The sequence below is a fragment of the Streptomyces sp. NPDC056169 genome, assembly GCF_042268445.1.
Taxonomy (GTDB): domain Bacteria; phylum Actinomycetota; class Actinomycetes; order Streptomycetales; family Streptomycetaceae; genus Streptomyces.
Window position 1 is genome coordinate 1 of the sequence record NZ_JBHJUO010000017.1, and the last position, 55,553, is coordinate 55,553.

The window sequence follows — 55,553 nt, forward strand, 5'->3', positions numbered from 1 at the left end:
GTGTCCGAGGGGGGACTTGAACCCCCACGCCCGATAAAGGGCACTAGCACCTCAAGCTAGCGCGTCTGCCATTCCGCCACCCGGACAAGGTGTCTGTCGCTTCGTGGTTTCCCTCGCGGCGACAGAGATAACTCTACCAGGGGTTTGAGGTGCCCTTCACCAGCGTTTTCCGTGGTCAGTGGGGTGGAGCGGCCCGATTCCCCTTGATCCAGTCCGGATTGCCCGATCACGTGCGCGGTGCGTTATTGATGGTCGACACAGAGTGGCAGGGTGGCCTCGGGCCCCTGGTCGAGGGGCCCGAGGCAGGGGGTCAGCGGCCCTTCTCGCGCAGGGAGTGGAGGTGGGCGCTGGACCTGCGGGCGAAGTCGAGCGAGTCGACCGGGTTGTCGCGCTCGGCCTGCCAGTGGTGGGCGTGCCGGCCGTGGTGGGTGCGGTTGACCGCCGAGATGAAGCGCCGGTAGTCGATGTCCCCGTCACCGACGTCCGTCATGCGGTAGCCGTAGGGGACGGCGGAGTCGTCGCGGTCGCCGTCCTTGACGTGGAAGAGCGGGTAGCGGTGGGGCTGGGCGAGGACGTAGTCGAGCGGGTCGAAGGGGGCGGGGGTGCCGTCCGGACGGGTGGAGTAGCGGTACTGGCCGACGTACGCCCAGAAGATGTCCATCTCCAGGTGCACCAGGTCGGGGTCGGTCTCGGCGAGGAGGACGTCGTAGAGGCGCACGTCGGGGCGGTCGCTCGCGAAGGAGAACTCCTCCGAGTGGTTGTGCTGGTAGAACTTCATGCCGCGCTTCCGCGCCTCGGCGCCGAAGCGGTTGAACTCCTCGGCGCAGCGCTTCCAGCCGTCGACGGTGTCGCCGTAGCGCCAGGGTCCGGAGGCGGTGCCGATGTGGGGCAGGCCGAGGGCCGCGGCGTCGTCGAGGACCCGGTCGAGGTTCTGGGCGAAGGTGTAGGCCGCGGGGTCGCTCGCGTAGTAGCCGACGTGGCTGCCGATGCCGCGCAGGCCGTGGTCGCGGGTGAGGCGCTTGAGTTCGGCGAGGGTGAGGGGGCCGCCGGTGCCCTGGGTGTAGCCGGCGTACTCGACCTCGTCGTAGCCGTACCTCTGGAGTTCGGCGAAGACGGGGGCGAATCCGAGGGCGGCGATCTTGTCGCGCAGGGAGTAGAGCTGGATGCCGAGGCGGCCGGGCGGCAGCACGGGGCGGCCGTGGCCGTTCCCTCGGTCGTTCTCCCGGTCGGCGCCCGGAGCGGCGGCAGGGGTGGCGGCCGCGGGGGTGGCGGCCGTGCCCAGCAGGGCTGCGGCGGTCGCGCCGGCGGCGACGCCGAGCATGCCGCGCCGGCTGAGCCGCTGGGAGAGCTCCGGGTCGACGGATTCCGTACGGCGGGTGCGATTCATCTGTGGACAACTCCTCTGGTGTCGTTCGGGACTGCTTCACTGGAGTCAGGTCGGCGCCTCAGGCGAGTCCGGCCAGACGCAGCAGCAGGGACTTCACATCGGTGGCCGCGACACGGCCGCTTACGGCGCGGGGGGTGGAGCACAGAATGAGCGGACCTTCGTCATCGCTCGTGGGGAGGCGGCCATGGCTGCCGCGAAGAGGTGAGGGGTCGAGGGGTACGACCGCGAGCCGGTAGCGCATACCGAGCTTCTTGCGGGCGATCTCCCTGGCCGCCTTGAGCCGTACGTACGGATCGAGCGGGTCCATGAAGAGTTCGGCGGGGTCGTAGCCGGGCTTGCGGTGGATCTCGACGAGCCGGGCGAAGTCGGGCGCGCGGGCGTCGTCGAGCCAGTAGTAGTACGTGAACCAGGCGTCGGACTCGGCGACGGCGACGAGCTCGCCGGAGCGCGGATGGTCGAGGCCGTGTTCCTTCTTTCCCTCGTCGTCGAGGAGGCGTTCGACACCGGGGAGCTCCGTGAGGGCCTCCCGGACGGCAGGCAGGTCCTCGGGGCGGCGGACGTAGACGTGCGCGATCTGGTGGTCGGCGACGGCGAAGGCCCGGGAGGTCATGGGGTCCAGGTACTCCATGCCGTCCTGGGTGTGGACCTCCAGGAGTCCGGCGCGGCGCAGGGTCCGGTTGATGTCGACGGGCCGGTTCACGCGGGTGATGCCGTACTCGGAGAGGGCGACGACCGTGCGTCCTTCGGCGCGGGCGTCGGCGAGGAGCGGGGCGAGGGCGGCGTCGAGGGCGGCGGCGGCCCGGAAGGAGCGCGGGTCGTCGGGGCCGTAGCGCTGGAGGTCGTAGTCGAGGTGCGGGACGTAGCAGAGGGCGAGGTCGGGGCGGCGGGTGCGGAGGATGTGGCGGGTGGCGTCGATGATCCACCGGCTGGAGACGAGGTCGGCGCCCGGACCCCAGAAGTGGAAGAGGGGGAAGGTGCCCAGTTCCTCCGTGAGTTCGTCGTGGAGGGCGGGGGGTCGGGTGTAGCAGTCGGGTTCCTTGCGGCCGTCGGCGTAGTAGACGGGGCGGGGGGTGACGGTGATGTCGGTGTCGGCGCCCATGGCGTACCACCAGCAGATGTTGGCGACGGTGTAGCCGGGGTGGGCGCGGCGGGCGGCGTCCCAGAGCCGGTCTCCGGAGACGAGGCCGTTGTGCTGGCGCCAGAGCAGGACGTCGCCGAGTTCGCGGAAGTACCAGCCGTTGCCGACGATGCCGTGTTCGGCGGGGAGGGTGCCGGTGAGGAAGGTGGTCTGGGCGGTGCAGGTGACGGCGGGCAGGACGGTGGAGAGCGGGGCCTGGGATCCCGCGCGGGCGAGGGCGGCGAGATGGGGCATGTGCGGGAGGAGTCGCGGGGTGAGGCCGACGACGTCGAGGACCAGGAGGGGTGTGGGGTTCGTGGATTCGCTCATGGCGCTTCCTTCACGGCAGTTCCTTGAGGCCGAGGTCGGTCAGCAGGTCGCGGGCCAGGGTCAGTTCGGCGGCGATGCCGTCCGCGAGCCGGGCCCGGGTGCGGGGGCGGCGGTCGGGAGGAAGGGCCTGCCAGGTGTAGGTCTCGACCTCCAGGTGGCGGGTGAGCGGGTGGGGGCCGCCGACGAGGAGGGCGAGGGTCTCCTGGAGGACGGGAAGCGTGGAGTCGAGCGGAGGGGCGGGCGGGGCATGGAGGGGGACGTGGAAGTGGGCGCGCCAGGGCGTCGCGTCGGGAAGGCCCGCACCGGAGCCGGGGGCGTGGCTTCCGTCGGGGGCGGCGAGGGCTTCGGGAAGGTCGTCGGTCCCCCGCAGACCGGCGGCGGTGCTCGTGCGGGTCTGGTGGAGGAAGCGGGGTTCGGCGAAGGCGCCGAGCGCGGCCCTGACCTCGGGCAGGTGCGGGTGTTCGGCGTGGAGCGCGGCGGAGAGCTGCGCCTTGGGGACGGTGATGCCGGCGGTGGCGAGCGCGGCCAGGGCGGTGCGCGGGTCTTCGAAGGAGGTCGCGAGGTGGCAGGTGTCGAGACAGACGCCGATGCGGGGACTCGGTACGCCGCTGAGCGCGGTGACGGCCTCGGCGACCGTTTCGACGGTGCAGCCGGGCTCCGGTTCGAGGCCGATCCGGATGCTTCTCCCGGTGAGCTCCTCCAGTGCGTCGAGGCGTGCGGCGAGCGTGGTCAGGGCGGTGCGGGCGATGGCGGCGGAGCGGGGGTCGAAGGGGGTGCGCCAGGCGAGAGGCAGGGTGGAGACGGACCCCTCGGTGACGTCCTCGGGGAGGAGGGCGGCGAGGAGGTGGGCCAGGTCGGTGGTGTGGGCGAGGCGTTCGGGGCGGGTCCAGTCGGGTTGGTAGACGCGGTACTTGACCTCGTCGGCGCCGAACCCCTCGTAGGGGAAGCCGTTCAGGGTGACCACTTCGAGGCCGCGGCGGTCGAGTTCGGCGCGCAGGGCGCGGAGCGAGGCCGGGTCGGCGGTCAGGGAGTGGGCGGCGTCGCAGGCGAGCCAGAGGCCGATGCCGAGGCGGTCGCGGCCGAGGCGGCGGCGGACGGGCTCGCAGTGGTCGCGAAGCTGGGCGAGGACGCCGTCGAGGGTCTCGGCCGGGTGGACGTTGGTGCAGTACGCGAGGTGGACGGTGGAACCGTCGGGGTGCCGGAAGCGCATGCGGGGTGCCTCATTCCCCGCCGCGGAGGAGGGAGTTGCCCTCGTGCAGGTCCTGTGGGGCGGGGACGTCGAGCCGCAGGCGCCCGCTGAGGCCGTAGAAGGCGACGGGGTTGCGCCAGAGGACCCGGTCGACGTCGTCGTCCGTGAATCCGGCGGCGAGCATGGCGTCGCCGACCGCCCGGGTCGTGAGCGGGTCGCTCCTGCCCCAGTCGGCGGCCGAGTTCACGAGGACGCGCGCGGTCCCGTGGCTCCGGAGGATCGCGACCATGCGGTCGACGTCCATCTTGGTGTCGGGGTAGACGGAGAAGCCGAGCCAGGCGCCGCTGTCGGCGGCCTCCTTGACGGTGGTCTCGTTGAGGTGGTCGAGGAGCACGCGGTCGGGGGCGAGCGCGGACTCTCGGACGACGTCGACGGTCCGGCGCAGGCCGGTGAGCTTGTCCCGGTGCGGTGTGTGGACGAGGGCGGGCAGGCCGTGGTCGGCGGCCAGCTGGAGCTGGGCGGCGAGCGCGGTGTCCTCGGCCGGGGTCAGGGAGTCGTAGCCGATCTCGCCGACGGCGACGACGCCGTCCTTGGCGAGGTAGCGGGGCAGGGCGTCGAGGACGGGGGTGCAGCGGGGGTCGTTGGCCTCCTTGGGGTTGAGGGCGAGGGCGCAGTGGTGGGCGATGCCGTACTGGGCGGCGCGGAAGGGCTCCCAGCCGAGGAGCGCGTCGAAGTAGTCGAGGAAGGAGGCGGGCGAGGTGCGGGGCTGCCCGAGCCAGAAGGAGGGCTCGACGAGAGCGCGGACGCCGGCGTCGTACATCGCCTGGTAGTCGTCGGTGGTGCGCGAGGTCATGTGGATGTGGGGGTCGAAGACGCGCATCAGGACTCCTCGGCGGGTGGGGTGGCGGTGAGGGCGAGGACGCGGGGCAGGTCGGCGGGGAGGGGGCGGCCTGCGGCGGTGAGTTCGGCGGCGTGGTCGGCGAGCATCCGGGCGAGTTCGGCGTCTCCGGCGGAGCGCTCGGAGAGGCCGGCGACGCCGATGAGGGGGACGCCGGTGAACAGGCATTTCAGGAGGGCGTGGCGCCATGCGTGGGAGGTGAGGTGGGTGGCGGCGTAGGGGCCGAGGGCGGCGGCGACGAGGGTGGTGTCGTGGGTGCGCAGGGCGTCCTCGACGAGGGGTACGGCCTCGGGGCCGGGGACAAGGGAGGGCAGGGCCAGGAGGACGGCGCGGCGTTCGGCCGCGGCGCCGTGGTGGTAGAGGCGGGTGAGGGTGTCGGGGCCGGGCGAGGCGGCGCGGAGGAGGAGGGTGCGGGCGGAATCCGCGTGGGCGGGGCCGCAGTGGCGTCCGGCGGCGACGAAGCGGGACTCCCAGGCGGGGGCGCGGGCGGCGGCTTCGGCGAGGGCCGCGTCGAGCCAGGAGCGGGCGGTGTCGGTCAGCATGCCGGGGCCTCCTGCCGCAGGAACGAGAGGGAGGTGCGGGCGAGTTCGGGGCCGGCGTGGGAGTGCCGGGGCAGTTCGACGACGGTGAGCCCGGCGTAGCCGGCGGCGGTGAGGTCGGCGAGAGCGGCGAGAACGGGCGGGAAGTCGATCTCTCCGTCGCCGAACGGCAGGTGTTCGTGGACGCCGCGCCGCATGTCCTCGATCTGGATGTGGTGCACCCAGGGGGCGGCGGCCCGCACGCAGTCGGCGGGAAGGAGGGGTTCGAGGCACTGGCAGTGGCCGATGTCGAGGGTGAGGCCCAGGACGGCGGGTGCGGGTGCTCCCAGGAGTCCGCGCAGGTGGTGGAAGTCGTCGAGGGTGGCGAGGAGGTGACCCGGTTCGGGTTCGACGGCGAGGGGGACGCGGGCGGCGACCGCGGCTTCCAGGACGGGAGTGAGGGAGGTGGTGAGCCGTTTCCAGGCCTCGTCGGGCGAGGTGTCGGCGGGGACGGTGCCACTGAAGCAGTGCACGGCGTGCGCGCCGAGGTCGGCCGCGACCCTGACGGCCCGGAGCAGCAGCCGCGTGCGCGCGGCGCGGTCCTCGGGGTCCGGGTCGAGCAGGGACGGTCCGTGTTTGCGTCGCGGGTCGAGGACGTAGCGGGCGCCGGTCTCGACGGTGACTCCGAGTCCGAGGGCGGCCAGCCGCCGGCCGACCCGGGCGGTGCGGGCGGCCAGGTCGGGCGCGAGCGGGTCGAGGTGCATGTGGTCGAGGGTCAGACCGACACCGTCGTAGCCGAGGTCGGCGAGGAGGGAGAGGGCCTCGTCGAGGCGCAGGTCGGTGAGGCCGTTGGTGCCGTAGCCGAGCCGGAGGCGGGGTGTGGGGCGAGGCCCGGGGTGGGGGGCGGTGCTCATGTGGGGCTCACCTTCCGGGCGAGGGCGCGGGCGAGCGGGACGAGGCCGAGCAGACCGAGCGCCGTGGCCGGGGCTCCGGCGCGGGCTGCCAGGGCCGCCTGGAGCGGGATCGTCGCCCGTATCCCACCGCCGACGGCCCGCTCGGTGAGCGCCGCGGAGGGGTTGAGCGCGGCGTGCAGGAGGTGGGTGGCGGGGGTGCGGGCATAGGCCAGGGCGAGGAGGGGGGTGAGGAGGGGTCCGAGGCCGGGAGGGGGGAGGGCGGGGCGGGGGCGGGGGGCGGGGCCCCCGGAAGAGTCGGAGGGTCCGGAGGGTGAGGGTGCGGAGGGCGGGGCGGGGAGGGAGGCGTTCGGGCGGCTCGATGCGGCGGCGGCCACCGTCAGGGTCACGGCGAGGGCCGCGAGGGGGGTGCGGGTGGAGCCGCCGTGTGTCTCGTGACGGGAGACGGCGGTGACGGCGTAGGTGTGGGCTCCGAGGAGGGCGGCGGCGGGGAGGGCGCGGAGCGGGCGGGGGTGACGGGAAGGGGCGGGCCCGGCGGTCGGTCGTCTCGGGGCGGGCCCGAGTGCCGTGAGCGGGACGGCGGGTGGGCGCTTCGGGGCACGTGCGGGTGTTGTGGCTGGTACGACGGGTGGGCGCTTCGGGGCGGGCACCGGTGCCGTGGCTGGGGCGGTGGGTTGGTGCTTCGGGGTAGGGGTGGGTGTTGTGGCTGGGGCGGCGGGTGGGTGGGTGGTGGCCGTGGCGCCGAGGAGGAGGTCGAGGGCTCGGGCGGTCGCCATGGTGGCGGGGCCTGCCGGGGTGTGCTTGAGGCCGAGGTCGTAGGCCCAGACGGTGGCGGCGAGGGCGGTGGCGACGGCGAGGGCCGGGCGGCCCGCGCGGGAGGCGAGGCCGAGGCCCGTGGCCGTCAGGGCGGCCGAGGCCGCGAGGGCGGCGGCGGGGGTGATGCGGCCGGAGGGCAGGGGGCGGTGCGGGCGTTCGGCGGCGTCCTCGTCGCGGTCGGCCCAGTCGTTCAGGGCCATGCCCGCCTCGTACAGGCAGAGGGACGCGCCGATCGCCCAGAGCGTGCCGCGCCCGGGGCGGGTCCCGGCGGCGGCGGCCCCGGCGAGGGCGTCGCCGGGGACGGAGGCCAGCGCGGAGACGCGGAGCAGTTCCGCCCAGGCGGCCGGGCTGCCGGTGGCCCGGGTCATCGGTGTTCCTCGGGCGTCGGCTCTTCTCCGGCGGGGGTGGGGGCGGTGCTTCGCGCGGCGCCCAGGGTCCGGCCGAAGGCGACGAGGCGGGTGTACTGGGCCGCGAGGGATGCCGGAGGGGTGCCTTCGGGGTCCTTGAAGTAGAAGGCGAGGTCGTCGAGGGGGCCGGTGAGGCCCGCTTCGTGGGCGCGGGCGGTGAGGCGGGCGAGGTCCAGGACGAGGGGGGCGGCGAGGGCGGAGTCGCAGCCCTGCCAGAGGGTCTGGAGGATCATGCGGGTGCCGAGGAAGCCGTCGAAGGCGATGTGGTCCCAGGCGGTCTTCCACTCCCCCAGGGCGGGGACGTCGTCGATGTGGACCTGGCCTTCGACGGCTCCGCCGAGGGTGTCGGTGAGGACGCGTTCCTTGCCGGCGTTCTTGGCGGCGGCGGCCGCGGGGTCGGCGAGGGCGGCTCCGTCGCCGCCGCCGAGGAGGTTGCTGCCGGACCAGGCGCGTACGGTCAGGGCCCGCTGGCGGAACATCGGGGCGAGGACGGCCCGCAGGAGGGTCTGTCCGGTCTTGCCGTCGCGGCCGGCGTGGGGCAGTCCGCTCGCGGCGAGCGGTGCGGCGAGGGCGGGGTGGCGGAGTCCGGTGGACGGGGTGAAGTTGACGTACGGGCAGCCCGCGCGGAGTGCTGCGGCGGCGTAGAGGGTGCTGGGTGGGAGCCCGACGCCCCCCGACGCCGGCTCCGTGGAGGCCACATTGACGACCACGACGCGGTCCAGGCCAATGCGATCCCGGAAGTCCGTCAGGTCGGCGGTGAAGGCGGTGACGAGCTGTTCGTCGGTGCGGGTGTCGCCGGGGAGGGGGCCGCCGGGGCGGATCTCCCGGTCGGCGGCTTCGAGGTCGGCGGTGACGGCGCCGGCGAGGCCGTACGGGAGGACTCCCGCGGTGGTGAGCTGTTCGGCCCGCTTGGGGAGGGGGCAGTCGGTGGTGTCGTGTCCGCCGAAGACGAGGCCGGCGAGCGGGGGGAGGCCGGCGTCGGCGAGGTCGGGTGTCTCGGTGGCCATGCCGGTGGGTGGGTGGAGTCCTGCGACGAGGGCGGCGCAGCCGGCCACGGTGGTGGTGGCGACGGATCCTCGCGCGCCGATGAGCCAGATTCCCGTGCGGTGTCCGGTGGGCATGTCGACGGCCTCCCTGGTGTGGGTGGTGACGGTGGGCGGGGGTAGGGCGGTGCCCCGCCCACCGTCGTTCGGGGGTGTCAGGGGGTGGTCAGGAGGAGAGCTCCCTGATCTGGATGTCGCGGAAGGCGGCCCGGTCCGCGGCTCCGTGGTTCTGGATGCCGATGTGGCCGGTGGTGAGGGAGCGGGCGGGGTCGGTGTTGGTGAAGTCGTTGATCTTGACGCCGTTGAGGAAGACCTGGAGGCGTTCGCCCTGGACGCGGATTTCGTACGTGTTCCACTGGCCGGGCGGGCGGAGGACCTGGTCGCGGGCGGTGAGGTTGGCCGACTTGAAGCCGTAGACGGCTCCGGTGGTGCGGTCGGCGGTGTCGGTGGCGTCGATCTGGATCTCGTAGCCGTTGTTCACGGCGGACCAGGGGTCGTCGGAGGCGGGGAAGCCGACGAAGATGCCGGAGTTGTCGTCGCCGGTGAGTTTCCAGTCGAGGGTGAGGGAGTACGACCGGAATTCCTTGGCCTGGTACCAGAGGAGGCCCATGCCGCCGGTGGAGCGGAGTTCGCCGTCGGTGACGTCGAAGGCGCCGGGTCCGGCCTGCTTCCAGCCTTCGGTGGTCTCGCCGTTGAAGAGGCTGCGGGTTCCGGTCCGGGGCCGGCAGTCGGCCTTGACCTGGCCGGTGGCGTACTGGAGTCCGCCCGACAGGTGCTGTCGGAAGGCGGGTTCGGTGTACGACTCCTTGGTGTGGCCTCCGCCGGTGTAGAAGGAGCGGCCGCCGCCGTAGGTCTGGCACCAGGCGATGGGGTGGTCGCCCTTCATGGTGCCGCCCTGGTAGGTGGTTTCGTCGAGGGTGGCGAGGATGCGGGCCTGACCGCGGGGGTTGGTGCGGTAGTTGTACCACTCGTCGGTGCGCTGCCAGGGGCCGTCGAGGTGGGCGGTGGCGGGGTGGGTGTGGTCCTCGACGCGGACGGTGGCGGGCTGGATCTGGGGGTGGGACTGGAAGTGGGCGCCGACGAGGCCGCCGTAGAAGGTCCAGTCGTATTCGGTGTCGGCTGCGGCATGGATGCCCATGTAGCCGCCGCCGGTGGAGATGTAGTTCTCGAAGGCGGTCTGTTGGTCGGTGTCGAGGACGTCGCCTGTGGTGGAGAGGAAGACGACGGCGTCGTAGCGGGCGAGGTTGTTGGTGGTGAACTGGCGTGGTTCTTCGGTGGTGTCGACGGTGATGCCGTGTTCGGCGCCGAGTTCCTTGAGGGCGGTGATGCCGGTGGGGATGGAGTCGTGGCGGAAGCCGGCGGTCTTGGAGAAGACGAGGACGCGTTTGGCGGTGCGGTCGATGGGTGTGCTGGAGATCGTGAAGTCGTCGAGGTCGTAGAGGGCGCCTGTGCCGCCCTTGAAGACGAGGTAGAGCTGGGTGGTCTTGCGGGGTGCCGCACGGAGGGGGACGTCGATGTCCTGGAAGGTCTCCCAGCTGCCGGTGACGGGGACGGCGGCGGAGCCGAGGAGGGTGCCGGTGGGTGAGCCGGTGCGGACTTCGAGGTGGCCGCCGGTGCCGCCGGAGGAGACGCGGGCGGTGAGCTTGGTGGCGCCGGTGAGGTGGTACGGGGTGAAGGCGATCCAGTCGCCGTCGTTGATGTCGCCGACGGTGCGGCCGCCGTTGGCCTGGGTCTTGTCGTAGGTGCGGATGCCCTGCTGGGTGTCGAAGTGTTCGGCCTGGCGGTGGCGGGGCTGGAGTTTGGCCTGGTCGCGGCCGGTGAGGGCGGCTTGTCCGCCGCCTCCGCCGTCGGTGTACTCGGCGGTGAAGACGGCGAAGATGTTGGCGTCGTCGTCGTGGCCGCCGTCGGCGGAGGTCTTGATGGTGCCGGTGCAGCCGTTGGCGGAGGTGACGGGGTGGCCGTGGCTGTCGTGGCCGAGGACGTAGGTGACCTTGATCCTGGCGCAGTCGAGGGAGCCGTTGGCGGCGTCTTCGGGGTCGGTGACGGTCACCTTGAAGGGGATCTCGTCGCCGAAGGCGAAGAGGGCTCCTTCGGTGGGGAGTTGGAGGTCGACCCTGGGTGCGGTGTTGCCGACGACGATGTGGGCGGAGGCGGATCCGGTGCGGCCGGTGGTGTCGCGGGCGGTGACGGTCGCGGTGTACGTGCCGTTGGTGCGGTAGGTGTGGGTGGGGTTGGCGGTGGTGGCGGTGGTGCCGTCGCCGAAGTCCCAGGTGTAGGTGAGGGGGTCGCCGTCGGCGTCGGTGGTGCCGGCGGAGGAGAAGGCGACCTTGAGGGGGGCGGTGCCGGAGGTCTTGGTGGCGCTCGCCTCGGCGACGGGTGAGTGGCCTCCGGTGGCGTTCTCGATGCGGTAGAGGCCGGAGTTGTGGTCGCCGCCGAACCAGGCGGTGCCGTAGTCGAGGACGTAGAGGGCTCCGTCGGGCCCGAAGGCCATGTCCATGATCTGGGTACCGGTCCAGGGGACGGGGTTGATGGACTGGACGGTGCCGTCGGTGTCCTGGTCGACGCGCTTGATCCAGCGGCGGCCGAACTCGCCGGCGAAGAAGTCACCGTCGTAGGCCTCGGGGAACTTCACCGGGGAGGTGTTGGCGGGGTCGTAGCGGTAGACGGGGCCGCCCATGGGTGATTCGGACCCGCTGCCGAACTCGGGTACGGAGCCGTCGTTGTAGGGGATCCAGGCGGGTTCGGCGGGGGGCAGGTCGACGAGGCCGGTGTTGTGCGGCGAGTCGTTCTTCGGTGCTGCGCAGTCGAAGGTGGCGCCGGAGGTGCCGGTGGCGAAGTCGTAGTCGACGTAGGGCTGGTTGCTGCCGGTGCAGAAGGGCCAGCCGAAATTGCCGGGTCGGGTGACGCGGGCGAACTCGACCTGTCCCGCGGGGCCTCGGGCGGGGTCGGCGGCGCCGGCGTCGGGGCCGTAGTCGCCGACGTAGAGGATGCCGGTGGCCTTGTCGACGCTGAAGCGGAAGGGGTTGCGGAAGCCCATGGCGTAGATCTCGGGCCTGGTCTTCTCGGTGCCCGGGGCGAAGAGGTTGCCGGTGGGGGCGGTGTACGTGCCGTCGTCGGCGACCTTGATGCGGAGGATCTTGCCGCGGAGGTCGTTGGTGTTGCCGGAGGTGCGGCGGGCGTCGAACGCGGGGTTGCGGCCGGGGCGTTCGTCGATGGGGGTGAAGCCGTCGGAGGCGAAGGGGTTGGAGTCGTCGCCGGTCGACAGGTAGAGGTTGCCCTGGGCGTCGAAGTCGATGTCTCCGCCGACGTGGCAGCAGATGCCGCGGGTGGCGGGGACGTCGATGACCTTCTTCTCGCTGGTGTTGTCGAGGGTGAGGTCGGCTTTCAGGGTGAAGCGGGAGAGGCGGTTGACGCCGTCGTACTTCGCGAGCTCGGCGGGGGTGCCGTCGTTGGGGGCGTCGCCTGTGGGGGTGGTGAGGGGTGGGGCGTAGTAGAGGTAGATGGCGTGGTTGCGGGTGAAGTCGGGGTCGACACCGATGCCTTGGAGGCCTTCCTCGTCGTGGGAGTAGACGGGGACGGTGCCGATGACAGTGGTGTTGCCGGCGGCGTCGGTGCGGCGGAGTTCGCCGTTGCGGGAGGTGTGCAGGACGCTGCGGTCGGGGAGTACGGCGAGGGACATGGGTTCGCCGACTTCTGCGGCGCCCTTGGCGAGGGTGACCTGCTGGAATTCCTCGGCGGCGGCCTGGGGTGCGGTGGGGGTGTCGGTGTCGGCGGCGTGGCCGGCGGGGGCGCCGAGGGTGAGGCCGGCGAGGGCGAGGAGGCCGCCGGCGAGGAGGGCGAGGGGCTTTCTGACCAGGGGCCTGGCGAGGAGGGGCTTGGCGGGGCGGGGTCTTGCGGGGAGGGGTTGTCCGGCGGGCGCGGTCCTGGTGCGGGGTCGTCGTTGTCCGTGCACGAGTGTCCTCCGGGATGGGGGCCGGTCGTACGGGATCCGCCGTGCCGTTCGGGGCGCGGGGAGGTGGGGTGTCCGTGCGTGGGGTTCAGTCGCCGCTCCCGAAGGCCGCGTCGAAGGAGGCGGCGGGCGGGTCGAAGTCGTATCGCTTGAGGTGGGAGAGCGCCTCGGGGGCGCCGGTCAGCCGGTCCATCCCGGCGTCCTCCCATTCCACGGAGACGGGCCCCGCGTAGCCGATCGACCGGAGCATCCGGAAGACGTCCTCCCAGGGCACGTCGCCGTGTCCGGCGGAGACGAAGTCCCAGCCTCGTCGCGGGTCGCCCCAGGGCAGGTGGGAGCCGAGGCGTCCGTTGCGGCCGTCGAGGCGTTTGCGGGCCTCCTTGCAGTCGACGTGGTAGATCCGGTCGCCGAAGTCCCACAGGAAGCCGACGGGGTCGAGGTCCTGCCACACGAAGTGGCTCGGGTCGAAGTTGAGCCCGAAGGCCGGGCGTCCGTCGACGGCTTCCAGGGCCCGCTGGGTGGTCCAGTAGTCGTAGGCGATCTCGCTGGGGTGGACCTCGTGGGCGAAGCGCACGCCTTCGGTGTCGAAGACGTCGAGGATGGGGTTCCAGCGCTCGGCGAAGTCCTCGAAGCCGCGCTCGATCATGCGCTCGGGCACGGGCGGGAACATCGCCACGAGGTGCCAGATGGAGGAGCCGGTGAAGCCGATGACGGTGTCGACGCCGAGGGCCGCGGCGGCCCGGGCGGTGTCCGCGAGCTCGCGTGCGGCCCGCTGTCGTACGCCTTCGGCGTCGCCGTCGCCCCAGATCCGGGCGGGCACGATCGCCTGGTGGCGTTCGTCGATCGGATGGTCGCAGACGGCCTGTCCGACGAGGTGGTTGGAGATCGCCCAGCACTTCAGCCCGTAGGCGTCGAGGAGTTCACGTCTGCCCTTGACGTACGTGGGGTCGGCGAGGGCCTTGTCGACTTCGAAGTGGTCTCCCCAGCAGGCGAGTTCGAGTCCGTCGTAGCCGAAGTCGCGGGCGAGGCGGCAGACCTCTTCCAGGGGCAGGTCGGCCCATTGGCCGGTGAAGAGGGTGAAGGGTCGGGGCACGGTCGGGCGCCTCCTAGCGCGGTACGGGGGTGGGCAGGGGGGCGGGTACGGGGGTGTAGACGGCGTTGTTCCGCGCGCTGTCCTCCACGGCTGCCAGGACCCGCTGGACCTGGAGGCCGTCGGCGAAGGAGGGGGTGGGGGCGGTGCCGTTCGCGATGGCGTGGACGAGGTCGCGGGCCTGGTGGGCGAAGGTGTGCTCGTAGCCGAGTGCGTGACCGGGTGGCCACCAGCCCTCCAGGTACGGGTGGTCCGGTTCGGTCACGAGGATGCGGCGGAATCCGGCGGTGACGGCGGGCTCGGTGTGGTCGTGGAAGGAGAGTTCGTTGAGCCGTTCGAGGTCGAAGGCGAGGGAGCCCTTCTCGCCGTTGAGTTCGAGGCGCAGCGCGTTCTTGCGGCCGGCGGCCATGCGGGTGGCCTCGAAGGACGCCAGTGCCCCGGAGGCGAGCCGGCCGGTGAAGAGGGCCGCGTCGTCGACCGTGACCTGCCCGTACGCCTCCGATCCCGCTCCCCCGGCGAGGCCGCCCGGGGCGAGGCCCGTGAGGAGGGGCCGTTCGCGTACGAAGGTCTCGGTGAGCGCCGACACCCCGGTGAGCGGCTCCCCCGCCAGGTACTGGGCGAGGTCGACGGCGTGCGCGCCGAGGTCGCCGAGGGCTCCCGAGCCGGCGTGTTCGCGTTCCAGGCGCCAGCTCAGCGGGAAGCCGCGGTCGACGAGCCAGTCCTGGAGGTAGGTGACGCGGAGGTGTCGCAGTTCGCCGAGGCGGCCGTCCGCGACGAGCTGTCGTGCGTACGAAAGGGCGGGCACCCGGCGGTAGTTGAAGCCGACCATGGCGATCTGGCCCCGGGCGGCGGCGGCCTCGGCGGCCGCCGCCATGGTCTCGGCCTCGGCGACCGAGTTGGCGAGGGGTTTCTCGCACAGGACGTGTTTGCCGGCTTCCAGGGCGGCGACGGCGATCTCCGCATGGCTGTCGCCCGGGGTGCAGATGTCGACGAGCTGGACGTCGTCGCGGGCGATCAGGGTGCGCCAGTCGGTCTCGGCTGCGGCCCAGCCGTGGCGGCGGGCGGCGGCCCTGACGGCGTCGGGGTCGCGTCCGGCGACGGCGGCGAGGACGGGCCGCAGCGGCAGCTCGAAGGCGCGGCCGGCGGTGCGCCAGCCCTGCGAGTGGGCGGCGCCCATGAAGGCGTAGCCGACCATGCCGACGCCGAGCGTCGGCGGTGCGGCCCCGCTCTCCGTCGTGTCCATACGGTTCCTCCGTTTCGTGGTGCGGCAGGTACTGCTCCCGGGGCGGTCGAACCACGGGGTCGGTCGGCGGGATCCGCCAGAAGGTGCGGTCAGCTGGATCGGCCGACGGGTGCGGTCAGTTGAAGCCGGTGGGCAGGTACTCGTCGACGTTGTCCTTGGTGACGACGGCCGAGTAGAGGGTGATCGAGGCGGGGATCTCCAGTTCGGCCATGCCGCCGATGCCCTTCTTCTGGCCGAGGGTGCGGGCGAGGTCGATCGCGGAGGCGGCCATGGTCGGCGGGTAGAGGACGGTGGCCTTGAGGACGCCGTCGTCGGCCTTGATGGCGTCCATGGCGGACTTGGCTCCGGCGCCGCCGACCATGAGGAAGTCCTTGCGGCCGGCCTGGGCGATGGCGCGGAGCGCGCCGACGCCCTGGTCGTCGTCGTGGTTCCAGAGGGCGTCGAACGACGGCTGGGCCTGGAGGAGTTGGGCCATCTTGGCCTGGCCGGACTCGACGGTGAAGTCGGCGGCCTGGCGGGCGACCTTGCGGATGTTGGGGTAGTTCTTGAGGGCGTCGTCGAAGCCCTGGGTGCGCTGCTTGGTGAGTTCCAGGCTGTCCATGCCGGCGAGTTCGATCACCTTGGCGTCGGGCTTGTCCTTGAGCTGTTCGCCGATGAACCGGCCGGCGTTGAGGCCCATGCCGTAGTTGTCGCCGCCGATCCAGCAGCGGTAGGCCTGCGGGGAGGCGAAGACGCGGTCGAGGTTGATGACGGGGATGCCGGCCTTCATGGCCTGGAGGCCGACCTGGGTGAGGGCCTTGCCGTCGGCGGGGAGGATGACGAGGACGTCGACCTTCTTGTTGATGAGGGTCTGGACCTGGCCGATCTGGACGGCGGTCTCGTTGGAGCCCTCGGTGATCTCCAGGGTGACGTCGGCGTACTTCTTCGCGCGCTGCTGGGCGTTCTCGTTGATGGCGTTGAGCCAGCCGTGGTCGGCCTGCGGGCCGGCGAAGCCGATGGTGACGGGGGTGCCGGGCTTGTCGTCGGCGCCGGGGGCGGCGGCGGAACTCGCCGCGGGTGCCTGGTTCTTGGGTTCGTTGCTCGTGCAGGCGGTGAGGAGGGCTCCGGCGGAGACGGCCGCGCCGCCGAGGAGGAGGTGTCTGCGGCTGGTTTCGGGCATGGCTGTGGATCCCTTCGGGAGAGGGGTGGAACGCGCGGGCGGGAGGGGAGGGGGAGGGGCCGGTCGTCAGGTGTCGCCGTCGTGCGCCGAGCGGCGCTGGACGAGGACGGCGGCGACGATGATGGCGCCCTTGGCGATCTGCTGGACGTCGCTCTGCAGGTTGTTCAGGGCGAAGATGTTGGTGATCGTGGTGAAGACGAGGACGCCGAGGACGGAGCCGACGATGGTGCCGCGGCCGCCGCTGAGGAGGGTGCCGCCGATGATGGCGGCGGCGATGGCGTCGAGCTCGTACAGGTTGCCGTTGGTGTTCTGGCCGGATCCCGCGAGGACGATCAGCAGGAACGCGGCGATGCCGCAGCACAGTCCGGAGAGGACGTAGAGGAGGAGTCGCTGGCGGCGGACGTCGATGCCGGCGAGGCGGGCGGCCTCGGGGTTGCCGCCGACGGCGACCGTGCGGCGGCCGAAGGTGGTGCGGTTGAGCAACAGCCATCCGGCGCCGGTGACGGCGGCGAAGACGAGGACCAGCGGGGGAATGCCGAGGACGTACGCGTCGGGGACGCCGAGGTCGAGGACGGAGTCGACGGTGACGATCTGCGTGCGGCCGTCGGTGATCTGGAGGGCGAGGCCGCGGGCCGAGGCGAGCATGGCCAGGGTGGCGATGAAGGGGACCATCCCGCCGTACGCGACGAGGACGCCGTTCACGAGGCCGCAGCCCACGCCGACGGCGACGGCCGTGAAGAGGATGCCGGCGAAGCCGAACTCCTGGGTGGCGAGGGTGGTGGCCCAGACGGAGGCGAGGGCGACGATCGCGCCGACGGACAGGTCGATGCCGCCGCTCGTGATGACGAAGGTCATGCCGACGGTGACGACGCCGATGACGGAGGCCTGGGTCAGGACGAGTTGGAGATTGGAGGTGGCGAGGAACTCGGCGGGCCGGGTGAGGCCGCCGACGGCGACCAGTACGGCGAGGACGCCGAGCAGGGACAGGTTGCGGACGTCGGCCCTGAGGCCGAGGGCGCGCCAACGGCCTTCCTCGGCCGGGGCCTTGGCCGGGGTGGTGAGGGTCATGCGGTCGGGCTCCCTTCCATCACGAGGTCGAGTACGCGGTGTTCGTCGAGGTCGCGGGCGGGCGCCGTGTGGACGACGCGGCCTTCGCGGAGCACGAGGACGCGGTCGGCGAGGCCGAGGACCTCGGGGACCTCGCTGGAGACGAGGAGGACGGCGAGGCCGTCGTCGGCGAGGCGGCGGATGACGGCGTACAGCTCGGCGCGGGCGCCGACGTCGACGCCGCGGGTGGGTTCGTCGAGGAGGAGGACGCGGCAGCCGCGAAGGAGCCAGCGGGCGAGGACGGCCTTCTGCTGGTTCCCGCCGGACAGGGTGCGGACGCGGGCCTCGGGGCGGTCGGGGCGGAGGGAGAGCGTACGGGTGGCGGCGCGGGCGGCTTCGCGTTCGGCGGCGCGGTCGATCCAGCCGGCCCGGGAGTAGCGGGCGAGGGAGGAGACGGAGACGTTGCGGGTGACGGATTCGAGGAGGAGCAGGCCCTGTGCCTTGCGTTCCTCGGGGGCGAGGCCGAGTCCGGCGCGGACGGCGGCGGGGACGCTGCCGGGGCGCAGGGGCCGGCCGTCGACGAGGACGCGGCCGGCGGTGGGGCGCCGTGCCCCGTAGATCGTCTCCAGGATCTCGGAGCGGCCCGAGCCGACGAGTCCGGCGAGGCCGACGATCTCGCCGGGGCGGAGTTCGAGGTCGACCGCCGCGAACTCACCTTTTCTGGCGAGGCCTTGGACCTGGAGGACGGGTTCGGCGGTGGGCGGGGCGGTGGGTCGTTCGGGGAAGACGTAGGGGACGTCCCGGCCGGTCATGAGGGCGACGACGTCGCGGGTGGGTGTGGTGGCGGGCAGTCCGCGGGCGACGGCCCGGCCGTCCTTGAGGACGGTGACGCGGTCGCCGATGCGGCGGATCTCCTCCAGGCGGTGGGAGATGTAGACGACGGCGACGCCGTCGGCGGTGAGGTCGGCGACGATCCGGAAGAGGTTGGCGACCTCGTCGGGGTCGAGGGCGGCGGAGGGTTCGTCCATGACGATGAGGCGGACGTCGTGGGAGAGGGCGCGGGCCATGGAGACGATCTGCCGTTGGGCGGCGGAGAGTTCGCGGAGGTGCCGGTCCGGGTCGATCTCGGGGTGGCCGAGTCGTGCGAGGAGTGCGGTGGTGGCGGTGCGGGCGGCCCGGCCGCGGACGAACCCGGCGGTGGTGGGTTCGTGGCCGAGGTGGACGTTCTCGGCGACGGTGAGCCCTTCGACGAGGTCGAGCTCCTGGTAGATGGTGGCGATGCCGAGGCGGACGGCGGAGCTCGGGGAGCGGAGCCGGACGGGTTCGCCGTTCCAGGTGATGTGGCCGGCGTCGGGCTGGTGGGCGCCGGCGAGGACCTTGATGAGGGTGGATTTGCCGGCGCCGTTCTGGCCGAGGAGGCAGTGGACCTCGCCGGGGGCGACGTCCAGGTCGACGCCGTCGAGGGCGCGGACGCCGGGGAAGGCCTTGGTGATGCCGGACATGGTGAGCAGCGGCGCGGGTGGGGGCGGTTCTGGGGTCATGGCGGAGTTCCCCTCGGCGAGTGCGGGTGACGCCGGAGCGGTGGGTGAGGACGGCCTGAGGGTGCGGGCCGGTGGGTGACGGGGGTCGGCCCGACGGCGCGGGCCGGTGGGTGGTGTGCGCCCCTGCGTTCCGCCCCGAGCGGAACGCAGGCCCACACGCCACCTGGGGCCCGTCCGTCACCGGCCGGCGGGCTGACGGACGGCGGGCTACGCCGGGGAGAAGAGGTGGTCGCTGATGAGGCGGGCCGCGCCGGTCACTCCGGCGGTCTGGCCGAGCTCTCCGAGGACGATGGGGAGGTTGCCGGTGGCCAGGGGCAGGGACTGCCGGTAGACCTGGGTGCGGACACTGGCGAGGAGGTTGTGGCCGAGGCCGGTGACACCGCCCCCGATCACCACCAGACCGGGGTTGAAGAAGCTGACGAGTCCGGCGATGACCTGCCCGACCCTGTTGCCGCCCTCGCGGATGAGGGCGAGGGAGGTGGCGTCGCCCGCGGCGGCGGCCGCAGCGACGTCGACCGCGGTGAGCCGGCCGGCCGCCGCGAGGCGGGCCGCGAGCTCCTCCGACCTGCCGCCGCGCGCCGCGTCCTCGGCGTCGCGGGCCAGGGCGGCGCCGCTGAAGTGGGCTTCCAGGCAGCCCGTGTTGCCGCAGGCGCAGGCGCGGCCTTCGGGGTCGACCTGGATGTGGCCGATGTCGCCGGCGCTGCCCGTCGTACCGCGGTAGACCTCGCCGCCGACGACGATGCCGCAGCCGATGCCGGTGCCGATCTTGACGCAGAGGAAGTCGGCGACGGAGCGGGCTACGCCGGCGTGCTGCTCCCCCATGGCCATGAGGTTCACGTCGTTGTCGACCATGACGGGGCAGCCGAGTTCCTGGCTGAGGGCCTCCCTGACGGGGAAGCCGTCCCAGCCGGGCATGATCGGCGGGGCGACCGGGACGCCCTCGGGGAAGCGGACGGGTCCGGGGACGCCGATCCCGGCGCCGTCGAATCCTTCCGCGATGCCCGTGTCGCGGAGTTTCGCCGCCATCGACAGGGCCTGCTCGAAGACGGCGACGGGTCCTTCGCGGACGTCCATGGGGTGGTTGAGGTGCCCGAGCACCTCCAACTCGGCGTTGGTGACGGCGACATCGATGGAGGTGGCGCCGATGTCGATGCCGAGGAAGCGGAGTTCGGGCGCGAGACGGATGTTGTGGGAGCGGCGGCCGCCCCGGGAGGCGGCCAGGCCGTCGGCGACGACGAGTCCGGTCTCCAGGAGGCGGTCGACCTCGACGGCGAGCTTGGAGCGGGAGAGGTCGATCTGATCGCCCAGCTGTGCGCGGGAGTTGGGTCCCCCGTCGCGCAGGAGGCGGAGGAGTCGTGCCTGATGCCGGTTGGCGGGTCGTGCCGTCATGCGTCTCACGCGCCCCTCCCTCTCGTCGCACGCGCTCCTTCGGGCTTTCGGCAGGAACGTAGCAGCGGGGTTCCGGGGTGGGAAGAAGTTGCGCAGGAATCCGGGCCGACTTTCTCCCGGATGGGGACAAAGAAGGGGTGCGGTCGGGAGAAGGAGGGTCAGCGGACCTCGACGAGGCGGGCCGACACCACCACGTTTCCCGCGTAGCCGCTCTCCCGGGTGAAGGCGCCGCCGCAGGTGATGAGCCGCAGTTCGGGGTGGCCGGAGTCGCCGTAGACCCGTGCGGCGGGGAAGTTCTCCTTGGGGACGACCTCGACGCCGTACACGGAGAAGACCGCGGTCCGGCCGTCGCGGCGGGCGATCTCCACGCGGTGGCCCTTGGCGAGGGCGCCGAGGTCGTAGAAGACGGCCCGGCCGCTCGGGGTGTCGACATGGCCGACGACGACGGCGGTGCCGCGCTCGCCGGGGGTGACGGCGCCGGTGAACCAGCCTGCGAGGTGGTCGTCCTCGGGCGGCGGGGCGTCGATCCAGCCGTCCGCGTCGAGGCCGACCTCCGTGACGGGCGCGTCGACCCGGACCGCCGGAACGCGGACCCGTACGGGCGGCGAGGCGGGCAGCGGATCCGGTACGGAGGCGGGGGCGGGCCGCGCGTCGGCCGCCCGGGTCCCGTCGGGGGCGGCGACGGCGAGGGGCTGCGGGGGGCCTTCGGCGCGGAGCTCCGCAGCGCCTCCGCGTACGAGGTGGACGCCGACGAGGAGGACGACGGCTACGACGCCCCAGGCGCCGCGCGTGCCCGCGCCGCGCGTCCCCGTAGCGCGTGTACCCGCAGCACGCGTACCCGTAGCGCGTGCACCCGCAGCACGCGTCTCTGCACCGCGCGTCCCCGTACACGCGTCACGTGTCCCCGTGCCGCTCGGCCCCGCGCCGCGCGTCCCCGCTCCGTTCGGCCCCTGCACGCCGGCGCTCCTCCGATTCCGCGTGGGTGTGTGGAAGCCCCTCCGCCCCGGTCCTCGTCACACCGGGGTGGAGGGGCGGTCTCGGACCCCCCTGGTTCCGGCGGCCGTCAGGCGCTGCCACCGGCGCCGCGGCGGCGGGTCAGGACGACGGCGGCGCCGAGCGCTCCGGCGATCAGCAGGGCACCGGTGCCGAGTTCGACGGCGCCGAGTCCTTCGTCGGCGGCACCGGCCTCGGAGCCGAACCCGGCCTTCACGCCCTTGTGGGCGCCGGGGGACGTGTCGGGCACCGTGACGTCGCCCGTGCCGTGGTCCGGGCCGGGGTGCGGGGCGATGGTGAGGTTCGTGGTGCCGCGCTCGCCCTTGCAGTCGAAAGTGATCTCGTAGCGGGCGCCGGCCTTGGCGTCGAAGTCGACGGTGGCGGTGCCCGAGCGGCCCTCGTTCAGGGTCACCGTGTCGAACACGCCGGAGGTGACGGTCACGGACGGCACTTCGCAGCCGTCGGAGGTGAGGGTGACGGTGCCGCCGGGGGCGACCGTCGCGGGGGTGATGGAGAACCCGAACGACGTGATGTTCGGTTCGTTCTCCTCCGCCGGAGCCGCCAGGGCGGCCGGAGCTGTCGGAGCCGCCAGGGCCGCCGGCGTCGCCCAGGCCGCCGGCGTCGCGGCGAGCCCCAGGGCCGCGGCGGAGAGCAGGGCGGCGGAAGCGAGACGTATCGCGCGCATGACGGTCCTCCCGATCACGCGAGGGTGCGGAGGCGGAGCGATTCCGCGCCCGGTAACGGAAGACCCTCACCGCGATCGAAGCTAGGTGCGCCCCCGGCGCGCCGCCACCGGGCTCCGCCGAACGGGGCACGGCCGGCCCGGAGGCGCCTGCCCCGCTCCCTGTTCCGGCTACGGGACCCGGATGACCTGCCCCGCGTACGAGAGGTTGCCGCCGAAGCCGAAGAGGAGGACCGGGGCGCCGGAGGGCAGCTCACCGCGCTCGACGAGCTTGGCGAGGGCCAGCGGGATCGAGGCGGCGGAGGTGTTGCCGGACTCGATGACGTCGCGGGCGACGATCGCGTTGACGGCGCCGATCTTCGCCGCGAGCGGCTCGATGATCCGCAGGTTGGCCTGGTGCAGGACCACGCCCGCGAGTTCCTCGGGGGCGATGCCGGACCGCTCGCAGGTCTTGCGGGCGAGCGCGGGCAGCTGCTGGGTGGCCCAGCGGTAGACCGACTGGCCCTCCTGGGCGAAGCGCGGCGGGGTGCCCTCGATCCGGACGGCGTTGCCCATCTCCGGGACCGATCCCCACAGGACGGGACCGATGCCGGGCACGTCGCCCGCGTCCGCGTCCTCCACGGCCTCGACGATCGCGGCGCCCGCGCCGTCGCCGACGAGGACGCAGGTGGTGCGGTCCGTCCAGTCGCAGACCTCGGTCATCTTGTCGGCGCCGATCACCAGGACCCGCTGGGCTCCCCCGGCGCGTACGGCGTGGTCGGCGGTGGCCAGGGCGTGGGTGAAGCCCGCGCAGACCACGTTCAGGTCCATGGTCGCGGGCGAGGCCATGCCGAGGCGGGCGGCGACGCGGGCGGCCGTGTTGGGCGAGCGGTCGATCGCCGTGGAGGTGGCGACGAGGACGAGGTCGATGTCCGCGGGGGTGAGCCCGGCGGACGCCAGGGCCTTGCCCGCGGCGTGGGCGGCCAGCTCGTCCACGGGCTCGTCCGGTCCGGCGACGTGCCGGGTGCGGATGCCGACCCGGCTGGTGATCCACGCGTCGTCGGTGTCGACCAGCTTCGCGAGGTCGTGGTTGGTGAGCACCTTGGCAGGCTGGTAGTGCCCGAGCGCGGCAATGCGAGTGCCCGTCATACCGGGACCCCCTCGGTGGTTCGTTCGTCCGGCAGGACCCCCCAGTCTTGCCAGCGACTGATCGGTAACAGGTGACGTAAACCACCAACATTCACCCGTACCGCTTGGCCGACCATGACAAGGACCGCTGTGGGGTAAGGGCCTCGAGTGACGGAGAATAGCCCCGTCAGGGCCGTTTCCGTCGCGATTTCGCGGCCTCGGGGCCTTCCACGCGAGAGAATCGAGTGCGATCACGATGGGACGGGTCACCGAGCGGCGGCGAGTCATGCGGATCCGTGACGGGGTGGTGAACACGCGGCCCGACACCCTGGTGGCCGAGGAGCCGCTGGAGATCCGGCTGAACGGCAAGCCGATCGCCATCACCATGCGAACCCCTGGGGACGACTTCGCGCTCGCGGCGGGCTTCCTCGTCAGCGAGGGCGTCCTCGCCGCCGCCTCGGACGTGCGGAACATCGTGTACTGCGCCGGGGCCACGGACGACGGCCGGAACACGTACAACGTGGTGGACGTGCAGCTGGCGCCGGATGTGGTCGTCCCCGACATCAGCCTGGAGCGGAACGTCTACACGACGTCGTCGTGCGGGCTGTGCGGGAAGGCCAGCCTGGACGCGGTGCGCACGACGGCGCGTTTCCCGATCGCCGACACTCCCCCGGTGCGGATCGCGCCGGCCCTGCTGTCCGTGCTGCCGGAGCGGCTGCGGGCGGCGCAGCGGGTCTTCGACTCGACGGGCGGGCTGCACGCGGCGGCGCTGTTCACGGAGGACGGCGAGCTGCTCGACGTACGGGAGGACGTGGGCCGGCACAACGCCGTGGACAAGCTGGTCGGGCGGGCGCTGCGGGAGGGGCTGCTGCCGCTGGGCCGGGTGGTGCTCCTGGTGTCGGGGCGGGCTTCGTTCGAGCTGGCGCAGAAGGCGGTGATGGCGGGGATTCCGGTGCTCGCGGCGGTGTCCGCGCCGTCCTCGCTCGCGGTGGACCTGGCGGCCGAGACGGGTCTGACGCTGGTCGGCTTCCTGCGCGGGGCGAACATGAACGTGTACGCGGGCGAGCACCGGATCGCCGTCTAGGGCCTGTCCGACCCTGGTCCGCCGGACAGGCCCTGGGGCCTGCCGTGCGTCACAGGTGAGGACTTGATCTAGACCTCACTCTAGATCGTAGCGTCGCCGGCATGACCAGCACTGATCAGCAGCCGCTCGGCTCGCCCTTCTCCGCCGCCAGCACCGCCCAGGACATCACCGCGGGCCTCGACCTCTCCGGCACGAGCGCCGTCGTGACCGGGGGCTACTCCGGACTCGGCCTGCAGACCACCCGCGCCCTGACAGCCGCCGGAGCCCGGGTCGTCGTTCCCGCACGCCGACCCGACGTCGCCCGCGCCGCCCTCGCGGACGTGGAGGGCTGCGAGGTCGTTCCCATGGACCTGGCGGACCTCGGCAGTGTGCGCGCCGCAGCCGCGCGGATCGGCGGCTCCCTGACCAGGATCGATCTGCTCATGGCCGTCGCCGGAGTCATGGCGACGCCCGAACGGCACGTGGGGCCCGGCTGGGAGAGCCAGCTCACGGCCAACCACTTCGGGCACTTCGCCCTCGTCTGCGAGCTCTACCCGCTCCTGGCCGCCGCCGGCGGAGGTGCCCGCGTCGTGGTCAACAGCTCCGCCGGTCACGCCCTGACCGACATGCGCTGGCACGACCCGCACTTCCGTACCGGCTACGACAAGTGGCTGGCCTACGGCCAGGCCAAGACCGCCAACGCCCTCTTCGCGGTGCACCTCGACGCCCTCGGCCGCGGCGACGGCGTCCGCGCGTTCGCACTCCACCCGGGCAAGATCATCACCGGGCTGCAGCGGGAGATGGCGCTCCAGGAGCAGATCGACCGCGGGTGGGTGGACGAGCACGGCACGGTGATCGGCGCCGACTTCAAGACCCCGGCTCAGGGCGCCGCCACCGGCCTGTGGGCCGCTGTGTCCCCCCTCCTCGACGGCCTCGGCGGCCTCTATCTGGAGGACTGCGACGTCGCCGGCGTCTCCGCTCCCGACGCTCCCATGGACGACGGCGGGGTCCGCGCATACGCCGTCGCCCCGGATTCGGCCGCACGGCTGTGGGACCTGTCCGTCGCCGCGACCGGTGCCACCCCGATCGCCCGCTGACCCCGCACTGGCGGCGGCAGGAGGGCAGGTGCTCAGTTCTTCGGCGGGTCGATCATCTGGAGGGTGAGGGTGGCCGGGGGCTTCGCGATGCCGGGGCCGCCGGCCGCCGTCCAGGCGAGGATGTCGTCGAGGCAGTCCTCGTCGAGGGTGAAGCCGATCCAGGCGGCGCGGCCGCCGCGCCGACGGCCCTCGGTGGAGGGCTGGACGACGACGATGTTGGCCTGGGCGCAGGGGCCGAGGCAGTCGCTCGTACGGACGGCCAGCCGGCCGCCGGAGGCCGCGGCGGCCTCGCGGAAGCGGGCGAGCTGGGCGTCGTGGTCGGTGCCGGGGTTCTTGCGGGCGTCGCCGCAGCAGCAGCCGCGGCAGACGACGAGGGAGCAGGGGCGGGCCCCGTACCGTATCGGGACGGGGGTCACGCGGGGCCGTCCAGGGTGATCCCGGCGACGGGGGCGACGGTGCCGAGGCGGGGGAAGTCGAGCTCGACGGAGGCGCGGTGCTCGTCGGCGGTGAGGGCTGTCATGGCGTCCTCGGCGAAGACGAGGTCGTAGCCGAGGTCACAGGCGGCGCGGGCGGTGGACTCGACGCCGAGGTTGGTGGCGATGCCGCCGAGGACGAGGGTCGTGGCGCCGGCCGCGGTGAGCAGTTCGTGGAGTCCGGTGTCGTGGAAGCCGCCGATGGTGCGCTTGACGACGACGGGGTCGCCGTCCTCGACGAGGTCGGGGACGAGTTCGCTGCCGGCGGGCTGGGTGGCGACGTTCGGTCGCTCGACCCGGATGTGGACGACTGGTGCTCCGGCGGCCCGGAAGGTGTCGGCGAGCCGGGCCGCTGCGGAGAGGACGTCGGTGCCGGGGCGCGGGGCGAGGGGCAGGGCGACGATGCGCTCCATCAGGTCGACGAGGACGAGCGCGGTGCGGCCGGGATCGAGTGAGGGCATGGGAGCACCGTAGCGGCCCGGATGATCACCGTGGGGCGGCTGGGGGTGTGATCCGGCCGACGGGTGCGGGGCTGCGGGCGGGGGCGGCCGGATGCGGCTCCTGCGGGTCGTGGGACCGGCGCCTGGCGATGACCGCGCAGACCATGAGCTGCATCTGGTGGAAGAGCATCAGCGGGAGGACGGCGAGCGAGGCGTGGGCGCCGAAGAGGACGCTGGCCATCGGCAGTCCGGCCGCCAGGCTCTTCTTCGAGCCGGCGAACTGGATGGCGACGCGGTCGGCCCGGTCGAAGCCGAGCCGCTTCGCCCCGAACCAGGTCAGCGCGAGCATGACGGCGAGGAGGACGGCCTCGACGGCGAGGAGGAGTCCGAGGCGGGCCGGGGTCACGAGCTGCCAGACGCCGGTGACCATGCCGAGGCTGAAGGCGGTGTAGACGACGAGGAGGATCGAGCCGCGGTCGACGTAGCCGAGGACCTTCTTGTGGCGGACGAGGAAGCCGCCGACCCAGCGGCGCAGGAGCTGCCCTGCCACGAAGGGCACGAGGAGCTGGAGCACGATCTTCAGGAGGGAGTCGGCGGAGAGGCCGCCGGCGGTGCCGCCGAGGAGGAGGGCCGCGAGGAGCGGGGTGAGGACGATGCCGGCGAGGGAGGAGAAGGAGCCGGCGCAGATCGCGGCGGGAACGTTTCCGCGGGCGATCGAGGTGAAGGCGATGGAGGACTGGATGGTCGAGGGCACGAGGCAGAGGAAGAGCAGTCCGCCGTAGAGCTGTGGGGTGAGGACGGCGGGGACGAGGCCCCGGGCGGCGAGTCCGAGGAGCGGGAAGAGCAGGAAGGTGCAGGCGAGGACGGTGACGTGCAGCCGCCAGTGCCGGAGGCCGTCCAGGGCCTCGCGGGTGGAGAGCCGGGCCCCGTAGAGGAAGAAGAGCAGCGCCACGGCCGCGGTCGACGCGCCCTTCGCGACGGTGGCGGCGGCCCCGGAGGCGGGGAACAGCGCGGCGAGGCCGACGGTCCCGAGGAGCCCCAGGACGAACGCGTCGAAGGGGAACCAGGACGGCAGGCGGGGGATGCGGCGGGTGGTACGGGGGGTCATGGGCTTCAGCTCTGTGGAGTGCGGGAGGGGTGTTTCCCTTGATGTTCTTGGGGCTTCCCTCTGTGCTTCCATCCTGGTCCAGCGGATGGTGATCGGGAATCCCGTACAGCGCTCTGACTGTCATCGCGAACCGTGATGACAGGGGCTACGGTCGTCTCGTGTACGAACCGACGCAGCTGCGCACCTTCCTCGCCGTGGCCCAGACGCTGAGCTTCACGCAGGCGGCCCGCCGTCTCGGCGTGCGGCAGTCGACGGTCAGCCAGCACGTCCGGCGGCTCGAGGAGGCGACGGGGCGGCCGCTGTTCCTGCGGGACACGCACAGTGTGGAGCTGACGGAGGACGGCGAGGCGATGCTCGGTTTCGCGCGCGCGATCCTCCAGGCGCACGAGCGGGCGGCGGCCTGGTTCGGCGGGACGCGGCTGCGGGGGCGGCTGCGGTTCGGGGCGTCGGAGGACTTCGTGACGACCCGGCTGCCGGAGATCCTGGAGTCCTTCCGGCGGGAGCACCCCGAGGTCGACCTGGAGCTGACGGTCGAGCTTTCGGGGACGCTCCAGGCCCGGCTGGCGGCGGGCCGGCTGGATCTGATCCTGGCGAAGCGGCGCGGCGAGGCGGGTGAGGCCAGTGAGGGGCGGCTCGTCTGGCAGGACGCGCTGATCTGGATCGGGGCGCCGGGGCTGCGGGTCGAGCCGGACCGGCCGGTGCCGCTCATCCTGTTCCCGCCGCCGGGCATCACGCGGGCGCGGGCGCTGGAGGCGCTCCAGGCGCAGGGCCGGGCGTGGCGGATCGCGTGTACGAGTTCCAGCCTGAGCGCGAACGTCGCGGCGGCCCGGGCGGGTCTCGGGGTGATGGCGCACACGCGGGGCCTGGTGCCGGAGGGGCTGGTCCCGGTGCCGGCCCGCGCGGGGCTTCCGGAGCTCGGCGAGGTCGGCTTCGTCCTGCTGCGGGGGCGGCGGGGCGGGGCGGCGCAGGAGGCGGCGGACGCGCTGGCGGAGGCGATCCTGGCGGGCGGCGACCGTCTCCACCGGCCGCGCTGAGCGGATGGCGACCGCCTGCCCGGGCCGCGCCGAGCGGACGGCGACCGTCTGCACCGGCCGCGCTGAGCGGACCGCGACCGCCTCCACCGGCCGCGCTGAGCGGACCGCGACCGCCTGCCCGGGCCGCGCCGAGCGGGCGCTCGGGGAGCCCGTGCGGACCGGCCACGCCGTGTTCGTGCCGCCCTCCCGTGAGCAGGGGGTACAGATTCCGTGGAGATTCGCGCGGGGCGGACGTACCGAGCGGTCGGCAACGCGCGCACCGCATCGCCGACTTGGCCCGCTCACCCGCCCTGACCTGGAGGAACACGGAATGTCCCGGCTTGGTGAAGGCCCTCCCACCGGGCTGGCGGGTGGGGTACCGTCACCCGCGCCGTACGGAGCGCGACAGCGGTCCCTTTCAGCCACCGAGCCGTGGAGCCGTCGGGCCGTCGAAGTGTCGGGCCGTCCGGGCCGTCGAGCCGTCGAGGGAGGAGCAGGCCAGTGCGCGAGTTCACCGTGCCGCCCGTCGCGGCGGCGCCTCAGGTCGGCGGTCTGGCGGACGCCGTGTTCGATCACGCCCTCGCCGATCCGGAGCGGGTGACGCTCGGCCGCAAGGGCCGGGACGGGGTGTGGCGGGACGTGACGGCCGCGCGGTTCCGGGACGAGGTCCTCGCGCTCGCGAAGGGGCTGATCGCGCAGGGCGTGCGGTTCGGCGACCGGGTCGCGATCATGTCCCGTACGCGCTACGAGTGGACGCTCTTCGACTTCGCGCTGTGGACGCTGGGCGCGCAGCCCGTGCCGGTCTATCCGACGTCCTCGGCCGAGCAGGTCTTCTGGATGCTGCACGACGCCGAGGTCACGGCGTGCGTGGTGGAGCACGAGGACCACGCGATGACGATCGGGTCGGTGATCGACCGGCTCCCCCGGCTCCAGCGGCTGTGGCAGCTGGACTCGGGGGCGGGGGCCGTGGCCGAGCTGACGGCGGCGGGTGCGGAGATCGACGAGGACGTCGTGCAGCGGCACCGGCGGGCGGTGACGCCCGAGTCGGTGGCGACGGTCATCTACACGTCGGGGACGACGGGCCGTCCGAAGGGCTGTGTGATCACCCACGCCAATTTCATGTTCGAGTCGGACATGCTGACGGGCCGCTGGGACCCGGTGTTCCGGTCCCGGCCCGGGGAGCAGGCGTCGACGCTGCTGTTCCTGCCGCTGGCGCACGTCTTCGGGCGGATGGTGGAGGTGGCGGCGGTCCGGGCCGGGGTGAAGCTCGGCCACCAGCCCGTGATGGCGGCCTCGGAGCTGCTGCCGGACCTGTTGGCGTTCCGGCCGAGTTTCGTCCTCGCCGTTCCGTACGTGTTCGAGAAGGTCTTCCACGCGGCCCGGCGCAAGGCGGAGAGCGAGGGGCGGGCGGCGCCCTTCGACAAGGCCGTGGAGGTGGCGGTCGCGTACGCGGAGGCGCTGGAGCAGAAGGCGTTCGGCACCGGTCCGGGGCCGTCGGCCGCGCTGCGCGTGCAGCACCAGTTCTTCGAGAAGACGGTGTACGGGAAGGTCCGCGCCGCGCTGGGCGGGCGGATGCGGCACGCGATGTCGGGCGGTTCGGCGATGGACCGGCGGCAGGGCCTGTTCTTCGCGGGCGCGGGGATCACGGTCTTCGAGGGATACGGGCTGACCGAGTCGTCCGCCGCCGCCACCGCGAACCCGCCGGAGCGGACCCGGTACGGCACGGTGGGGCAGCCGGTGCCGGGGACGACGGTGCACATCGCGGAGGACGGCGAGGTGTGGCTGCACGGCGGGCAGATCTTCTCCGGCTACCTCAACGATCCGCGGTCGACCTCGGCCGTCCTCAACGACGGCTGGCTCGCCACCGGCGACCTGGGCTCGCTGGACGAGGACGGCTATCTGACGATCACCGGGCGGAAGAAGGAGATCCTGGTGACCTCGGGCGGGAAGAGCGTCGCCCCTTCGGGTCTGGAGGAGCGGGTGCGGGCGCATCCGCTGATCGCCCAGTGCATCGTCGTCGGCAACGACCGGCCGTACATCGCGGCTCTGGTGACGATCGATCAGGAGGCGGTGGAGCACTGGCTGGCGATGCAGGGGCGGGCGCCGCTCTCGCCGGCTGAGCTGGTGCGCGATCCGTCGCTGGAGACGGAGATCCGGCGGGGTGTGGTGGCGGCCAACACGCTGGTCTCGCAGGCGGAGTCGATCCGTACGTTCCGGATCCTGGCGCATCCGTTCAGCGAGGAGCACGGGCTGCTGACCCCGTCGCTGAAGCTGAAGCGGAAGGCGATCGAGCGGGCGTACGGGGCGGAGGTCGAGGCGCTGTACGGGTGACCCGGGCGAAGATCAAGGACTTCTGACGGACCATCAATTGACGTTGCGTCAGTTATTGACGGTTCATCAGCCCGGTCACAGAATGCGGTCACCCGACGGAGGGACGACCGACCGTGTTGCGACCGACCCGCACCCTGCGACCGATCCGCACCCTCGCCGCCGCAGCAGCGGCCCTGCTCCTCGCCACCGCCTGCAACTCCGCCTCGACCGGGGGGACGTCGGACGAGCCCGGCTCCCCCGGCGGCTCCGCACGCGGAGTCACCGCCGACACGATCAAGGTCGGCGGCATCGTCTCCATGACCACCGCGAGCGGCTACTCCAAGAAGGACACCGATCTCGGCGCCCGGGCGCGCTACGACCGGGCCAACGCCGAGGGCGGTGTCAACGGGCGCAGGATCGACTACCTGGGCGCCGAGGACGACGGACAGGACCCGGCCAGGAACCTGGCGGCGGCCCGCAAACTCGTCCAGCAGGACAAGGTCTTCGCCGTCTCCCCCATGAGCTCGGTCACCTTCGCCGGAGCCGACTTCCTCGACGGCCAGAAGGTGCCCACCGTCGGCTGGGGCACGCTCCCCTCGTTCTGCGGTCCGAAGCACATCTACGGATTCAACGGCTGCCTCGTCCCGACTCCGGGCGGCACCCTCAACCAGACCTGGCCCGAGGGGCTCGCCACCGTCCTCGGCGGCGCGGGGGGCAAGTCGGTCGCGCTGATCGCCGGCGACAACGACGCGGGCAAGTTCGGCATCCGTACCTTCACCCAGGGCTTCAAGGCGGCGGGCTTCCAGGTCGCGTACGCCAAGGCCGCGGTGCCCGCGACCTCGATGCCCAGCGACTGGTCGGCCTACACGAAGGAGATCCTCCGCTCGGGCCCGGGCGGCGGCGCGCCCGACGCCGTCGTCTCCGTGATGCAGACCCCGTACAACATCGGCCTGTTCACCGCGCTCAAGCGGTCCGGGTACAAGGGTGTCATCTCCGACCCGACCGACTACGACCCCGGCCTGCTCGCGAAGGACGCCACGCGGCAGGCGCTCGACGGGGTGCACGTGCTGCTGCAGTTCCAGCCGTTCGAGGCGGAGACCCCCGCGATGACGCAGTTCAAGGCGGACATCAGGAAGGCGGCGGGCGGGAAGGATACGCCTCTCAACATGCACATGCTGACCGGATACATGTCGGCCGACCTCTTCCTGTCGATCGCCGCGAAGGCCGGCAAGGAGCTGACCGTCGACTCCTTCCAGCGGGCCGCGGCCGGCTTCTCCGACACCGGGACGCTCGTCGGGGACCGCGCCGAGCCCAAGGGGCAGAAGGAGAGCTTCGGCTGCGGGGCGCTCGTCCGGCTGAAGAACGGACGCTACGAGGTCGCGGTGCCGTTCAAGTGCTACCCGCCGATCCCCTTCGGCTGAGGGGCGCCCCGTGGGTGACCTGCTGGGCTTCGTACTGAGCGGTCTGGTCTCGGGCGCGCTGTACGCGCTGCTCGCGACCGGGCTCGTGCTTTCGTACTCCGCCTCCGGACTCTTCAACTTCGCGCACGGCGCCACCGCCTATCTCTGCGCGCTCGCCTTCTACGAGCTCCACTCCGGCTTCGGCTGGCCCGCCGTGCCGACGGCGCTCCTCCTCGTGTGCGTCGTCGCGCCCGCGCTCGGCTGGGGTCTGGACCGGCTGATGTTCCGCAAGCTGGCCCGGGTCGGGGAGACGGCCCAGATCGTGGCCACGATCGGCCTGCTCGTCGCGCTGCCCGCGGCGGGGCTGTGGGTGGTCGAGCTCCTGGAGCGGGCCGGCGCCCCGGTCCAGCCCGCCGAGAACCAGTTCGGGCTCCCCGGTGTCGGCCCGAGCCCGGCGGTGTCCTGGCAGCCCCTCGACGGCGTCGGCATCGACTCCGACCAGCTGATCACCTGGGTCGCCACGGCGCTCGTGGCCGCCGGGCTCTGGGTGCTGATGCGGCACACCCGGCTCGGGCTCCGGCTGCGGGCGGCCGTGGACAACCGCTCGCTGACGGAGCTGCGGGGCATCAGCGCGGACCGGCTGTCGTCGATCGCGTGGATGCTGTCGTCGGGTCTCGCGGGCCTCGCCGGGGTCCTCGCGACCCCGCTCCTCGGCCTCTCCGCCCACGACTACACGCTGTTCCTGTTCGTTTCGGCGACCGCGGCGGTCCTCGGGCGCTTCCTCTCGGTGCCGCTCGCGTTCGCGGGCGGCCTCGGACTCGGCGTGCTGCAGAACCTGGTGGCGGGGTACGCGTCGTTCGCCGAGGACATCACCGGCTTCCGTACGGCGGTGCCGTTCCTGATCCTCTTTGGCGGCCTCGTCGTCCTGGCGCGGCGCCGGCGCGCGGCGGGCACGGCGGCCGCGGACCCGCCGCCGGTCGACTATCTCGCCGGGAAGAGCGCGGGCCGCAGATGGGGCGCGTGGGTCGTCGCGGGCGCGCTCCTCGCCACCGCCTTCTACACGGTGACGACGCCGTTCTGGTCCGGGATCCTCGCGCAGGGGCTCGCGATCGGGCTCGTCCTCATGTCGTTCACGGTGGTCACGGGCCTCGGTGCGATGGTGTCGCTCGCCCAGGCCACGTTCGTGACGGGGGCGGCGCTGGTGGCCGGGCTGCTCATGAGCCACGGCTGGCCCTTCGTGGCCGCCGCGGCGGTCGGCACGGCCGCGGCGGCGCTGCTCGGCGCGGTGGTCGCGCTGCCCGCGCTGCGGCTCGGCGGCCGGTCCCTCGCGCTCGCCACCCTGGCCCTCGCGTTCCTGGCGGACCAGGTGCTGTTCCAGGTGGGGTGGTTGCGCAACGGGGACACGGGGTGGGAGATCCCGCGCCCCGTCCTCGGCCCGGTGGACCTCGGCGACGACCGGGCGCTCGGGGTCGCGCTGGTACTGCTGTCCGGGGTGGTCGTGTGGCTGCTGACCTGGCTGCGCGGCTCCCGGTGGGGCCGGGCCGTGCTCGCGGTCCGCTCGGCGCCGGAGGCCGCCGCCGCCTCGGGGGTGTCGGTCGTCCGCACGAAGCTCCTGGTCTTCACGGTGTCGGCCGGCCTCGCGGGCTTCGGGGGCGTGCTGTACGCCTCGTACAACACGCGGATCACGGCGACGGACTTCACGGCGATGACGGGCCTGGTGTGGCTGGCGGTCGTGGTCGCGGCGGGGGTGCGGCGCCCGCAGTTCGCGGTGGTGGCGGGGCTGGCCTTCGCGGTCGTCCCGCATCTGCTGGCGACGTACGTGACGGAGTCCGCGCACCTGCCGGTCATCCTGTTCGGTCTGGCGGGCCTGGCCCTCGCGAACGACCCGGACGGGTACTGCGCGGCGCTGCCCTCGCGACGGGCGGCACGGAAGGCACGGGAGGCGCGCTCTCCGGTGCCGGAGGACGTGCCGGTGCCGGAGAACACGCAGGCGCCTGTACGAGGGCGGGTGTCGGCGTTGTCGGCGTCCGAGCATCCGCCCAAGCCCACGCCCGCGCCTACGCCCACGCCCACGCCGGAACCCTCGTCCGCACCCGAGCCCACGCCCCCGCCCGCGCTCGCGCTGCACGGCGTGCATGCCGGGTACGGGGGCGCGGCCGTCGTGCACGGGGTCGACCTGGAGGTCCGGGGCGGGGAGGTGCTCGTGCTCCTCGGGCCCAACGGGGCGGGGAAGTCGACGCTGTGCAGGGTGGCCGCGGGTCTGCTCCGGCCGTCCGCCGGGCACGTACGGGTGCACGGCCGGGACGCCACCCGGGACGGCCCCGTCCTGCGGGCCCGGCGCGGGATACGGCTCGCGCCCGAGGGGCGGGGGATCTTCGCCGGGCTCTCCATCGAGGAGAACCTGGCCCTCCAACTGCCCGCGCCCGAGGACCTCGACGCCGTGTACACGCGTTTCCCCGCGCTCGCAGCCCGCCGCTCCGTCGCCGCCGGCTCCCTCTCCGGCGGCGAGCAGCAGCTTCTCGCGCTCGCACCGCTCCTCCAGCACCCGCCCGCCGTCCTCGTCGCCGACGAGCCCTCCCTCGGCCTCGCGCCCCGGGTCGTGGACGAGGTGTTCCGCCTCCTCGCCGAGCTGCGGGCGAGCGGCACGGCGCTGCTCCTCGTCGAGGAGAAGGCAGCCGAGGTGCTCGGGGTCGCCGACACCGTCGCGTACCTCTCGCAGGGCGAGATCGCCTGGTCCGGGCCGCGGTCCGAGGTGGACACGGACCGGCTCGCCGAGGCCTATCTGGGGACGGGAGTCCGCCGATGACGAGCGCGCTGCTCAACGCCGCCGGGGTCGACGTCCGCTTCGGCGGCGTCCACGCCCTGCGGGACGTGTCGATCTCCGTACGCCCCGGAGAGGTCTGCGGCCTCATCGGGCCGAACGGCGCCGGCAAGACCACGCTGTTCGACGTCCTGTCCGGGATCCGGCGGCCCGACGGCGGGAGCATCGCGTTCGCGGGCGAGGACATCACCCGCCGCTCCCCCGTGTGGCGGGCCCGGCACGGGATCCGCCGGACCTTCCAGCGCCAGCAGCTGTTCGGGCAGCTGACGGTGGCCGACAACCTGATGGTGGCGCAGGACTGGCGGGGCGGTCCGGGGCCCGGTGCGCGCCGGCACCGCGAGCGGGCCGCCACCGTGCTCCGCGCGTGCGGGCTCGACGGGCTCACGGACGCGTACGCCGGCGCGCTGCCGGTCGGACAGGCCCGCATGGTCGAGCTGGCGCGGGCCCTCGCCGACCCGCCACGCCTGCTCCTCCTCGACGAACCCGCCTCCGGGACGACCGCCGAGGAGCGCCGCCGGCTCGCCGCCGTCGTCCGGCACGTGGCCGCCGAGGAGAACTGCGCGGTGCTGCTCGTCGAGCACAACGTGCCCTTCGTGATGGAGCTGTGCTCGCGTGTCGTGGTCCTGGACCTCGGCCGTGTCCTGGCCGAGGGGACGGCCGCCGAGGTCCGGGCCGACCCGGCCGTACGGGAGGCGTATCTCGGCACGTCTCCGGGCGGCGCGGAATGCGAGGGGGACGGAGATCGTTATACGGGGGATGATCCCCGACGACGTTAGGACCGAGCGCACGTGAGCACGGACAACAAGGTCCCCTCCCTCACCCTGAACAACGGCGTGCCGATGCCGCAGCTGGGCTTCGGCGTGTGGCAGGTGCCGGACGACGAGGCCGCGACGGCCGTGGCCACGGCCCTGGAGGCCGGCTACCGCTCGATCGACACCGCCGCGATCTACCAGAACGAGCGGGGCACCGGGCAGGCCGTCGCCGCCTCGGGGATCCCGCGCGAGGAGCTGTTCGTCACCACGAAGCTGTGGAACAGCGAGCAGGGTTACGACGCGACGATGCGCGCCTTCGACGCCTCGCTCGACAAGCTGGGCCTCGACCACGTCGACCTGTACCTGATCCACTGGCCGCTGCCGTCGAAGGACGCGTACGTCGACACGTACCGCGCGTTCGAGAAGATCCACGCGGACGGACGGGCGCGGGCGATCGGCGTCTCGAACTTCCTGCCCGAGCACCTGGAGCGGCTGATCGGCGAGACGTCGGTCGTGCCCGCCGTCAACCAGATCGAGCTCCACCCGCAGCTCCAGCAGACGGCCTCGCGCGAGGCGCACGCCCGGCACGGCATCGCGACGGAGGCGTGGTCGCCGCTCGGTCAGGGCAAGGGGCTCCTGGAGGTTCCGGCGATCGTGGCGATCGCGCGGAAGCACGAGCGGACGCCGGCCCAGGTGGTGCTGCGCTGGCACCTCCAGCTGGGGAACGTGGTGATCCCGAAGTCGGTGACCCCCTCGCGCATCCGCGAGAACATCGACGTCTTCGACTTCGTGCTCGACCCGGAGGACCTGGCGGCGATCGCCGCCCTCGACGAGAACCGCCGCATCGGGCCGGACCCGGCGGAGTTCCACGTCGGCGCGTGAGTGAAGGGGAACGAACAGTGAGTGGTGCCCCGGCGCCGGTCGAGCAGGGCCTCTACCAGATACGGAACATGGCGAGCGGGCTGCTGATGGAGATCTTCGAGGGGTCGGCCCGCAGCGGCGCCAAGGTGCAGCAGGGTTCCGAGAGCGGCACCCCGGGGCAGCAGTGGCACATCACGCCCGTGCCGAACGGCGGCGGGCTCTACCACCTGGTCAACGCGGCCAGCGGGAAGCGGCTCGACGTCATGAACGCGTCCACGGAGAACGGCGCGCTGATCCAGCAGTGGAAGCCGAACAACTTCGGCGCGCAGGAGTGGATCATCGAGCAGGACCTCCAGTCGCCGGGCACGGTGGCGCTGGTGAGCTTCGTCAGCGGTCTCTACCTGGAGGTCGCGGACGGCTCGCCGGAGACCGGCGCGTCCGTACGGCAGTGGGAGGACACCGACTCCCCGTCCCAGTGGTGGCGGTTGGAGCCGGTGTCCTGACGCGTGCCGCGGCCCGGGCCGTCAGCCCTTGCGGGCGGTGTGGACGGTGCGGGCCGTGAGGTGGAAGAGGTCCGTGCGGTGGTGCAGGGACCTCTCGTCGGCCGGGTCGAGGAGCCGGTCGAGCGTCTTGCGGTCGTCCGCGTCGATCCGGTCGCCGAAGCTCTCGCGCACGCGCTGGTAGTGCAGGACGGCCAGTTCGCGGACGACCGGGGAGACGGGCGCGGGGACGTCCGTGAGGAAGGTGCGGGTGCCGGCGGGGGTGAGTCCCGCGGCGGCGAGGAGCGCCCGCCAGTCGTCGGGCTCGTCGACGGAGCCGGGCGTTCCGGCGCGCATCTCGGCGAACCGGTCGGCGTAGGCGGCGTCGAGGCGGGCTTCGAGGCCCGGTCGGCCGATGCCGATGTGCCAGGGCAGGTGGCGGGTGGGCAGGCCGCCCTCGACGAGCGCGATCAGGCCGCCGGGGCGCAGGATGCCGGCGAACTCCGCGAGCGCGGCCCGCTGGTCCCCGATGTGGTGCAGGGAGTTGCCGGCCCAGACGAGGTCGGCCTCGCCGAGGGTGCCGATGGCCTCGGGGAGTTCGGCGTGGAGGGTGGAGACCCGGGCGCCGAGGCCGCGGGACTCGGCGCGGTCGCGGGCCCGTACGAGGAGTTCGGGGGTGCCGTCGACGGCGACGGTCTCGGCGACCGGGAAGGCCTCCGCGAGCAGGCCGGTGACGACGCCGGGACCGCTGCCGATGTCGAGGACGCGCCGGATGCCGTAGACGGGGGCGAGGGTGCCGAGCCAGGCGGCGGCCTCGGCGTAGGCGGAGCTCGCGACCTCGGCCTGCCGTTCCAGGAGCGGACCGATCTGGTTCCAGTCCAGGTCGGTGCTGTCCTGGTGCGTACCGTCGTGGTGGTGGCCGTGCCCGTGACCGTGGTCCTGCCCGTGGTCGTGGCCCTGGTGGGATGCGCGGTGCTGACTCATGGTCCCAGGGTGCGACGGGACGGCGGAAAACGCGAGAAATGTTGCCGGTCTGGCAAAGAGCCGGGGCCCTGGCGAAGAGCAGGGACCCTGGCAAAGAACCGGGGGCCTGGCGAAGAGCCGGGGCCCTGTCGCTCAGTCGCGTGCGCGGTGTTCCTGCGGGCTGAGGCCGCGCACCCGCTTGAAGGCGGCGCTCAGGGCGAACGCGCCGCTGTAGCCGACCTGCCGGGCGACCGCCTCGACGGTGGCGTCCGTCTCGCGCAGCAGGTCGGCGGCGAGCGCGAGCCTCCAGCCCGTCAGATACGCCATCGGGGTCTCGCCGACGAGCTCGGCGAAGCGCCGGGCGAGCGCGGCCCGGGACACGCCCGACTTCGCCGCGAGCGAGGCGACGGTCCAGGGGTGGGCGGGGTCGTTCTGGAGGAGCCGGAGCGCCCGGCCGACGACCGGGTCGCCCATGGCCTTGTACCAGGCGGGCGCCTCGGCTCCGGGCCGGGAGAACCAGGCGCGGACGACGGCGATGAGCAGCAGGTCGAGGACCCGGTCGAGGACGACGGTCTGGCCGGGTTCGTCGCGGGCGATCTCCTCGTCGAGGAAGGGCATCAGCGGACAGGTCCACACGTCGGCGGGGATGTGGAGGAGGGCGGGCAGGGCGTCGAGCAGCCGACGGCCGACCTCGCCGTCCATCCGGTAGGTGCCGACGAGGAGGGTGTTGCCGCCGTCCGGGGCGTTGCCCCAGGTCCGGACGCCCAGGCGCATGGTCTGGGCGAGCGGCTCCCCGGTCAGGGTGGTGCAGCAGCCGTCGGGGCCGATCCGGGCGCGGGGCGGTGCGTCGGGCGCGTCGGCGACGGTGTACGGATCCGGGCCGCGGGCGATGGCGATGTCCCCGGGCCGCAGGAGGACGGGTTCACCGGTGTCGGGGACGATCCAGGCCTCGCCCTCGGTGACGCACATGAGGCAGAGGGGCGCGCCGTCCTCGATGCGCACGGACCACGGCGGCTCCATGATCATGCGGAGCAGGAAGGCGCCCTTGGCACGGGGCCCGTCGAGGAGTCCGGCGAGTGCGTCCATGGTCCGCAAGGGTACGGGCAGGGCTTCCGGGCGGGTGAGACGGAGGCGTAGGCGGATGAGACGGCGGAGCATGGGCGGCAGGGGCCGCGGGCGGGAGTCTTGAGACATGACGACGCACACGAACAACACGCAGAACGACCAGGCCCGCAGCACCCGGACGGTCCTCGTGACGAGCGCCTCCGGCAAGACCGGGCGGCGCGTGGCCGAGCGGCTCGGGGCGCTCGGGGCGACGGTCCGCGCCGGGTCCCGTACCGGAACGACCCCCTTCGACTGGGAGGCCCCGGAGACCTGGGGTCCGGCGCTGCGGGGCGCGGACGCCGCGTACGTGGCCTACTACCCGGACCTCGCCGCCCCCGGCGCGACCGAGGCGATGAGCACCTTCGGCCGGCTCGCGGCCGAGAGCGGGGTACGGCACCTGACGCTGCTGTCCGGGCGCGGGGAGCCCGAGGCGGTCGTGGCGGAGGAGGCGCTGCGGGAGGCGGCCGGCGGGGTCGGACTGACCGTCGTACGGGCCTCGTTCTTCGCGCAGAACTTCTCCGAAGGCCTGCTCGCGGAGGGTGTCGCGGCGGGGGCACTGGTCTTCCCCGCGGGTGACACGGCGGAGCCGTTCATCGACGCGGACGACCTGGCGGACGTGGTCGTGGAGACGCTGACGGCGGAGGGGCACGCGGGGCGGGTGCACGAGGTGACGGGGCCGCGGCCGGTGTCCTTCGCGGAGGTGGCCGCGGAGATCTCGCGCGTCTCGGGTCGCCCGGTGGTCTACGAGGCGGTGCCGGAGGCGGAGTACGCGGGGCTCCTCACGGGGTTCGGTCTCCCGGCGCCGGAGGCCGAGTGGCTCGCGGCCCTGTTCGCGACGCTGCTCGACGGTCACAACGCGTCGGCGACGGACGGGGTGAAGCGGATCCTGGGCCGCGAGCCGCGCACGTTCGCGACGTTCGCGGCGGAGGCCTGGGGCGGTCAGGAGGCCTGAGGTGCTCCCAGAGCCTGAGGCGCGTCCGGGGTCCGAGGGCGGGCCGCCGGAGGTTCCGAGCCCGCGTGGGTGACCGACCGGGTGCTGGACTTCAGCCGCGCCTGACGAAGCGGGCCAGCCGGTAGCGGGGGTCGGCGCGCGGGCGGTCCTGGTCCGGGAGGGCCCCGAGGGCGGCGGCGAGCGCGTCGGCGGACGCCGTGTCGCCGTCGAACCAGGACGCGAAGTAGCCGCTGCGCAGCTTCCGTACGGTGTCGCGCGGGGTGCCGCCCTGGCCGTGGCCCGTGAAGTCGGTGCCGGGGGCGGGGTCGAGCCCGTGGGCGGCGGCGTGAGGGGTGATCAGGTCCGAGCGGTCGGAGGCGGAGGCCGCCGAGCGGAGGGGGCGGAGGATCTCGTCGATGTCGCTGCCGACGTCGTGGGCCGCGTCCTTGTCGACGGTGGCGATCAGGACGCCGCCGGGGCGCAGGACGCGGGCCGCCTCGGCGACGATGTCCGGCGCGAAGGGGACGAGGTGCAGCAGCCAGACGGCGGAGACGGCGTCCAGCGAGGCGTCGGGCAGCGGAAGCCGCCGGGCGTCGGCGCGGACGGTCCGTCCCGGCAGGCGCCCGGCGGCCGTCCGCAGCATCGCGTGGGCGGCGTCGGCCCCGTACACGCGCAGCCCGGTCCTGGTGAGGCGCTCGGTCACCAGGCCGGTGCCGCAGGCGAGGTCGAGGAGCGTGCGGGCACCGGCCGGCACGAGGCGCAGCACGGCCCCGGCCGCGGCCTCGGCGCGGGGCACGCCTCCACGGGTCCGGTCGTAGTGCGCCGCCTCGGCCTCGTAGTCCAGCACGGTGTCCGCCATGCCGATGATCATACGGACGGAAGAGCGCGTGATCTCGGGTCAGTTGGCGCCGTGGCCGGGGGCGATCACCTCGACCCGCTCCGCGAGCGCGAAGTCCTTCTCGGTGACGGCCCCGCCGGCGGAGTGGGTGTTCACGGACAGGGCCACGGTGTTGTAGCCGAGGGTCAGGTCGGAGTGGTGGCCGAGCTCCTGCTGGATCTGGGCCACGTGCACGACGAGGGCGGTCGCGGCGAAGTGGTCGCCGAGCCGGTAGGTGCGGGAGAGACGGTCGCCTTCGACGGACCACCCGGGGAGCTCCCGCAGTCGGTCCTCGATCTCCTTCTGCGACAGCGGCTGTGTGGGCACGGTGGTGCTCCCTCCGGTCGGTGGTGCGCGGTGACGGACAGGGTCCCCCGGGGAAGCTACCCGGGTCCCCCTCTGGGATACCGTCTGGCCATGACAACTGTCGTGAGCGACACGGGGGTAGGGCCGCTGCTGCGCGGTTGGCGGGAGCGGCGGCGGCTGAGTCAGCTGGAGCTCGCGCTGCGGGCCGATTCCTCGGCGCGGCACATCTCCTTCGTGGAGACGGGCCGTTCCCGGCCGAGCGAGGAGATGATCCTCCGGCTCGCCGAGCACCTGGACGTGCCGGTACGGGATCAGAACGCGCTGCTGCTCGCCGCCGGGTACGCCCCCCGGTACACGGAGACGCCGCTCGGCGCCCCGCACCTGGAGGTGCTCCGGGAGGGCATCGAGCGGCTGTTGCAGGGATACGAGCCGTATCCGGCGTTCGTGGTGGACGGCTCGTACACGGTGGTGGCGGCCAACCGGGGCATCGGGCTGCTCCTCGACGGGCTGCCGGAGCATCTGCTGGCCGCGCCGCTGAACGCGATGCGGCTGACGCTCCACCCCGAGGGCCTCGCTCCGCGGATCCGGAACCTGCGGGAGTGGCGGGGGCATCTGCTGGCCCAGATGGAGCGGCAGATCGCCCTGGCCCGGTCGGAGGCGCTGCGCGAGCTGTACGAGGAGGTGGCGGCGTATCCGCTGCCGCCGGGCGCGGAGGAGGAGAGCGAGCCCGACGCGGAGCCGTATCCGTACATCGCGCTGCCGATGCGGATCGAGCACGACGGGCGGATCCTGTCGTTCGTGTCGTCGATCTCGACGTTCAACACGCCGATGGACGTGACCGTCGCCGAGCTGGCCATCGAGATGCTGCTCCCGGCCGACGCGGAGACGGTCGCGTACCTCCAGCAGTCCCTGGCGGCGGCGCTCAGCGAGTAGCCGTGCCGGCGCGCAGGGCGGTCCACTGGAGCAGGGCGAACCCGGCGACGGTGACCGCCTGCATCGGCGTCCACAGGAGCCCGGCGGTGGTCGGCTCCAGCCAGGCGAAGAGGGCGACGACGCTCAGGACGGCCCAGAGGACGTTGAGGTCGACGACGAGCTTGACGCCGAGGGCCGGGGGCTGCGGGCGGCTCGCGAGCCAGGCGACCCCGGCGGCGTACGCCGTGAGGAAGACGCCGAGTTCGAGCAGCAGGGCCGCGTCGATGCCGAGGAACTCGCCGAGGGGACCGGAGGCCGCGAGGTAGGCGAGCCCGTTGGCCCCGGTGACGACGGCGTCGAGGGCGAGGAAGCGGCGCAGGGCGGTCTGGGGCCGGGTGGTGCGAGCGAGACCGGTCAGCAGGGCCTGGGACATGGCGGATCACCCTCCATGGGGGACGTTCGTGCTGGTGGTGGGCCCGGAGCCCGAGCGGAGTGCGCCGCCCGGGTTCCGGTGTTCATGAGCATGCCGCGCGGCAGCGGAGGGGTCGATTACCCGCGAGGTAATGCCCGGGGTCATGCCGGCGGCGCGGCGGGGGTGACGGCGGGCGTCGTGCCGGACTTCGGACAGGCGTGTCGCCGTGTCCCCGGCGTGAGTAGTCTTCGCGCCGGGGTGGCCGAGACCGGTCCCCCGGAGGGGGGAGACGACTCATGGCATGGAACAGGGAACGGGCCCGCGTGGTGGCCACCGGGGACGACCACAAGGTGACACCCGCGGAACTCTTCTTCGACCTGGTGTTCGTGTACGCGATCACGCAGGTCACCGCCCTGATGGCGGCGCGTCCCACCCCGGTGCAGGTGGTCGGGGGGATGGTCGTGCTCGCGCTGCTCTGGTGGTGCTGGTGCTGCTTCGCATGGCTGGGGAACGTCGTACGGGCCGACTCCGGCGGCGTGTTCGCCGTCCTCGTCACCGTCATGGCCGTCGTCCTGATCGTGTCGCTCGCCGTGCCCGAGGTCTTCGCCGACGCGCCCGGCGGGCTCTCGGCCCCGCTGGTGTTCGTCCTCTGCTACGGCGCGGTGCGCGTCCTGCACCTGGCCTCGTACTGGGTCTCCAGCCCCGGGGATCCGGTGCTGCGCGCCACGCTGCGCCGTACGGCCCTGGTGTCCGTACTGCCGCCCCTCGTCCTGCTGCTGATCGGCAGCGCGTACAGCGGCCGCGTCCAACTCCTGCTGTGGATCGGCGCGGTGGCCGTCGACTACGGCGCCATCTGGGTCACCGGGTCCTCCGGCTGGCGGGTCAACTCCCCCGGGCACTTCGCCGAACGCCACGGCCTGATCGTGATCATCGCGCTCGGCGAGTCCATCGTGGCGATGGGCGTCGGGGTCTCCGGCTTCCCGCTGACCTTCGCCGTCCTCGGCGCCTCGGCCGCCGGGCTGCTGCTCGCGGCCGGGCTGTGGCGGCTGTACTTCCGGCAGCTCGGCGAGGCCGCCGAGCACCGGCTCGCCGGGCTCGACGGCGACGACCGCACCCGCTTCGCCCGGGACGTCTACACCTTCCTCCATCTGCCGCTGGTCGCGGGCGTCGTGCTCTGCGCGCTCGGCATGAAGAAGGTCCTCACGCAGGTCGCCGACACCGGTCACTACGGCCTCGCCGAGCCCCTGCACGGGGTCGTCGCCTGGTCCCTGACCGGAGGCGTCGGCGTCTTCCTGCTCGGCGCCGCCGCGATCGTGCTGCGCACGACGGGTCGGCGGCCGACCGCCCTGGCCGTCGGCGGGGTGGGCTGCCTCGCGGCGGGCCCGCTCGTGGGGCTCGTCCCGGCCCTGCCGGCGCTCGCGGTCCTCGCCACGACGACGGCGGTCCTCGTCGCGCTGCACGGCCGGCGGGCCCCGGCGGTCCTCACGGCGGCGGAGGCGTAACCGCCCCCGGGGTCCGTCCTGTTGGAGGAAAGTGACGGTTCGCCGCGCCCGTACGAGTCGATCGAACAAGGCTCCGGCCACCGGCGGCCGGACGGGCGGGGTGCTCGGCAGACTGGGCCCATGGCCCCCTCCACGCCCACCCTCATAAGTTCCGTACGCCGTGCGCTCGTTCTGCTCGAAACGGTCGCAGAGCACGGCGAGATCACCGCCAAGCGGCTCGCCCGTGAGACGCGGATGCCGCTGCCGACCACGTACCACCTCCTGCGGACCCTGGTGCACGACGGCTATCTGCGGCGCGAGCGCGGGACGTTCCGGCTCGGGCCCGCCGTGCCCGGGCTCTCCGCCCGGGGGCCGGGGCCGGGTCCCGGTCCCGGGCCCGGGCCCGGTCTGCGGCTCGCCGAGTGGCTGGGGGTGCTGCGGGACGAGCTCGGCGCGCCCGTGTACTACGCGGACTTGGCCGACGGGGAGGTGCGGGTGGTGGCCTCGGCGGAGAGTCCGGAGCACCGGGCGGTCGAGGAGTGGGCGGACTTCCGGACGAGCGCGCACGCCCACGCGCTCGGCCAGTGCCTGCTCGCCCAGCTGTCCCCGGAGGCCCGCCGCACCTATCTGGCCCGGCGGCCGGTGGTCCGGCTGACCCCGCGCACGGTCCGGGACGAGGAGGGGCTCCTGAGCCGGCTCGCCGGGTTACGGCGGGGGGCGCCGGTCCTCGAACGGGAGGAGTACGTCCTCGGCACGGTGTGCGCGGCGGTGCCGATCACGGTGGGCGGGGCCCACTCGGCGGTCGGCTTCTCACTGCCGGTGGGCGAGCGGGCGCGCCTGGAGTCGACGGCGGAGCGCCTGCGGGAGCGGCTCGAACGGGCGCTGACGACGCACGCGTTCACGGTGCTGACCTGACGGGGCCGCACGGGGTGTCCCGACGGACCGCACGGGGGTGTCCCGACGGGCCGCACGGGTGTCCCGACGGGGCCGGTCAGTAGGCGGCCTTGCGGTGGCGGATGAAGGCGCGCAGGCGGATCGTGTCGGCGGCGGTCCAGTCGGGCGGCGGCAGGACCGCCGCCCAGCCGTCGACGGCGCCGGCCCCGTACCGGTGGCCGTGCGGGGCGTCGACGCCGTAGGAGACGGTCATGTCCACGGAGGTCTGCCAGAAGGCGACGAAGGGGAACCAGCCGATCTCGGGCGTGACGTCGGGGCCGAGCGGTTCGTCGAGCCACTCGGGGCGGTCGAGGAGCAGTTCGGGCGACCACCAGACGACGGGGTCGGAGGCGTTCTGGAGGTAGACCGCGCGCGGCCGTTCCCAGGCGGCGGCGGGGCGTTCGAGGTCGGTGCCGGGGAACTGCGCGAAGCGGATGTGGGCGCCGCCGCGGTACTCGGGGCGCCAGACGGGGCTGCCGGGGTCGCGGTCGCGGCGGATCTCGCGGGAGATCGGGGAGAAGTGCGGGGCGCCCATCAGGAGGGCGCCGTCGGTTCCGGCGAGGAGTGCGTCGGCGGTGCCGAAGGAGGCTTCGACGGCGTAGGCGCCGAGGCTCTCGCCGGTGACGACGAGCTTCGGCCGCCGGTCGGCGGGGAGGGCGTCGAGGCGGGCGCGGACGGCGTCGAGGAGGGCCCGGGTGGCCTGTCCGGCCTTCTCCTTGTCGACGAGGAAGGAGACCCAGCTCGGGAGGTACGAGTACTGGACGGCGACGATCGCGGTGTCGCCGCCGTACATGTACTCCAGGGCCTCGGCGACGTTCGGGTCTATCCAGCCGGTGCCGGTGGTCCCGGCGACGGCGAGGACGGCCCGGTCGAAGGCGCCGGTCCGTTCGAGTTCGCGGACGGCGAGGCGGGCCTGGGCGGCGAAGGGGCGGTCGTCCGTGAAGGCGGCGGGCAGCGCGGAGGGTATGTAGACGCGGACCGGTTCGCGGGCGGGCCGGCCGGTCCAGGCGGTGAGGGCGGAGCGGGTGGGCGTGGAGCCGGTGAAGTTGCGGCCCTGGTAGCCGAGGTCCCGCCAGGGGACGAGCGAGCCGGGGCCGCCGGAGACGTGGCGGGACGCGGGGCGCCGGATGCCGTCCTTGGTGCCGCCGTTGGTGGCCTCTGCGATGCGGTCGGCGAGGTCGACGACGCCCCGGTCGAAGACGACGTCGCGGACGCCGACGAGGACGACGAGGGCGGAGAGCGCCGCGCCGACGGCGAAGGCGACGGGGCGCGGCAGGAGCCGGCCGAGGAACCGGATCAGGGTGACGGCCCCGAGGCGTACGGAGCGGGCGACGAGGAGCGCGGCGATGAGGAGGCCGAGGGCGATCAGCGCGATCATCGGCGTGTGCCAGGTGAGGGTCGGCGGGAGGTCCTGGAGGACCCGGAGCTGACGCTGCATCCGGGCGCTCTCGGAGATGAGCCAGACGGCGAGGACCGGGCTGAGCAGCCAGTACGCCTGCCAGCAGCGGGTGCGGATCCGCTCGCCGGGGCGGCGGCGCACGAGGACGCGGAAGAGCCAGGCGAGGGTGGAGCCGAGGGCGTAGCCGATGGCGGCGGTGATGCCGCCGACGATCCCCTGGAGGAACCAGGGGCGGGGCACGAGGGAGGGGGTGAGGCTCGACCAGAAGAAGACGGTGGCTAAGCAGAGCGCGGTGAGGTCGGGCCAGCGGCGGATGCGGTACGAGGGATCGGGGCGGTCCCAGTAGGGGCGCCGGGCGAAGGCGAGGAGCCGGGCGGCGGCCCGGTTCGTGGCACCGGTGGTGCGGGGGTCCGTGGCCGTCGTGGTGTCGGGGCCCGGGCCGGACGCGGGTCCGGCGGACCGATCGGGGCTGGTGTTCCGGTCGGTCGAGGTCATCGGATCAGCCTCGTACGTCCGTACACCGGTCCGCAAATCGAATTCCCGCCGGGGTCCGCGCCGGCCCGTGGCCGGGTCCGCGCGGTCAGCGGGCGGGGTCCTCCCGGGGGACGGGAGGCTCGGTCACCGGGGCGGGCGCCGGTTCGGCGGGCTCGGCGGAGCGGCGGTCGGCGCGCTGGGCGCGGGAGGCCTCGGCGCGCAGCAGGGCCTGGAGGACGGCGTACGGGTCGACGGGCATGGCGGAACTCCTCGCGGGGGGGGTGATGTAGGGGCGTGCTGCCGGGAGGTGCGGGCCTCTCAGCAGCGCATCACCTCGCGCCGGGGCGCGTCGCCACGCGGGGCGAGTACGGGAGCGGGGCCGGTGGTACGGGAGCGCCGGGCGGTACGGGGGCGGCGGCGCGCCGGGGCGGGCCGGAGGCGCGTGCGGTGCCGCCGGGTCCGGCCGGGGAGCCCGGCCTCGGCGGCGGCCGGTTCGCACGTCTCGCCGCCCGTGTCGGGGGCCGGGCCCGCGGCGGCGGCGCGGAGTTCGGCGCCGCCGGGAAGGGCGTGGGCGGCGCCCGCGCCGAAGAGGGCGGTGAGGACGAGGAGGAGCGCGATCCACCGGCGCGCGCCCGGCGCGGGACGCGTCCGGCGGCCCGCCGGGGTGGCGGGTTCCGCGGTCGGCTCGGGCACGGGGCTCACGGAGATCCGTCATGCCCCGCCAGGGTGGGCGCGCGGCGGTCCGGGGCCGAGATCCGCCCGGGCGGCCTACGTCCGGGGCCCCTGATTCACCGCACCGGCCGCGCGGGCGGTCACGGCCGGGCCTCGGCCTCCCCTGCCGCCGCGCGCTGCTTGCGGGCTGACATCCACGCGTACACGAGCACGCCGGCGAAGAGGAACAGGACGCCCTGGTAGACGGCGGCGTAGCCGGAGCCGGCGACGAGCCAGAGGGAGAAACCGAAGGCGGCGAGGGCGAGGACGGCGTCGCGGACGAGCCGGGGGCGGTGGACGCGGTCGGCCTGGCCGGAGAGCAGGAAGTGGATCTGCGCGGCGGTGGAGAGGAGGTACGGGACGGTGGCGGTGAAGGTCGTGACGAGGACGAGGGTCTCGAAGACGCCCTGCGTGCCGGCCGTGTAGTTGTAGACGGTGAGCAGGGAGGCGAGGACGACGGTCACGGCGACGCCGACCGTCGGGACGCCGCGCCGCTTGTGGGCGAAGGCCTTCGGGAAGAGTCCGTCGCGGGCCGCCGCGTACGGGGTCTGGGCGCTGAGCAGCGTCCAGCCGTTGAGCGCGCCGACCATCGAGACGAGCGCCATGCAGGCGATGGCGGTGCCGCCCCAGGAGCCGCCGAACATGACGTTCACGGCGTCCGAGAAGGGGGCGGAGGAGTCGACGAGCCGGTCGTGGGGGACGGTGCCGAAGACGGAGAGGGTGCCGAGGAGGTAGATCGTGGCGGCGCCGAGCGTGCCGAGGATGGTGGCGCGGCCGACGTTGCGCCGGGGGTCCCGGACCTCGCCCGCGCTGACGGCGGCGGACTCGACGCCGAGGTAGCTGAAGAGCAGGATCGCGGCGGAGGCGGAGACCGCGCCGAGGGCGCTGCCCTCGCTCGCCCGGAAGGGGCCGAGGTTGGCGCTGTCGAAGAAGAAGAGCCCGCCGACGGCGACGAGCAGCAGGGGCACGAACTTGAGGACGGTCGCGACGAGCTGCACGGCGCCGACGTACCGGGTGCCGGCGAGGTTGGCGAGGGCCGGGAGCCACTGGAGGGCGAGGGCGGCGGCGATGGTGGCGGCCTTCGACTCGTGGACGGGGATCAGGACGTCGAGGTAGCCGACGGCGGCGACGGCGAGGGCGGCGTTGGAGACCCAGGTGGTGATCCAGTACGACCAGGCCGCCAGGAATCCGGCGAAGCCGCCGAAGGCCTCGCGGGCGTACACGTAGGGTCCGCCGGTCATCGGGAGGCGCCGGGCGAGGCGGCCGAAGACGAGGCCGAGGGCGATCGCGCCGAGGGTGAGGACGCCGAAGGCGACGAGGCTGATCGTGCCGTAGGGGGCGACGGAGGCGGGGAGCAGGAAGATGCCGCCGCCGATGATGTTCCCCATGACGAGCGCGGTCGCGACGGGGAGTCCGAAGCGGCGGGCGTGTCTGTTCGCGGGGGGAGCGGTGTCCGTGCCGGGTCCGGTCTGTGGAGTTGTGGCCGTGCTCATGGGGTGGTGCGCCTTCCGTCGTACAAGCGCGGACATCGTCCGGTAACGACGAACAAGCGTCCAAATCAGCGGTTTTTGTCCTGTACGACCCCGCCATCAACCGGAAGATCTGATTCCGATCGATGCGGGGGCGGGGAAATCTCCAGCGCCGGTCCCAGCGGTCCCACCGGCCCCAGCGGCACCTGCGGGCCCGCCGACTCACGCAGCCAGCGCCGCAGCACCCGGTGGATCCGCTCCGCGCCGACCAGCTCCTCCCCCGCGCCGACCGGCGCCGACAGCTCCGGCGGGGACAGCAGGAAGGGGTGCGACTGCTCGCCGCCGAGCCCGCCGTGCGAGCCGATCTGCTCCTCGAAGGCGTGCACGGTGCCGGTCGCCGGGTCGTACATCGAGTTGACCATGATGTCCGCGACGTGCGGGAAGCCGTCCGTACGGCGCACGGCGTCCGCCGCGCCCCGCCCGAAGACGGCCAGCGGCCCCTCGTCGGCGAGCTCGGCGACCGGCACCTCCACCCCGTCGCGGGCGAGGACGAGCGAGCCGTGCTCGGCACTCGCCACGAGCACGAAGCCGACGCCCGGGTGATGGGCGAGGGTCCGCAGGAGCGCCGGGTGGCGCCGGTCGATCTCCTCGCGGGTCATCCGGTGCGGCACGTCGGGGAAGGAGATCAGACCGAGGTTTCCGGAGGCGAGGACGACCGGCTCGGAGGGCTTGGCGGGCAGCTCGCGCGCCGTCTCGCCGCTCTCGTCCAGCGGCCGGTGCAGGGCGCTGCGCAGCGCGTCCCTGGCCGCGTCGCGCGCCTCCGAACCGCTGCGGGTGCGGCGGACGCGGCGCGGCACCGGCAGCCCGCACCCGGCCCGTACGAGCTCCTTGAGCGAGAGGCCGTACGCCGACTCGAAGGTCTCGCCCGGGCTCTGCCCGTGGTCGGAGAGGAGCACGATCCGGTACGGGCGCGGAGCGTGCTCGGCGACGGTCTCGATCAGCGCGATCGCACGGTCGAGGCGGCGCAGGACCTGGTCGGTGTCCCGGCCGTGCGGTCCGGAGTGGTGGGCCACCTCGTCGTACGCGACGAGGTCGGCGTAGACCGCGGTCCGCCCGGCCAGCATGTCCCCCATCACGGCGGAGACCACCACGTCCCGCTCGACGACCGTCGCGAAGGCGCGGACGAAGGGGTACGTGCCGCCGCGCGAGACCCTCGGGGTCTCGCTGCGCAGCAGCGCCCGGGTGGACTGGCACATCTCGCGGACGCACTCGGTGACGAGCGAGCCGGCGGTGCGGACGGCGTTGGCCGGGTCGGAGAAGTACGCGAAGTAGCCGGCGCGGGAGCGGTTGCGGCGGCCGCGCCGGGCGGCCATCGACAGGACCAGGGCGAGCTGGTCGGCGCCGCCGCTGAAGAGGTTGCCGCGGGAGGCTCCGTCGAAGGTGAGCAGCCCGCCGTCGCCGGTGCGGCGCACGGCCCGCCGCTGGAGCTCCACGGCGCTCGCGGGGCGGTTGGACACCATGAGCCGGCCGGTGTCCTTCTCGTACCAGCGGAAGGCGGGTACGTCCTCGTTGGAGCCGTGCAGGATGCCGAGCTGGCTGGCGCCGGTCTGGCTGGACCAGTCGGTGCGCCAGGGGGTGAGCCGGTGGCCGGTGTCGAGCCAGCCGGCGACGGTCGGCATGAGCCCGTCGGCGACGGCGGCGCGCAGCACGTGGTGGCCGACGCCGTCGAGCTGGAGGAAGACGGTGCCGGGGACGGCCTCCGACGCGTCGTCGGGGTCGCGGGGCCGGGTGCGGCCGGTGAGCCGGTAGAGGCGGCGGCGGTAGGCGTCGTCGTCGCGGACGGCGAGGGCCGTGGAGGTCGCGGAGGCGACGGCGGACATGACGGCGGCGACCACGACGGCCGTCTCGGGGTCGGCGGCGCCGCGCCCGTCGGGGATCAGCCAGAGCGCGACGAGCAGCAGCGAGCCGTTGAGGAAGAAGACGAGCAGGCCGAGGACGAGCGCAGGGACGAGGAGGAGGGCGCGGACGATCACCGGCCACACGAGCGCGCCGAGCAGACCGAAGGCGCCCGCGGCGGTGGCCGCGGTGACGGCCGTTCTCGTCATGCTGTCGCCGTCGGCGGACTGGAGCTCGAAGTCGGGCAGCAGTCCGGCGAGGACGAGCATGGTGAGGGTGGACACCGCCCAGACCACGATCATCCGCATCACCGTGGCACTCGCGGTCCGCCAGCGGCCGGCGCCACCCCATCGCCCGTCTCCCACGCCCGATTCACCTTTCGCCCGTTTCCTGCCTCAAGCGTGGCACAACGCCCACGGTCAAGACGGAAAACGGGTGACGTCGGACGGCCCGGGTGTGTCAGGTCGCACCCTCGCGCGCCGCACGGTACGGAAGGGTCAGGAGCCGTCGTACGCGGCGGCGGTCACGAGCGAGTCGTCGTAGCCCGCGGTGGTCACGAGCCGAGTCGTCGTAGCCGGCGACGGTCACGAGCCGAGTCGTCGTGGCCGGCGACGGTCACGAGCCGTCGTAGCCGGCGGTGGGCATGGAGAGCCGGCGGTGCACGCCGGCCTTGGCCGCCGTGTCGTACGCCGGTTCGTCGAGGCCGACCGTCTCGACCCGCACCCCGCGGCGCTCGCACTCGGCGCGGAAGCCCGGCACCGAGGTCAGCGCACGGGCGAGGACCCGTTCGTTGGCGGCGACGAACAGGTCGACCTCACCCGCCTCCACGTCCTCCCACAGGGCCGCGTGGTCGGGACGGATGCCGTAGAAGAGGAGCCGGCGGGCGAGCACGTACCCCTTGTCGACGGCCCAGCGGGCGCACAGCTCGTGCTGGCCGCGCGTGTCCACCAGGAAAGGGTCGCTGTCCAGCTCTTCGAGCGGGGTGAGGCTGGCGATCGCCGCCACCCGAACGTCGTCCATGGACCGACCCTACTGGGGAACGGGACGGCCGAACATCCTCCGGAGCACGCTCCGGACATTTACCCTCGTTACGGAGTTACGGAACGGTCGCGGACATCAGGGCGCGGCGGCCGGAGCCCCGAAGGACGGTAGGCGGAGAACGGAAGGCGGCATGCCGGTGGAGGTCACCTGGTGGGGTCACGCGACCTGCACGGTCGAGGACTCCGGGGTCCGCTTCCTCACCGACCCGCTGTTCGCGCGGCGGTTCGCCCACCTGCGACGGAGGCGCGGCGCCCTGCCCCCGCCCGAGGCCGTACGCGCCGAGGCCGTCCTCGTCTCGCACCTGCACGCCGACCATCTGCACCTGCCCTCGCTGGCCCGGCTCGCGCCGGGGACCCGGGTCGTGGTGCCCCGCGGGGCGCCCGCCGCCGTACCGGGGCTGCGCAAGCTCGACGGGAACGGGCTGCGGCTGACCGAGGTCGAGCCGGGCGACACGGTGACGGTCGAGGGCGTGACGGTACGGGTCGTGCCGGCGCTCCACGACGGGCGGCGGCTGCCGGTCGGGCCGCACCGCTCCCCCGCGCTCGGGTACGTCGTCGAGGGCGAGGCGCGGACGTACTTCGCCGGGGACACGGGTCTCTTCGACGGGATGGCGGAGGCGGTGGGTCCGGTGGACGTGGCGCTGCTGCCGGTCGGCGGCTGGGGGCCGTACCTCGGGCACGGGCACCTCGACGCGGGCCGGGCCGCCCAGGCGCTCGCCGCGCTCTCGCCCGCCGCCGCGGTGCCCGTGCACTTCGGCACGTACTGGCCGATCGGGCTCGACGGGGTCCGGCCGCACGAGTTCCACGCGCCGGGGGACGAGTTCGTCCGGCACGCGGCGCGGCTCGCGCCGAAGGTGGCGGTGCACCTGCTCGCCCACGGCGAGCGGGTGCGGCCGGAGGTCGCGCGGTGATGGACGGTCTCGTCCGGCTCGCCGGGGCCGTGCGCGAGCTGCCGCCCGAGTCGACGCAGCAGGCGGTCGGCTACCCCTCGCTGTTCCTGCTCGTGGCGCTGGGCGCGCTGGTGCCGATCGTGCCGACGGGCGCCATCGTCAGTTCGGCGGCGGTGGTGGCCTTCCACCAGACGTCACCGCTGTCGCTGCTCTACGTCTTCCTGGTGGCGGCGTTCGCCGCGTTCCTCGGGGACATCGCGCTGTACTGGCTCGGGCAGCGCGGGGTCCGGTCGCGCAACGGCTCGCGGTGGCTGGCCGCGCTGCGGGGCCGGGTGACGCCGGAGCGGCTCGCGCAGGCGCAGGAGCGGCTCGACAGCCATCAGGTGTCGGTGCTCGTGCTGTCCCGGCTGGTGCCTGCGGGGCGGATCCCGGTGATGCTGGCGTGTCTGCTCGCGCAGATGCCGCTGCGGCGCTTCGCGCGGGGGGACGCGGCGGCGTGCCTCGCGTGGGCGGCGACGTACCAGCTGATCGGGATCCTGGGCGGTTCGCTCTTCCCGGAACCGTGGCAGGGGGTCGTGGCGGCGGTGGGTCTCACGCTGCTGCTCAGCGCGATCCCGGCGCTGTGGCGGCGGATGCGGGGATCTTCCGGGCGGACGGCGGGGCCGCAGGACACCTCGGGCACGTCGGGCACGTCGGGTACGTCGGGTACGTCGGGAGCTTCGGGTACGTCGGGTACGTCGGGAGCTTCGGGTACGTCGGGCGCCTCTGGTGCTTCGGGTACGCCGGGCGCCACGGGTGCCTCAGGTGCCTCGGGTGCCTCAGGGCGTGAGCACCCGTGAGGCGCCGACCGGGAGGTCCCACAGGTCCTCGCGGGGCAGCCCGGCCTTGTCCCAGGCGGCTCTGACCCGGGTGAGCGGTTCCAGGACGGGTTCGGAGGACAGGACGAAGGTCGCCCAGTGCATGGGGGCCATCCGTCGTGCGCCCAGGTCCTGGTGGGCGCGGACGGCCTCCTCCGGGTCCGTGTGGACGTCGCTGAGCCACCAGCGCGGGTCGTAGGCCCCGATCGGCAGCAGCGACAGGTCGATGCCCGGGAAGCGGCGGCCGATCTCGGCGAACCAGTGGCCGTACCCCGTGTCTCCCGCGAAGTGGACGCGGCGCCCCGCCGGGTCGGTGAGCACCCAACCGCCCCACAGGGAGCGGCAGGTGTCCAGGAGCGTGCGCTTGGACCAGTGGTGGGCCGGGACGAAGTCGAAGCGCACGCCGTCCAGTTCGGCCGCCTCCCACCAGTCGAGCTCGGTCACGCGGCCGAACCCGCGGCGCGCGAACCAGCGTCCGAGCCCGGCCGGGACGAACACCGGGGTGTGCCGGGGCAGTCGCCTCAGGGTGGGGGCGTCGAGGTGGTCGAAGTGGTTGTGGCTGATGACGACGGCATCGACGGGCGGCAGGTCCTCCCAGCGGACCCCGACCGGGGTGAGCCGGGCCGGGGTGCCGAAGATGCGGCGGGACCAGACGGGGTCGGTGAGGACGGTGAGTCCGCCGAGGCGCAGGATCCAACTGGCGTGTCCCGCCCAGGTGACGGCGAACGTGTCGGGTCCGGCGGGCGGCAGCGGCCCCGGCTCGAAGGGGAGCAGGGGGATGTCACGGAGACCTTCGGGGCGCGGGCGGACGGCGCCCTCACGGGCCAGTCTCGCCATGGCGCGGACACCGGGGAGCGGGGCGGTGAGCCGGTCGACGAAGGTCCGGGGCCAGTCCGCGCGCAGCCGGCCGATCGGCTGGAGCACGGAGGGGGGAGGCGGGGCGGGCGTCTGTGCGGGATGCGGGGCGGGAGCGGGGGCCGCAGTGGGATCGGAGGAGTACGGGGCCTGTCCGGCCCGGGCGGGGTGTGCCGTCCGTTCGGTCATCTGCGGGCTCCGTTCTGCGCGGCTCGGCCGGGGTGGGCGGGGTGGACGGGGCGGGGCGGGCGGGAAGGAGGGGAGGGATCGTTCACCGGAGTTCCTCCAGGGCTCCTCCGAAGTCCGTCAACGCGCTTGTCACATGCGGGAGTTCCTCGGGATTGCGGGACCCGAGGGTCGCGGCACGCTCCTCCTCGGTGACACCCAGGAACATCTCGGTGCCGAACCGCACGCGCAGGGCGCCGAGTTCGTCGCCGAAGCGGTGGCCGCCGGGGACGGGGGCGCCGAGCCGGGCGGTCAGATGGCTCTCCAGCTCCAGGGAGTCGGTGACGCCGCGGGCGGCGAGTCCCGACCTCAACCGGCCCAGATCCACGTACAGATGACGCCCCGCCTGCGGCGGCCGGGAGAGGGCCCCGGCGGCGAGGGCGGTGCGGTGCGCGGCGGCGGCGAGCCGGCCGTGGACGGTGGCCGCGCGCCGGGCCCGTACGGTCACGTCCTCGGGTTCGTCGAGGGCGTGGGCGGCGGCGGGGGCGAGGGGTCCCGGGATCACGGCGCCGAGGGCGGTGAGGACGTCGAGGACGCGGGCCCTGCGGTCGGTCCAGCGGTCGGCGCGGGACGGGTCGGTGGGCGGGAAGCGGGCGACGGCGCAGGGCCAGGCGGCCGGGGTGAGGAGGGCGCCGCCGAGGTCGCCGATGACGGTGACGTCGTCCGGGCACATCTCGGCGGGACTCAGGAGCACGGTGTCGTGCGGGTGGTGGAGGGTGTCGCGCCAGGTCTCGTCGCTGACGATGTGGAGCCCCTCGGCGACGGCGGCCTCGCAGGCCTCCCGGACGATCTCGGGCGGAGCGACGGTGGCGGTGGGGTCGTCGGCGACGGAGAGCAGCAGGACCCGGGGGTCGCCGCCCTCGGCGCGGACCCGCCGGACGGTCTCCAGGAGGGCGTACGGGTCGGGGACGCCGCCGCATTCGGCGGGGGTGGGCACGTGGTAGGCGGGGCGGCCGAGGAGACGGGCCTGCGGGGTCCACCAGGCGGGGCACGGGCGGGGCAGCAGGAGGTCGCCGCCGTGCGCGGCGATCAGGGCGAGGAGGAGGGTGGGGGCGCCGGGGGCCGCGACGACGTCCTCGGCGTGCGTCCGCAGGCCGCGGCGCCACCAGTAGCCGGCCGCCGCCTCCCGCAGGACGGGGCCGCCGCCGGGGGGCTCGGGGGCGGCCCGTCCGGCCGCGGCGGCGA

48 protein-coding genes, 1 tRNA gene and 1 pseudogene (1 of these 50 running past the window's edge) are annotated in these 55,553 nt (G+C 73.7%); 15 read left to right on the top strand and 35 right to left on the bottom strand.

Going from position 1 to position 55,553, the window contains the following annotated elements:
• Position 1 precedes the first annotated feature (1 nt).
• The 19 genes from ACFC0G_RS27085 to ACFC0G_RS27175 all read right to left on the bottom strand — a co-directional run bounded on the left by ACFC0G_RS27085 (position 2) and on the right by ACFC0G_RS27175 (position 22,837).
• A tRNA-Leu gene (locus ACFC0G_RS27085) sits at positions 2–86 on the bottom strand.
• A 224-nt stretch (positions 87–310) separates the two neighbouring features.
• Positions 311–1,387, bottom strand: a complete 1,077-nt coding sequence (locus tag ACFC0G_RS27090; protein ID WP_376407634.1) for a sugar phosphate isomerase/epimerase family protein — start codon at positions 1,385–1,387, stop codon at positions 311–313.
• Between the two features lie 58 nt (positions 1,388–1,445).
• Positions 1,446–2,834, bottom strand: a complete 1,389-nt coding sequence (locus ACFC0G_RS27095) for a nucleotide pyrophosphatase/phosphodiesterase family protein (RefSeq protein WP_376407636.1) — start codon at positions 2,832–2,834, stop codon at positions 1,446–1,448.
• A gap of 10 nt (positions 2,835–2,844) precedes the next feature.
• Positions 2,845–4,044, bottom strand: a complete 1,200-nt coding sequence (gene eboE, locus ACFC0G_RS27100) for a metabolite traffic protein EboE (protein ID WP_376407638.1) — start codon at positions 4,042–4,044, stop codon at positions 2,845–2,847.
• A gap of 10 nt (positions 4,045–4,054) precedes the next feature.
• Complete coding sequence (locus tag ACFC0G_RS27105; RefSeq protein ID WP_376407640.1) at positions 4,055–4,903, bottom strand: TatD family hydrolase; 849 nt, start codon at positions 4,901–4,903, stop codon at positions 4,055–4,057.
• Positions 4,903–5,463 carry an EboA domain-containing protein gene (locus ACFC0G_RS27110; protein WP_376407642.1) on the bottom strand — a complete coding sequence of 187 codons (561 nt, stop codon included), beginning with the start codon at positions 5,461–5,463 and terminating at the stop codon, positions 4,903–4,905. Before ACFC0G_RS27110 ends, ACFC0G_RS27105 begins: the two co-directional genes overlap by 1 nt.
• Entirely contained in the window at positions 5,457–6,353 is an 897-nt protein-coding gene (locus ACFC0G_RS27115; protein WP_376407644.1) for a sugar phosphate isomerase/epimerase family protein, read from the bottom strand. Before ACFC0G_RS27115 ends, ACFC0G_RS27110 begins: the two co-directional genes overlap by 7 nt.
• Positions 6,350–7,534, bottom strand: a complete 1,185-nt coding sequence (locus ACFC0G_RS27120) for an SCO3242 family prenyltransferase (protein WP_376407646.1) — start codon at positions 7,532–7,534, stop codon at positions 6,350–6,352. The genes ACFC0G_RS27115 and ACFC0G_RS27120 overlap by 4 nt, the downstream gene beginning before the upstream one ends.
• Complete coding sequence (locus tag ACFC0G_RS27125) at positions 7,531–8,694, bottom strand: inositol-3-phosphate synthase (RefSeq protein WP_376407648.1); 1,164 nt, start codon at positions 8,692–8,694, stop codon at positions 7,531–7,533. The genes ACFC0G_RS27120 and ACFC0G_RS27125 overlap by 4 nt, the downstream gene beginning before the upstream one ends.
• A gap of 88 nt (positions 8,695–8,782) precedes the next feature.
• Positions 8,783–12,472, bottom strand: coding sequence for a ThuA domain-containing protein (locus ACFC0G_RS27130; protein WP_376408004.1), 3,690 nt, complete (start codon positions 12,470–12,472; stop codon positions 8,783–8,785).
• 181 nt (positions 12,473–12,653) lie between these two features.
• Positions 12,654–13,658 carry a sugar phosphate isomerase/epimerase family protein gene (locus ACFC0G_RS27135; RefSeq protein WP_376407650.1) on the bottom strand — a complete coding sequence of 335 codons (1,005 nt, stop codon included), beginning with the start codon at positions 13,656–13,658 and terminating at the stop codon, positions 12,654–12,656.
• A gap of 13 nt (positions 13,659–13,671) precedes the next feature.
• On the bottom strand, positions 13,672–14,898 hold the full coding sequence (locus ACFC0G_RS27140) for a Gfo/Idh/MocA family protein (RefSeq protein ID WP_376407652.1): 1,227 nt from the start codon (positions 14,896–14,898) through the stop codon (positions 13,672–13,674).
• Between the two features lie 115 nt (positions 14,899–15,013).
• Entirely contained in the window at positions 15,014–16,057 is a 1,044-nt protein-coding gene (locus ACFC0G_RS27145; RefSeq protein ID WP_376407654.1) for a substrate-binding domain-containing protein, read from the bottom strand.
• 66 nt (positions 16,058–16,123) lie between these two features.
• Entirely contained in the window at positions 16,124–17,125 is a 1,002-nt protein-coding gene (locus ACFC0G_RS27150; protein WP_376407656.1) for an ABC transporter permease, read from the bottom strand.
• A complete protein-coding gene (locus tag ACFC0G_RS27155; RefSeq protein ID WP_376407658.1) occupies positions 17,122–18,645 on the bottom strand; it encodes a sugar ABC transporter ATP-binding protein in 1,524 nt (507 codons plus the stop codon). The genes ACFC0G_RS27150 and ACFC0G_RS27155 overlap by 4 nt, the downstream gene beginning before the upstream one ends.
• A gap of 207 nt (positions 18,646–18,852) precedes the next feature.
• Positions 18,853–20,034, bottom strand: coding sequence for an ROK family protein (locus ACFC0G_RS27160; RefSeq protein WP_376408006.1), 1,182 nt, complete (start codon positions 20,032–20,034; stop codon positions 18,853–18,855).
• 158 nt (positions 20,035–20,192) lie between these two features.
• Positions 20,193–20,990 carry a class F sortase gene (locus ACFC0G_RS27165; RefSeq protein WP_376407660.1) on the bottom strand — a complete coding sequence of 266 codons (798 nt, stop codon included), beginning with the start codon at positions 20,988–20,990 and terminating at the stop codon, positions 20,193–20,195.
• 107 nt (positions 20,991–21,097) lie between these two features.
• Positions 21,098–21,712, bottom strand: a complete 615-nt coding sequence (locus ACFC0G_RS27170; RefSeq protein WP_376407662.1) for a hypothetical protein — start codon at positions 21,710–21,712, stop codon at positions 21,098–21,100.
• A 168-nt stretch (positions 21,713–21,880) separates the two neighbouring features.
• Positions 21,881–22,837 carry a beta-ketoacyl-ACP synthase III gene (locus ACFC0G_RS27175; RefSeq protein ID WP_376407664.1) on the bottom strand — a complete coding sequence of 319 codons (957 nt, stop codon included), beginning with the start codon at positions 22,835–22,837 and terminating at the stop codon, positions 21,881–21,883.
• Positions 22,838–23,072: 235 nt separating this feature from the next.
• On the opposite strand from ACFC0G_RS27175, the gene fdhD reads away from it, so the two are divergent.
• Positions 23,073–23,900 (top strand): formate dehydrogenase accessory sulfurtransferase FdhD, encoded by an 828-nt coding sequence (gene fdhD / locus ACFC0G_RS27180; protein ID WP_376407666.1) that lies wholly within the window; start codon positions 23,073–23,075, stop codon positions 23,898–23,900.
• A 101-nt stretch (positions 23,901–24,001) separates the two neighbouring features.
• Positions 24,002–24,976 (top strand): oxidoreductase, encoded by a 975-nt coding sequence (locus tag ACFC0G_RS27185; RefSeq protein WP_376407668.1) that lies wholly within the window; start codon positions 24,002–24,004, stop codon positions 24,974–24,976.
• A gap of 32 nt (positions 24,977–25,008) precedes the next feature.
• On the opposite strand, the gene ACFC0G_RS27190 is transcribed toward ACFC0G_RS27185, so the two are convergent.
• The 3 genes from ACFC0G_RS27190 to ACFC0G_RS27200 are packed head-to-tail and all read right to left on the bottom strand — an operon-like array spanning position 25,009 to position 26,997.
• Positions 25,009–25,392, bottom strand: a complete 384-nt coding sequence (locus tag ACFC0G_RS27190; protein ID WP_376407670.1) for a (2Fe-2S) ferredoxin domain-containing protein — start codon at positions 25,390–25,392, stop codon at positions 25,009–25,011.
• A complete protein-coding gene (locus ACFC0G_RS27195; protein ID WP_376407672.1) occupies positions 25,389–25,910 on the bottom strand; it encodes an isochorismatase family protein in 522 nt (173 codons plus the stop codon). Before ACFC0G_RS27195 ends, ACFC0G_RS27190 begins: the two co-directional genes overlap by 4 nt.
• A gap of 25 nt (positions 25,911–25,935) precedes the next feature.
• Positions 25,936–26,997 carry a bile acid:sodium symporter family protein gene (locus ACFC0G_RS27200; RefSeq protein WP_376407674.1) on the bottom strand — a complete coding sequence of 354 codons (1,062 nt, stop codon included), beginning with the start codon at positions 26,995–26,997 and terminating at the stop codon, positions 25,936–25,938.
• A 158-nt stretch (positions 26,998–27,155) separates the two neighbouring features.
• Between ACFC0G_RS27200 and ACFC0G_RS27205 the strand changes: the two genes are divergently transcribed.
• The 7 genes from ACFC0G_RS27205 to ACFC0G_RS27235 all read left to right on the top strand — a co-directional run bounded on the left by ACFC0G_RS27205 (position 27,156) and on the right by ACFC0G_RS27235 (position 36,657).
• Complete coding sequence (locus ACFC0G_RS27205) at positions 27,156–28,031, top strand: LysR substrate-binding domain-containing protein (RefSeq protein ID WP_376407676.1); 876 nt, start codon at positions 27,156–27,158, stop codon at positions 28,029–28,031.
• A 480-nt stretch (positions 28,032–28,511) separates the two neighbouring features.
• On the top strand, positions 28,512–30,341 hold the full coding sequence (locus ACFC0G_RS27210) for an AMP-dependent synthetase/ligase (protein WP_376407678.1): 1,830 nt from the start codon (positions 28,512–28,514) through the stop codon (positions 30,339–30,341).
• 113 nt (positions 30,342–30,454) lie between these two features.
• Positions 30,455–31,741, top strand: coding sequence for an ABC transporter substrate-binding protein (locus ACFC0G_RS27215; protein ID WP_376407680.1), 1,287 nt, complete (start codon positions 30,455–30,457; stop codon positions 31,739–31,741).
• 10 nt (positions 31,742–31,751) lie between these two features.
• A complete protein-coding gene (locus tag ACFC0G_RS27220; protein WP_376407682.1) occupies positions 31,752–34,526 on the top strand; it encodes an ATP-binding cassette domain-containing protein in 2,775 nt (924 codons plus the stop codon).
• Complete coding sequence (locus ACFC0G_RS27225; RefSeq protein WP_376407684.1) at positions 34,523–35,317, top strand: ABC transporter ATP-binding protein; 795 nt, start codon at positions 34,523–34,525, stop codon at positions 35,315–35,317. Before ACFC0G_RS27220 ends, ACFC0G_RS27225 begins: the two co-directional genes overlap by 4 nt.
• A 63-nt stretch (positions 35,318–35,380) precedes the next feature.
• Positions 35,381–36,175: an aldo/keto reductase gene (locus ACFC0G_RS27230; RefSeq protein ID WP_376408009.1), complete on the top strand. Its 795-nt coding sequence runs from the start codon at positions 35,381–35,383 to the stop codon at positions 36,173–36,175.
• 17 nt (positions 36,176–36,192) lie between these two features.
• Entirely contained in the window at positions 36,193–36,657 is a 465-nt protein-coding gene (locus tag ACFC0G_RS27235) for an RICIN domain-containing protein (protein ID WP_376407686.1), read from the top strand.
• Between the two features lie 21 nt (positions 36,658–36,678).
• On the opposite strand, the gene ACFC0G_RS27240 is transcribed toward ACFC0G_RS27235, so the two are convergent.
• A complete protein-coding gene (locus ACFC0G_RS27240) occupies positions 36,679–37,617 on the bottom strand; it encodes a class I SAM-dependent methyltransferase (protein ID WP_376407689.1) in 939 nt (312 codons plus the stop codon).
• Between the two features lie 132 nt (positions 37,618–37,749).
• Positions 37,750–38,682: a cupin domain-containing protein gene (locus tag ACFC0G_RS27245; protein ID WP_376407691.1), complete on the bottom strand. Its 933-nt coding sequence runs from the start codon at positions 38,680–38,682 to the stop codon at positions 37,750–37,752.
• A gap of 106 nt (positions 38,683–38,788) precedes the next feature.
• On the opposite strand from ACFC0G_RS27245, the gene ACFC0G_RS27250 reads away from it, so the two are divergent.
• A complete protein-coding gene (locus tag ACFC0G_RS27250; protein ID WP_376407693.1) occupies positions 38,789–39,652 on the top strand; it encodes an NmrA family transcriptional regulator in 864 nt (287 codons plus the stop codon).
• A 91-nt stretch (positions 39,653–39,743) separates the two neighbouring features.
• Here the strand turns inward: ACFC0G_RS27250 and ACFC0G_RS27255 are convergent, their stop codons facing one another.
• Entirely contained in the window at positions 39,744–40,490 is a 747-nt protein-coding gene (locus ACFC0G_RS27255) for a class I SAM-dependent methyltransferase (protein WP_376407695.1), read from the bottom strand.
• A gap of 39 nt (positions 40,491–40,529) precedes the next feature.
• Positions 40,530–40,835, bottom strand: coding sequence for a 4a-hydroxytetrahydrobiopterin dehydratase (locus tag ACFC0G_RS27260; protein WP_376407697.1), 306 nt, complete (start codon positions 40,833–40,835; stop codon positions 40,530–40,532).
• A gap of 90 nt (positions 40,836–40,925) precedes the next feature.
• On the opposite strand from ACFC0G_RS27260, the gene ACFC0G_RS27265 reads away from it, so the two are divergent.
• Positions 40,926–41,747, top strand: coding sequence for a helix-turn-helix domain-containing protein (locus tag ACFC0G_RS27265; protein WP_376407699.1), 822 nt, complete (start codon positions 40,926–40,928; stop codon positions 41,745–41,747).
• On the opposite strand, the gene ACFC0G_RS27270 is transcribed toward ACFC0G_RS27265, so the two are convergent.
• Entirely contained in the window at positions 41,737–42,159 is a 423-nt protein-coding gene (locus tag ACFC0G_RS27270; protein ID WP_376407701.1) for a hypothetical protein, read from the bottom strand. The two genes, ACFC0G_RS27265 and ACFC0G_RS27270, sit on opposite strands and share 11 nt — an antisense overlap.
• 275 nt (positions 42,160–42,434) lie before the next feature.
• Between ACFC0G_RS27270 and ACFC0G_RS27275 the strand changes: the two genes are divergently transcribed.
• A complete protein-coding gene (locus ACFC0G_RS27275; protein ID WP_376407703.1) occupies positions 42,435–43,640 on the top strand; it encodes a low temperature requirement protein A in 1,206 nt (401 codons plus the stop codon).
• 120 nt (positions 43,641–43,760) lie between these two features.
• Positions 43,761–44,534, top strand: coding sequence for an IclR family transcriptional regulator (locus ACFC0G_RS27280; RefSeq protein ID WP_376407705.1), 774 nt, complete (start codon positions 43,761–43,763; stop codon positions 44,532–44,534).
• A 76-nt stretch (positions 44,535–44,610) separates the two neighbouring features.
• On the opposite strand, the gene ACFC0G_RS27285 is transcribed toward ACFC0G_RS27280, so the two are convergent.
• From ACFC0G_RS27285 to ACFC0G_RS27310, 6 genes are all read right to left on the bottom strand, one after another.
• Positions 44,611–46,446 carry an alpha/beta hydrolase gene (locus ACFC0G_RS27285; protein WP_376407707.1) on the bottom strand — a complete coding sequence of 612 codons (1,836 nt, stop codon included), beginning with the start codon at positions 46,444–46,446 and terminating at the stop codon, positions 44,611–44,613.
• 85 nt (positions 46,447–46,531) lie between these two features.
• Positions 46,532–46,684: a hypothetical protein gene (locus tag ACFC0G_RS27290; RefSeq protein ID WP_376407709.1), complete on the bottom strand. Its 153-nt coding sequence runs from the start codon at positions 46,682–46,684 to the stop codon at positions 46,532–46,534.
• A gap of 59 nt (positions 46,685–46,743) precedes the next feature.
• On the bottom strand, positions 46,744–47,118 hold the full coding sequence (locus ACFC0G_RS27295; protein ID WP_376407711.1) for a hypothetical protein: 375 nt from the start codon (positions 47,116–47,118) through the stop codon (positions 46,744–46,746).
• 119 nt (positions 47,119–47,237) lie between these two features.
• Entirely contained in the window at positions 47,238–48,629 is a 1,392-nt protein-coding gene (locus tag ACFC0G_RS27300; RefSeq protein WP_376407713.1) for an amino acid permease, read from the bottom strand.
• Between the two features lie 65 nt (positions 48,630–48,694).
• Positions 48,695–50,809 (bottom strand): phage holin family protein, encoded by a 2,115-nt coding sequence (locus ACFC0G_RS27305; protein WP_376408011.1) that lies wholly within the window; start codon positions 50,807–50,809, stop codon positions 48,695–48,697.
• A 307-nt stretch (positions 50,810–51,116) separates the two neighbouring features.
• Positions 51,117–51,521, bottom strand: a complete 405-nt coding sequence (locus ACFC0G_RS27310; RefSeq protein ID WP_056647192.1) for a recombinase family protein — start codon at positions 51,519–51,521, stop codon at positions 51,117–51,119.
• A 151-nt stretch (positions 51,522–51,672) separates the two neighbouring features.
• Between ACFC0G_RS27310 and ACFC0G_RS27315 the strand changes: the two genes are divergently transcribed.
• Both ACFC0G_RS27315 and ACFC0G_RS27320 read left to right on the top strand, forming a co-directional pair.
• Positions 51,673–52,452: an MBL fold metallo-hydrolase gene (locus ACFC0G_RS27315; protein WP_376407715.1), complete on the top strand. Its 780-nt coding sequence runs from the start codon at positions 51,673–51,675 to the stop codon at positions 52,450–52,452.
• A pseudogene (locus ACFC0G_RS27320) lies at positions 52,452–53,093 on the top strand (DedA family protein); the annotation flags it as partial. The gene ACFC0G_RS27315 and the pseudogene ACFC0G_RS27320, both read left to right, overlap by 1 nt.
• Positions 53,094–53,249: 156 nt before the next feature.
• Here ACFC0G_RS27320 and ACFC0G_RS27325 read toward each other — a convergent pair.
• Complete coding sequence (locus ACFC0G_RS27325; RefSeq protein ID WP_376407717.1) at positions 53,250–54,332, bottom strand: MBL fold metallo-hydrolase; 1,083 nt, start codon at positions 54,330–54,332, stop codon at positions 53,250–53,252.
• Positions 54,333–54,414: 82 nt separating this feature from the next.
• Positions 54,415–55,553, bottom strand: partial view of an aminotransferase class I/II-fold pyridoxal phosphate-dependent enzyme gene (locus ACFC0G_RS27330; protein ID WP_376407719.1) — the 3' portion only. Its footprint extends 97 nt past the window's final position; the window shows 1,139 of its 1,236 coding nt (coding positions 98–1,236); the start codon falls outside the window, past its right edge; it ends in the stop codon at positions 54,415–54,417.

Excerpts from the sequence above, each read along its gene's own strand:
- ACFC0G_RS27090 (WP_376407634.1), bottom strand. The coding sequence starts at position 1,387 with ATGAATCGCACCCGCCGTACGGAATCCGTCGACCCGGAGCTCTCCCAG.
- ACFC0G_RS27095 (WP_376407636.1), bottom strand. The coding sequence starts at position 2,834 with ATGAGCGAATCCACGAACCCCACACCCCTCCTGGTCCTCGACGTCGTC.
- eboE (WP_376407638.1), bottom strand. The coding sequence starts at position 4,044 with ATGCGCTTCCGGCACCCCGACGGTTCCACCGTCCACCTCGCGTACTGC.
- ACFC0G_RS27105 (WP_376407640.1), bottom strand. The coding sequence starts at position 4,903 with ATGCGCGTCTTCGACCCCCACATCCACATGACCTCGCGCACCACCGAC.
- ACFC0G_RS27110 (WP_376407642.1), bottom strand. The coding sequence starts at position 5,463 with ATGCTGACCGACACCGCCCGCTCCTGGCTCGACGCGGCCCTCGCCGAA.
- ACFC0G_RS27115 (WP_376407644.1), bottom strand. The coding sequence starts at position 6,353 with ATGAGCACCGCCCCCCACCCCGGGCCTCGCCCCACACCCCGCCTCCGG.
- ACFC0G_RS27120 (WP_376407646.1), bottom strand. The coding sequence starts at position 7,534 with ATGACCCGGGCCACCGGCAGCCCGGCCGCCTGGGCGGAACTGCTCCGC.
- ACFC0G_RS27125 (WP_376407648.1), bottom strand. The coding sequence starts at position 8,694 with ATGCCCACCGGACACCGCACGGGAATCTGGCTCATCGGCGCGCGAGGA.
- ACFC0G_RS27140 (WP_376407652.1), bottom strand. The coding sequence starts at position 14,898 with ATGGACACGACGGAGAGCGGGGCCGCACCGCCGACGCTCGGCGTCGGC.
- ACFC0G_RS27145 (WP_376407654.1), bottom strand. The coding sequence starts at position 16,057 with ATGCCCGAAACCAGCCGCAGACACCTCCTCCTCGGCGGCGCGGCCGTC.
- ACFC0G_RS27150 (WP_376407656.1), bottom strand. The coding sequence starts at position 17,125 with ATGACCCTCACCACCCCGGCCAAGGCCCCGGCCGAGGAAGGCCGTTGG.
- ACFC0G_RS27155 (WP_376407658.1), bottom strand. The coding sequence starts at position 18,645 with ATGACCCCAGAACCGCCCCCACCCGCGCCGCTGCTCACCATGTCCGGC.
- ACFC0G_RS27160 (WP_376408006.1), bottom strand. The coding sequence starts at position 20,034 with ATGACGGCACGACCCGCCAACCGGCATCAGGCACGACTCCTCCGCCTC.
- ACFC0G_RS27170 (WP_376407662.1), bottom strand. The coding sequence starts at position 21,712 with ATGCGCGCGATACGTCTCGCTTCCGCCGCCCTGCTCTCCGCCGCGGCC.
- ACFC0G_RS27175 (WP_376407664.1), bottom strand. The coding sequence starts at position 22,837 with ATGACGGGCACTCGCATTGCCGCGCTCGGGCACTACCAGCCTGCCAAG.
- fdhD (WP_376407666.1), top strand. The coding sequence starts at position 23,073 with ATGGGACGGGTCACCGAGCGGCGGCGAGTCATGCGGATCCGTGACGGG.
- ACFC0G_RS27185 (WP_376407668.1), top strand. The coding sequence starts at position 24,002 with ATGACCAGCACTGATCAGCAGCCGCTCGGCTCGCCCTTCTCCGCCGCC.
- ACFC0G_RS27195 (WP_376407672.1), bottom strand. The coding sequence starts at position 25,910 with ATGCCCTCACTCGATCCCGGCCGCACCGCGCTCGTCCTCGTCGACCTG.
- ACFC0G_RS27200 (WP_376407674.1), bottom strand. The coding sequence starts at position 26,997 with ATGACCCCCCGTACCACCCGCCGCATCCCCCGCCTGCCGTCCTGGTTC.
- ACFC0G_RS27225 (WP_376407684.1), top strand. The coding sequence starts at position 34,523 with ATGACGAGCGCGCTGCTCAACGCCGCCGGGGTCGACGTCCGCTTCGGC.
- ACFC0G_RS27230 (WP_376408009.1), top strand. The coding sequence starts at position 35,381 with ATGCCGCAGCTGGGCTTCGGCGTGTGGCAGGTGCCGGACGACGAGGCC.
- ACFC0G_RS27240 (WP_376407689.1), bottom strand. The coding sequence starts at position 37,617 with ATGAGTCAGCACCGCGCATCCCACCAGGGCCACGACCACGGGCAGGAC.
- ACFC0G_RS27245 (WP_376407691.1), bottom strand. The coding sequence starts at position 38,682 with ATGGACGCACTCGCCGGACTCCTCGACGGGCCCCGTGCCAAGGGCGCC.
- ACFC0G_RS27250 (WP_376407693.1), top strand. The coding sequence starts at position 38,789 with ATGACGACGCACACGAACAACACGCAGAACGACCAGGCCCGCAGCACC.
- ACFC0G_RS27255 (WP_376407695.1), bottom strand. The coding sequence starts at position 40,490 with ATGGCGGACACCGTGCTGGACTACGAGGCCGAGGCGGCGCACTACGAC.
- ACFC0G_RS27265 (WP_376407699.1), top strand. The coding sequence starts at position 40,926 with ATGACAACTGTCGTGAGCGACACGGGGGTAGGGCCGCTGCTGCGCGGT.
- ACFC0G_RS27270 (WP_376407701.1), bottom strand. The coding sequence starts at position 42,159 with ATGTCCCAGGCCCTGCTGACCGGTCTCGCTCGCACCACCCGGCCCCAG.
- ACFC0G_RS27275 (WP_376407703.1), top strand. The coding sequence starts at position 42,435 with ATGGCATGGAACAGGGAACGGGCCCGCGTGGTGGCCACCGGGGACGAC.
- ACFC0G_RS27280 (WP_376407705.1), top strand. The coding sequence starts at position 43,761 with ATGGCCCCCTCCACGCCCACCCTCATAAGTTCCGTACGCCGTGCGCTC.
- ACFC0G_RS27285 (WP_376407707.1), bottom strand. The coding sequence starts at position 46,446 with ATGACCTCGACCGACCGGAACACCAGCCCCGATCGGTCCGCCGGACCC.
- ACFC0G_RS27290 (WP_376407709.1), bottom strand. The coding sequence starts at position 46,684 with ATGCCCGTCGACCCGTACGCCGTCCTCCAGGCCCTGCTGCGCGCCGAG.
- ACFC0G_RS27300 (WP_376407713.1), bottom strand. The coding sequence starts at position 48,629 with ATGAGCACGGCCACAACTCCACAGACCGGACCCGGCACGGACACCGCT.
- ACFC0G_RS27305 (WP_376408011.1), bottom strand. The coding sequence starts at position 50,809 with ATGCGGATGATCGTGGTCTGGGCGGTGTCCACCCTCACCATGCTCGTC.
- ACFC0G_RS27310 (WP_056647192.1), bottom strand. The coding sequence starts at position 51,521 with ATGGACGACGTTCGGGTGGCGGCGATCGCCAGCCTCACCCCGCTCGAA.
- ACFC0G_RS27315 (WP_376407715.1), top strand. The coding sequence starts at position 51,673 with ATGCCGGTGGAGGTCACCTGGTGGGGTCACGCGACCTGCACGGTCGAG.
- ACFC0G_RS27325 (WP_376407717.1), bottom strand. The coding sequence starts at position 54,332 with ATGACCGAACGGACGGCACACCCCGCCCGGGCCGGACAGGCCCCGTAC.